This window comes from Microlunatus sp. YIM B11417 (genome assembly GCF_059617205.1).
Genome location: NZ_JCAMPJ010000013.1, coordinates 55,929 through 112,498, shown reverse-complemented (window position 1 = coordinate 112,498; position 56,570 = coordinate 55,929). Strand labels below are relative to the sequence as shown.

Sequence of the window (56,570 nt, the reverse complement as noted above, 5' to 3'; positions counted from 1 at the left end):
TGGCCGACGCTGACCCACTCCGGCCGGCCGGCCGCCTCACCGGCGTCGATCACGTCCTCCGGATCCATCCCCAGTTGCCGCGCCTTGGCCAGCACCGACCGCACCTCGGCCGCGAAGCCGCGGGTCGGGAAGGCCGCCGCCAGGCTGGCCGGCCAGTCCGCCCGGCCGGTCTCCGGACTGCCCTCGAGGATCTCCCGGACCCGGAACTCCTGCTCGGGCGCGGTCAGCAGCCGGATCGCCTGACCGGACCGGTCGACCGCGGAGAACCGCCGGATCAGCGCGTAACAGAACGAGTGGAACGTCATCGCCAGCGGCGTCGCCACCGACCGGCCGAGCCGGGCCGCGATCCGGGTCCGCAGCTCACCGGCGGCCCGGCGCGAGAACGTCAGCACCAAGATCGACTCCGGCCGCAGCCCGCGCCGCTCGATCCGGTCCACCACCGACTCGACCAGGGTCGTCGTCTTCCCCGTACCCGGGCCGGCCAGCACCAGCAGCGGCCCGCCCGGATGGTCGACGACGCGTTGCTGGGTCGGATCCAGCTCCGGCATCGGTGCCGCCGGCCGCGGGGTGCGGATCAGCTGATACATGGTGTCCTTCTTCGCCTGACAAGTCGACGGTAGTGCACCAGACGCCACCGACAGTGATGCCACCCCGTCAATCGGCGGACTCGGCACGGCGCCGGCTGACCAACAGGGCGAGCAGCAGGACGAGCACCGCGCCGCCGGTCATCAGCAGGCCGAGATGGTGCAGGCCGTTGCTGCTCAGGTCCCGTTCGAAGATCAGCCCGATCATCGCGGTGGCGAGGATCGCGCCGAGGTAGCGGAAGGTCTGGAACAGGCCACCCGCCGACGCGGTCCGGTCGGCCGGGGCGGCGTCGTACAGAGCGGTCTGCAGGCCCAGGTTGTTGAACCCGTTCGGGATGCCGAAGGCCAGCGCGATCAGCACGATCAGCCAGATCGGCGAACCGTCGCCGAGCACCTGGATCAGCAGGGTCGCGACCAGCAGCACGCAGGAGCCGAAGATCAACGCGGGCCGTGACCCGGCCCGGCCGATCAGCCGCGCCGCCAGCGGTACGGTTGCGATGCCGAGCCCGGCCACCGGCAGCACCATCAGGCCGGCCGCGTCGCTGCCGAAGCCGCGGGCCACCTCGAGCCAGAGCGGCAGCGAGAAGAACATCGCGTAGAACGTGAGATTGATCATGCCCTGCTGCGCCAGCACGGAGCTCAGGGCCCGGTTGGCGGCGAGCCCGCGGACGTCGAGGAACGGCTCGGCCACTCGGCGTTCCCACAGCACCAGGGCCAGCCCGGCCGCGATGATCACCGCGATCAGCCACCAGCGCGGCCCGTTCGCGAAGGACAGGATGAAGATCAACAACGAGATCAGGGTGGCGGTGAACAGGCCGATCCCGGGCAGGTCGATGGATGCCCGCCGGCCGGGCTTCGGCCGGGTCCGCGGCAGCACCTTCCAGGCCAGCACCAGCCCGATCAGGGTCAGCGGTACGTTCACGACGAAGACGGCCGGCCAGCCCGCCCAGGCGACCAGGAACCCGCCGAGCACCGGGCCGAGTGCGGCGCAGCTGGAGTTGGCCATGCTGATCGCGCCCAGCGCGCCGGCGGGCGTGCTGCCCGGCGGCGCGGCGGCCCGGATCAGGGTGAGTGCCGCCGGGTACGCGGTCGAGGTGCCGAAGGCCTGCACCACCCGCAGCGCGACCAACCACCAGAGCCCGGGCGCGAACGGCATCAGCGCCGACGTCGCCAGGACCAGCGCCAACCCGAACAGGAACAGCCGCCGCGCCCCGAACTGATCGATCAGCCGGCCCATCAGGGGCTGGCCGACGGCGGCCGCGACGTAGAACCCGGAGACCAGCCAACTGACGTCCGCGACCGAGGTGTCGAACTCGCGCTGCAGGACGGCCAGCGCGACCGCGATCATGGACGAGTTGAGCGGGTTCAGCGTGGTGCCGAGCGCCAGGGTGGCGACCAGCCGCGGCGGCACCCCGCCCAGCCGGTCGCGACCCGAAGCCATGGCTCGACCTTACGCAGGCCGGCACCGGTCGCCGACGGGGTTGATCATCATCCGGCACGCGCGGCGCCGGGCGCGGTCAGGAGATCACGTACTTCCAGCCCGGCCGCCAGCGGAACTCCTCCGCGGCCAGCTCGTCCACGGTGACCGCCTCGGTCCGGCGGCGCAGCGCCCAGCGGGTCGCGATGTGGCCGACCATGACGACGGTGCCGCCCGGGAACAGGTCGCGCAGGTCGTCCAGGGCCCGGTCGACCCGGTCCAGGGCGGCCAGCCAGCTCTCCCCGCCGGGGTACGGATTGCGCAGGAACCGGGTGATCGTCGGCCCGTGCACCTGCTCCTTCGGCGCGCCGCCGAGCAGCCCGTAATGGCATTCGCGCAGCCGCCAGTCGTAGAACACGGGCACGTCCAGCGCCGCACAGCCGAGGCCGACGGTCTGCCGGACCCGGGCCAGGTCGGAGCCGACGACGGCGTCCGGGCCTCGGTCCCGGATCCGCTCCCCCAGCTCACCGGCCTGCTGCCGGCCCAACTCGGACAGTTCGCCGGGCAGCCAGCCGGTGGCTCGGCCGGCCTCGTTGTCCGTCGTCGTCGCATGGGTCTCGTACAGAATCGTCAGGGCGGCCATCGGTCAGCCCAGCCGACGGTTGGCCAGCACCGGAAGCTTCTCCCGGACCGGGCCGATCGCCTCCGGGTCGAGGTCGGCCAGCAACAGCTCCGGGCCGATCCCGGCCTCGGCGATCACGGCCCCGTCGGGCCCGACGACCAGGCTGCCGCCGACCCCGGTCGGCGCCGTGCCGACGGTCTCGATCCCGATCGTGCTCGGGTCGGCCTGGCCACAGGCCGCGACGAACGTCGTCGAGTCCAGGGCGCGGGCCCGGACCAGCAGCCGCCACTGGTCGAGCTTGCCGGGGCCGGCTCCCCAGGACGCCGGCACGATGATCAACTGCGCGCCGCGGTCGGCCAGGCCGGTGAACAGCTCCGGGAACCGTACGTCGTAACAGATGGCGCAGCCGATCCGCAGTCCGGCCGCCTCGATCGCGACCAGTTCGGCGCCGGGCGCGACGGTCCGCGACTCGGTGAAGCCGAACGCGTCGAACAGGTGCACCTTGTCGTAGCGGGCGTCGCCGTCCGGCCCGGTGATCAACAGCGTGTTGGTCACCCGGCCGTCGTCCGCCGGCGTGAACATCCCGGCCGCCACCGTGATCCCGGCCTCGCGCGCAATCTCCCGGACCCGGGTGGCCCACGGCCCGTCCAACGGTTCGGCGACCTCGGCCAGCGAGCGGCCGAAGCAGCGCATGGTCGCCTCCGGGAAGATCACCAGGCTCGCCCCGGCGGCAACGGCCGCGGCGGTCTGCTCGGCGACCAGTTCCAGGTTCTGGGCGGGGTCGGGCCCGCTGACGATCTGGGCCAGGGCGATCCGGGTCACGCAGGCGATCCTAGTAGAGCCTCGCGGCTGAAGCGGGGTGTCTGGCGGCGTCTGGGTGCGTACATCGCTAGGCCGACGAGGGAGGGCTACCGGGTCGTAACGCGACCGAAGTCGAACGACGCGAGGTGCGTGCCCAGGCGTCGCCAGGCGCCCCGCTTCAGCCGCGAGGCTCTACTCGTGTCGACACCACGTCGTCGCGGCGGATGCCCAACATGAAGAGGATCGCATCCAGATGCGGTACGGACACGGTGGCGTCGGCCTGCTCCCGGACCACCGGCTTGGCGTTGAACGCGATCCCGAGGCCGGCCGCGGCCAGCATGTCGAGGTCGTTCGCGCCGTCGCCGACCGCTACGGTCTGCGACGTCGGTACGCCCTCCAGCTCGGCGATCCGGGCCAGCAGCCGCGCCTTCTCCGGGCGGTCGACGATCGGCCCGAGCAACTCGCCGGTGATCACGCCGTCGCTGATCTCCAGCGTGTTCGCGAAGGCATGATCAAGACCGAGGTCGGCCTTCAGCCCGTCGGTGAACTGGGTGAAGCCGCCGCTCACCACGGCCACGGCGTAGCCCAGCCGGTGCAGCGTCGTGACGAACGTCCGGGCGCCCGGGGTCAGCGTGATCCGGGCCCGGGCGCGTTCGATGGCGGCCAGGTCGAGCCCCTTGAGCAGCCGGACCCGGGCCCGCAGGGACTGTTCGAAGTCGAGTTCGCCGGCCATCGCCCGGGTCGTGATCTCGGCGACCTGATCACCGCAGCCGGCCTCGTCGGCGAGCAGTTCGATCACCTCGTTGGTGATCAAGGTCGAGTCGACGTCGAGCACCACCAGCCGCTTCGCCCGGCGCTCCAGGCCGTCCGCCTGGACGGCCAGGTCGACCCCGGTGCGCTGGGCGACGCCGACCAGCCGTCGGCGCAGTTCCTCGGGCCGTTCGGTGATCACCACGAGCTCGTACGCGATCACCGGCTCGGTCGCCAGCCGGAAGATCCGGTCGATCGTGCCGTCGTGCTCGGCGACCGCGTCGGCCACCTCGGCCAGGCTGTCCGGCCCGACCCGGGAGCCGAGCACGGTGATCACGTGCCGGCGCCGGCCGGCCCGGGCCGAACGGGCCTCGACCCGTTCGAAGTCGATCTTGAGCTCACGGGTGAACGCCCAGTAGAGGACGTCCTTGATCACCCGGTCCGCGGCGCTGTCCAGCCGGACCAGCACGTCCAGGGTGAGCCGCTCCCGGACCACCAACTGCTCCATGTCGTCCACCTCGGCACCGGCCTCGGCGAGCAGCCGCAGCAGGTCCCGGGTCAGCCCCGGCCGGTCCCGCCCGGTGACCCGGATCAGCAGCGGCGGCTCGGGCGTCGGCGACGTCGTCCGGGCGGTCATCCGGCCAGCTCCCAGACCAGCACCTCGGCGTCCTCGACGCCGGTCAGCCGCAGCCCGCCGTGTCCACGCAGCCGGACCGCGTCCCCGGCGGCGAGCCGGCCCACCGACTCCAGGTCGGCCACGCCGTCGACCACGCTGACGTGCAGCAACGGCCCGTCCGGCAGGGTCCGGCTGACCCCCGCCGCTGCCCGTACCGCCCAGAGGGTCGAGCCCGCCGAGCCGATCGTGATCACCGCGTCCGGGTGGCGGCCGGACGCCACCGGCACCCAGTCGGCGTCCAGGGCGGCCGGGTCCAGGTCCCGCTGTTGATAGGTGGGCTCGACGCCGGACTCGTCCGGCCGGACCCACATCTGCCAGAAGTGCACCGGCGTCTCGGGCCGGTTCGGATCGGTCCGGTACGCGTCGTTGCGCTCGGAGTGGACGATGCCGGAGCCGGCGCTCATCCGCTGGGCCAGGCCGCGATGCACCACACCGGTGTTGCCGCGGGAGTCGGTGTGCACCAGCGAGCCGGACAGCACCCAGGTGACGATCTCGGAGTCCAGGTGCGGGTGCGGGTCGTAGCCGGTGCCGGACGCCACGACGTCCTCGTTGACCACCAGCAACGCGCCGAAGCCGACGTTGTCCGGGTCGTAGTGCTCACCGAAGGAGAACGAGTGCCGGGTCGTCGCCCAGTCGGTCCTGGTGACGAACCGGTCGTCCCCGCGGCGCAGGTCGATCCTGGTATCCACACCCGCCAGTATTCCGGTCGCCGTCCGGGCGCCGGCGCCCAGCCTCGATCCGTGGACGAGCGGGTCGGGGCTAAGGTCGTGCGGTGGACAGCAGGACGGGTGGCCGCATCGTGGACGAGGAGTTCATCGAGCTCGTGCTCAGCGCCGTCGAGGCGATCCCGCCGGGCCGGGTCGCCAGCTACGGCGACATCGCGGAACTGATCGGCCGCGGCGGCCCGCGCCAGGTCGGCTGGGTGATGTCGCACCACGGCGCCGCGGTCCCGTGGTGGCGGGTGGTCCGGGCCGACGGCCGGCCCGCCGACGGGCACGAGACGCAGGCGCTGCGCGAGCTGCTGGCGGAGGGCGCGCCGCTGCGCGGCGAGCGGGTCCGGATGGCCGAGGGCCGCATCGCGGGTGATCAACTCGGACCCTGGCGGGACGCAGCGTTCGCCGCCTTGCCCTGACCGGCCCGGCCCGCGAGCCGGCGCGACGCGCGGAGGCCGAAGGGGTTCACAGGTCCAAGGGATTTGTGCAAGGCTATTCCCGCTGTTGCAAGTGGTCTGTGTCGTGGTTAGCGCTACGCCCCCAGAGCTATTGCGGTGGGCGTTGGATCACTCTGGCGCCCGAGCAGCAATCGGAGCCGTGAGGTGCGGCTGCGAAGGCAGATGCTAGGAGATGTTCATGGCGCAGGGAACCGTCAAGTGGTTCAATGCCGAAAAAGGCTACGGATTCATTGCTGTTGACGGCGGCGGTCCGGACGTATTCGTGCACTACAGTGCAATTGAGTCGACCGGCTTCCGGACCCTCGATGAGGGGCAGCGGGTCGAGTTCGAGACCACGCAGGGGCCGAAGGGCCCGCAGGCCGATCGGGTCCACCCGGTCTGATCGCTCGTTGTTGATCTAGGGACAAGATCAAAGAAACCCCCCGTACGGTGACCGTACGGGGGGTTCTTTTCGTGCCCTGAGCCTGGCGAAGGGTGATCAGTAAGCCGGCTGGGCCGGGTCGATCTGGCTGACCCAGGCGCTCACGCCGCCACCGACGTGGACGGCGTCAGCGAGCCCGGCACCGTGCACGATGGCCAGGCATTCGGCGGACCGGGTGCCGGCCTTGCAGTAGAGCACCACCTGCTTGTCCTGCGGAAGCTTGCCGAGTGCGGAACCGTTCTGGAAGTCGCCCTTCGGAATGAGCACCGAGCCGGGAATCCGGTTGATCTCCCGCTCCACCGCTTCCCGTACGTCGATCAACTCGAAGTCGCGCTTGCCGGATTCCCGGTCCGCCAGCCATTCCTCCAGCTGCTTCACGGTGATCGTGTTGCCGGCCGCTGCATCGGCCGCCTCGTCGGTGATCGCGCCGCAGAAGTCGTCGTAGTCGATCAGGCCGGTGATCGGCTCGCCGTTCGGATCCTTGCGCAGCTTCAGCGTCTTGTAGCTCATCTCGAGCGCGTCGTAGACCATCAGCCGGCCGATCAACGGATCACCGATCCCGGTGATCAACTTGATCGCCTCGGTGACCATGATCGAACCGATCGACGCGCAGAGGACACCGAGCACGCCACCCTCGGCGCAGGACGGCACCATCCCGGGCGGCGGCGGGGAGGGATAGAGATCGCGGTATTGCGGACCATGATCAGCCCAGAACACGCTGACCTGTCCCTCGAACCGGAAGATCGATCCCCAGACGTACGGCTTGTGCGAAAGGACCGCCGCATCGTTGACCAGATAACGGGTCGCGAAATTGTCGGTGCCATCGAGGATCAGGTCGTAATCGGCGAAGATCTCCAGCACATTGTCGTTGTCCAACCGGGTGTCGTGGACGATGACGTTCACCAACGGATTGACCTCGGCGATCGACTCCTTGGCCGACAATGCCTTCGACTTACCGATGTCGGACTGACCGTGGATGATCTGCCGCTGCAGATTCGATTCGTCCACGGTGTCGAATTCGACGATGCCGAGGGTGCCGACGCCGGCCGCGGCCAGATAGAGCAGCGCCGGGCTGCCCAGCCCCCCGGCTCCGATCACCAGCACCTTGGCGTTCTTCAGCCGCTTCTGACCGTCCATCCCGACGTCGGGAATGATCAGGTGCCGGCTGTAGCGGCGGACTTCCTCGGTGGTCAGATCGGCGGCCGGTTCGACCAGCGGCGGTAGCGCCACGATTCCTCCTGGATCGACTGCGGTTGAGCATCGTGCACGGTGGGCGGGTCCAACCTACGACGCCTCGACCGGGCACTCGGCGCAACGCCGTAGGGTGGACACCTATTCCGGGATCCGGACCGCGGGTGTGCGGAGCCCGTCGAAGAATGGCTACTCACCGGTAACATGTCCGCCATGGCCAGCTCCCGCGTCCTCCGCCTCCCCCGCGACCAACGGCGGGCGCAACTGCTGCAGGCCGCGATCGACGTGTTCACCGCGAAGGGCTACCACGCCGCCGCGATGGACGACATCGCCGACGCGGCCGGCGTCTCGAAGCCGGTGCTCTACCAGCACTTCGGCTCCAAGGTCGATCTCTACCTCGCCGTCCTGGACGCCAGCTGCGAGCGACTGACCACCGAGGTGGAGCAGGCGCTGGCGTCGACCGAGGACAACGCGGAACGGGTCAGCGCCACCATGGACGCCTATTTCGACTACGTCGCCCGGGCCACCGGCGAGTTCCGGTTCGTCTTCGAGTCCGACCTGACCGACGACCGGGTCCAGGACCGGATCAACGCCGCCCAGGAGGAGATCGCCGAAGCGGTCGCCGGCGTGATCGCCGAGGACACCGGCCTCTCCCGCGACCAGGCGAAGCTGCTCGCGATCTCGCTGGTCGGACTGGCTCAGGTGAGTGCCCGCTACTGGCTCAACGCGGGCCCGGAGCGGCTCGAACTGACCGAGGCGAAGCAGCTGGCCAGCACGCTGGCCTGGCGCGGCATCGCCGGCTTCCCGCGGACCGGCTGACCCGCCTGCCGGCAGCGGAGAAATACACCCCGGAATCCCTTGCAGGGAAAGAAAATAGCCCCGGCCGTTTGATCTGTCACGAGGACTACAGGGACGGTTCCGGGGCGTTCGCCGCGGTGATCCTAACAGGCTTCGGCACCCGGGCGCGAGGCGAGCACCGCCGGCACCTCCGTCCGGTCGCGTACCCACCGCTCCAGTTCCGGATCCAGGTAGCGGGCCAGTGTGATCAACTCGCGGTGCCGGCGCTCGACCGGCAGGTCCAGCAACTGATGGTGATGCCCGATCCGGTTCCGCAGTTCACGCAGCGCCGTCACCAGATCGCCGATGGTGTCCTGTCTCCGGTCCGGTGCGCCGGGGAACGCCGCCGCCAGATCCGGCCAGAGGAACATCTGCCGCCGCGACACCAGCTGGTGCCACAGCCCGAGTTCGGTCTCGGAGATGATCTGGTCCGGTGTGACCGGCTTGCGCCGCCGCTGGACGGTCTCGCGGGCGCGATGGATGTCGAGGTACGGCTGAGCGTGCCGCCCGCCCGGCAGCCGCCCCTTGCCCAGTTCCCGGGTCGGATCGTCCAGCCAGTGCCCCGGGCGTTCCCGGCGCGCGTGCCGTTCCTGCATCCGGTCGTCGAGGGCGTTCCGGAGCGCCACCTCGACATGGCCGAGGTCGACCCAGAGCGCGGCGGCCAGCCGGGCGTTCCAGTGATAGAGAGCCCCGGCCAGCGCGGAATCGCCGCCGCCTGCCGTCAGGTACGCCTTCAGCCGCGCCGCTCCGAAGTGGCGGCGGTAGAACGATTCGGACACGGCGGCTCCGGCATGTCGTGACTGCGGGTGGTGTGAGCCGGACCGCCGACCCACACCCCCAGCATGCCGGAGCCCTCGGAGCGCCCGGCGTCGAGGTCAGTCGAGCCAGACAGCGTCGCGCATCACGGTCCGGTGCGCGAACTCGTGGAAGCCGTTCCAGACCTGGGCTCGCCGCGGCCGGAAGCGGAGGTAGACCAGGCCCGGCATCACTCTCGGGTCATGCGACACGCGGGCGAAGGTCTCGGCCAGGTCCGGCTCCAGGTCGGCCACCGGAACCACCGTCGCCGTACCGTCGATCATGGTCACGTCGCCGTGGTCGCCGATCGCGATGCGGGCCGCCGCGTTGCCCCTGAGGTTCGCCACGGTCGGGCTGGGATCGAAGGTCGCCATGATCACGGACTCGCCGCTCCAGACGTAGTTGACCGGGATCAGGTGAGCCCCGGCCGGGCCGCCGGTCGCCAGCCACAACTCGTGCCGGTCCCGCAGCTGAGCCTGGGCGTGCTCGCGGCGCTGGGTCGTGGATCGAGGTACGGGCGCGGTCCGGGTCACTCGCGCACCTCGGCCGTGGTCAGGTCGACGTACCGCTGCAGGTAGAGCGGCCAGCCGCCCGGGCCCGCGACGCCGTCGCGCTCGCTCGGCCAGCCGTCGCCGTGCCGGTCGAGGTGGCGGTGTTCCAGGACCACCCGGGTCCGCGCGTCGGCCTCGCTGAGGAAGCTGACCTCGACCTCGCTGCACCTGGCCGGGTCGGTCTCGATCTCCCAGCGCGGCGTGATGTCCCAGCTGATCACGAACCGCTCCGGCGGCTCGAAGCTGAGCACCCGCGCCCACCGGCAGATGGAGCCGTCCTCCCCGCGGTCGTACACCGAACCACCGGCCCGCAGTTCGAAGACGGTCTCGACGATCGGCACCGGAGCGAGCAGGTTGTGCTCGCGCGGTTTGATCTTGTCGAACTGCTCGGTGAAGAGCGCGAACGCCCGCTCCACCGGAAGATCGACGACGACCTCCTGGCGGACCACGGTGTCGGTCGAGATGCTGCTGCTCATGATCACGATCCCTTCTGTTCGGTACGCGCCTCGGCGTCGGCCAGGCGCTTGAAGTTGGCCAGGGCGCCGGACCAGAACCGGTCCAGGTCGGCGCGCAACTGCTGCAGCCCGTCCGGCCTCACCTGGTAGATCCGCCGGGTGCCCTCCGGCCGGACGTCCACCAGCTCCGCCTCGAGCAGCACCTTCAGGTGCTGCGACACGGCCGGCCGACTGATCGGCAGGTCCCGGGCGAGTTCGGCCACCGACAGCGGTTGCTCGGTCAGCCGCTCGAAGACGCGCCGCCGGCTCGGATCGCCGAGGGCGGTCCAGCCATCCACTTGGTAAGCCGTCACGAACGGTAAGTTACCACTTACCATTCGGGGAGGGAAGCAGGATCGAAGAGACTGCGGTCGCCGCTTCCGGCTAGGAAAGCGGAAGTCGTACGTCCGGAACGCGGGCTAGGGTCGCCGGCATGGAGTACGAGTTCAGCGGTGAGGTCGTCGAATGGCGCGGCCCGTCGCCGTACTACTTCCTCCCCGTGCCCGAGCGTGAGGCCGCCGAGATCAAGGCTGCGGCGAAGGCGGCCAGCTACGGCTGGGGCATGCTGCCGACGCAGGTCGCGCTCGGCGGCACCCGATGGAAGACGTCGTTGTACCAGAAGGACGGCGACTACTGGCTGCCGCTGCGGGATTCGGTACGCAAGCCGCTGGGCTTGGACGCGGGCGACTCGGTGCAGGTCCGGCTGACGCTGGACCTCCGGCCGCGGAAGCGGCGGCCGGCGGCCAGGCCCCGGGCGCCCAGGCCGGTGGGCTCACGGGAGCCGGTGACCGAGGATCAACTGACGGTCGTACCGGCCAGCGAGGCTTCCTGGGACGACCTGCGAGCGATCTTCGACACCGGCGGCGACCCCGGCCGCTGCTGGTGTCAGCGGTTCCGGATGCTGCCGAAGGAATCCTGGGCGTCCGAAGGCCCGGACGAGCTCGCGGCCCGGCTCCGGGACCAGACGGCCTGCGGCGACCGTACGGCCGGGCGGACGAGCGGCCTGGTCGGCTATCTCGACGGCGAACCGGTCGGTTGGTGCGCGGTCGCACCGCGGTCCGGCCACGCCCGGTTGCTGCGCGACTTCCGGATCCCCTGGCTGGGCCGCACCGAGGACCGAGCCGACCCGACCGTGTGGGCCGTCACCTGTTTCGTCACCCGCGCCGGCTACCGCCGCCGCGGCATCAGCCGGCTGCTGGCCCGTGCGGCGGTCGGCTTCGCCCGGGACCGCGGGGCACGCGCGGTCGAGGGCTATCCGGATTTCGTCGACGGCGGCTTCGTCGGCACACCCACCACCTTCACGGACGCCGGTTTCGCCGAGGTCAGCCGGCCGGCGCCCCGCCGCGCCGTCATGCGGGTCGACTTCTGAACCCGTACGGTCAGGCGGCGCCGGTCGCCCGGTCGGACTGACCCAGATACGCATGCACGGCGGAGATCACCACGGACCCCTCCCCGACGGCCGAGGCGACCCGCTTGATCGAGCCGGCCCGGACGTCGCCGACCGCGAACAACCCCGGCACCGACGTGGCGAACCCGTCGCGGGTCAGGACGAAACCCTTGTCGTCGAGGTCGACGCCCGAGTCCGCCAGCCAGCCGGTGTGCGGTTGGGCACCGATCATGACGAACAGACCGCCGGCGTCCACCTGCACCTCCTGCTGCCGGCCCTCGTCCCGCCAGCTCACCCGTTCGAGCCGATCCCCGCCCTGCGCCGCGGTCAGCTGGCTCCGGTGGTGCACGGTGATCCGCTCGTGGTGCACCAGCCGCTGGACGAGGTAGTCCGACATCGTCTCGGCGATGTCGTCGCGGCGCACCAGGACGTGCACCCGGTCGGCGTGCCGGGTCAGGAACAGCGCGGCCTGCCCGGCGGAGTTGGCACCACCGACCACGACCACGTCGCGGCCGGCACAGGCCAGGGCCTCGGTCTCGGTCGCGGCGCAGTAGACACCACGACCCTCGAGCTCGTCCACCCCCGGCGCGCCGAGCCGCCGGTAGCGAACCCCGCTGGCGATGATCACCGCACGGGCGACGACGGCGTCATGATCATCGAGCCGGACCCGGATCCCGTCCGGCTCCCGGACCAGCCCGGTCACCGAGCGGGGCGAGACCAGCCGGGTCCCGAACTTGACCGCCTGCAGCATCGCCGACCGCGCCAGCTCGCCGCCGGAGATCCCGCGCGGAAAGCCCAGATAGTTCTCGATCCGCGAGGACGTGCCGGCCTGGCCGCCCAGCGCGACGTCCTCGACGAGCACGACGTCCAAGCCCTCGGAGGCGCCGTTGACGGCCGCGGCCAGGCCGGCCGGCCCGGCACCGACGACGAGCAGATCGCACCGCGCCCGGTCGGTCGCGCCGAGGTCGATGCCGATCGCGGTGGCCAGGTCCCGCGCCGTCGGCGTCGCCAGGACCTGCCGTCGCGCGGTCACGACGGCCGGCCCCTCGGCCGGGAGGTCGGAGGTCGCCGCGACCTCGGCCCACGCCGACGGGTCGGAGCGCAGCACGGTCCGGTACGGGAGCTGGTTCCGCTCGGCGAACTCCTGCAGCCGGTGCAGCCGCCGATCGTCCCGGTCGCCGGCGAGGACCATCCCGCCCTCGCCCCAGCGGGACAACAGCCGGCGGCGAGCGTCGAACGCGGACAGCATCACGTCGCCCAGCTCGACCGAGGTCGCGAGCAACCGGCGCAGGCGGTCGATCGGCACCCGCAGCAGCGTGCTGCCGGCGGCGGCCGTTCCGGCCAGGAACGCGGGCTGATCCATCAGCATGCCCAGCTCACCGACGAAGTCCCCGGGCTCGACGACGAACACGACGCGGTCGTCCCGCCGGTCCAGCAACCAGACGCCGCCCGTGCGGACCAGATAGAGGTCGTACGGATCGCCGGCATCCCAGAGCAGCTCGCCCGCATCCGGTTCCAGGACCTCGCCGACCGATTCCAGCAGCGCCAGGCACTCGGCGCTGAACTCGGGCCAGGCGGCCGCGTCGAGCGGGTCCTCGCGGCGGGACGTGTAGCGCGTCCGCCCGTCGATCGCCGGACCAGAACTCATCGGACTCCCTCCACGAACCTGCAGCCGCAGCTTAGTGTCCGAGCCCGACCGGACCCCGCCGGCTCAGTACAGATAGAGCGTCGTCTCGTCCGCACTGAACTGCGAGTACGGGAACGGCTCCGCCGACAGCCCGGCCACCCCGTAGCCGAGGAACTCCCGGGCGACCGCCGAGCCGGTCTGCGCATAGATCAACAGCGGTACGCCGCGTTCCCGGCACCGGGCCAGGATCGTGTCGAAGCTGCCGTTGCCGAGCGTCATCCCGGTCGCGACGATCACGTCGGCGACGTCGAGCACCTCCCCCATTCGCGGCGTCACCGGGTCGCCCCAGCGGCTCTCCTTCAGGTTGAGGTCGCAGAGCAACGGTTCGCCGCCGCGTTCGCGGATCGCCGCGACCAGCGGATTGACCACCCCGATCAGGCCCACCTTGGCCCCGGCCGCCGTCGGCAGCAGGCCGGCGACCGCGGCATCCCGGGCCGCGGCCCGGACCTCGGGCGGTCCGGCCGGCAGCACCACCGGCCGAGCCCTCGGTTCGGTCCGGTGCGGCCGGACCGAGCCCAGGTAGGCGTCCAGGACGGCGATCCGGAGCGGCTCCGGACCGTCGCCGAGCAGGTCGGCGATCGAACGCCCGGACGCCTCGGCGCAGAGCCCCGGGTCGACCGCGCCGGCCTCGAAGGCGCAGCCGCCGAACGCGGCGCCGACCCGGGCCAGCAGGTAATGATTGCGGTACGTCACGTCCTCGCCGGCCAGCCGGGTCCCGTGGTGCAGCCAGAACACGCTGGTCGCGTGGACCCCGGCCGGATCCGGCCCGTGCCGCCCCGCCAGGACGTCCTTGATCAGACCGGCAACCGGACCTTCACCCATGCGTTCCCCCGTACGCTCGACGATCGATGCTCCCCCACCATGCTGCCTGATCCGCCCGGCGGGCCGGCGCTCAACTCATGATCATCTCAGGCCGCCCGGCGGCCCGCGCCAGCCTGACCCGCTCGGCCAGCGGGCCGGTCCAGTCGGCCACCGACCAGGGCGGCGCGAGGTCGTCCGGCTGGTCGACCGCGTGCGGTGCCAACCCGTCGAGGGCGGGCACCTCCCGGTGCCCGGCGTAGGCCGCGGCGACGTAGCGGTGTCCGGTGTCCGGTGCCAGGAACACGACGGTCCGGCCGGGCCGTCGGCAGCGCTCCCAGCGGGACACCAGGTAGGCCGCCCCGGAGGAGAGCCCGGCGAAGATCGCCCCGTCCCGGAGCAGTCCGATCGCGCCGGCCCGGGCGTAGCTGAAGCCGACCCAGTGGATCCGGTGATAGAGCTCGTGCCGTACGTTCGCGAACTCGATCGAGCTGCCGATGCCGGCGATGATCATGTCCGGGTCCTCGGTGTGCTCGGCGCCGAAGGTACGGCTGCCGAAGGGCTGGATCCCGATCGACAGCACGTCCCGGCCGGCCGCCCGGAGCCCCTCGGCCATCGCCCCGGTCGAGGCTCCGGTACCGATCCCGCCGACCAGGGTGACCGGCCCCGGTGGCAGCCGCCGGTCCAGCCCGGCCGCCACCTCCGCGTAGCCGTGATAGTGGATCGGGTCGTGATACTGGCGCATCCAGTGATAGCGGGGATGCTCGGCCAGCAGCCGGGAGATCCGGTCCACCCGGCGGGCCTGGTCCAGCTTCAGGTCGCTGGACGGCGGCATCCGTTCCAGGGTCGCGCCGAGGATCTCCAGCTGGACCCCGAGCGTCTCCTCGACGGTGGCCGACCCCACGATGTGGCACCGCATTCCATACCGGTGGCAGGCCAGCGCCAGGGCCAGGGCGTAGATCCCGCTGGAGCTGTCCACCAGGGTGTCGCCGCGGCGGATCCGCCCGGTGTCCAGCAGCTGCCGTACCGCACCGAGGGCCGATCTGACCTTCATCACCTCGAACCGCAGGCAGACCAGGTCCGGCGCCAACCGCACCGGATCGGGGTCCGCCAGCGCATCGGTGATGTGATCATGGATGCCACCGACACCCCGTTCATGATCATCGAGGTCCACGCCGCCGCCCTTCTCCGAATCGTCCCGCATCCGCTTCGCGTGCCGTCCCCGAGCTTGATCACCATCCGGCCCCACCCATCTTAATGAGAATGGTTGTCATTCGCTCAAGTGGGTCCCGGAGAGAACCCGGGGAACCCGCCTACTGATCCGCGTCTCCGGGTAGATTTGCACCGGAAATCCACGGCCCAGGTAGAACAGCGCGTTCCGCGTTGAAGGAGAGGAAGCTTGATGACCGACCCGACCCAGCCCGGCGCCGCAGCGCCAGCGCCGCTGACCCCGCCGGCCGGGCAGGCGTTGACGCTGACGCCGCCGGCCCCGGTCGCGCCGATCCAGCACACCTCGGCACCGGCGATGGCGCCCAAGGTGGACGAGGCCCAGCTGCCCGAGTTGAACGGGAAGGTGGACGGCTTCCTCGACGCGGTGCTGCAGACGCAGCCCAAGTCCCCGGAGTTCGAGGCCCAGGCCGCGAACGTCCGGACCATGGGCGACGCCGACATCCGGCGGTCCGCCGAGACGTCGAACCGCCTCCTCGAGAAGCCGGTCAAGTCGCTCCAGGAAGGAGCGCTCTCGGAGGGCTCCAAGGTCGGCAACACGCTGCTCGATCTTCGCCGTACCGTCGAGGAGCTGGACCCGAGCGCCGCGACCGGGACGAAGAAGTTCCTCGGCTTCCTGCCGTTCGGGGACAAGATCGTCGACTACTTCCGCAAGTACCAGGACGCCCAGTCGCACCTGAACGGGATCCTGCACAGCCTGCGCAACGGCCAGGACGAGCTGGCCAAGGACAACGTCGCGCTGAACATGGAGAAGCAGCACCTGTGGGAGACCATGGGCCGGCTGAACTCCTACGTCTACATCGCCGAGCGACTGGACGCCCGGCTGTCGGCCAAGATCGCCGAGCTCGAGATCTCCGACCCGGAACGGGCCAAGGCGCTCAACACCGACGTCCTCTTCTACGTGCGGCAGAAGCACCAGGACCTGCTCACCCAGCTCGCCGTGTCGATCCAGGGCTATCTGGCGATCGACGTGATCATCAAGAACAACATCGAGTTGATCAAGGGCGTGGACCGGGCCTCGACCACCACGGTGGCGGCCCTGCGGACCGCGGTGATCGTCGCGCAGGCGCTGAACAACCAGAAGCTCGTCCTTGATCAGATCTCGGCGCTGAACACCACCACGTCCGACCTGATCCAGCGGACCTCGGAGATGATGCGGGACAACTCGGCGCAGATCCAGCAGCAGGCCGCGTCGTCGACGATCGGGCTGCCGCAGCTGCAGGCCGCGTTCCAGAACATCTACCAGACGATGGACTCGATCGATCAGTTCAAGGCGGGCGCGCTGGACTCGATGGCGCAGACCATCGGCGTGCTGGAGAACGAGGTCGCCCAGTCGCGCAGCTACCTCGACCGGGTCGCGGCGGCCGACCAGCGGATCGCCGCCGGCAGCCTCGACATCGACGGGGGCGCCCCGGGTGGGGCGCGTTAGCGACCATGGGTATCCGGGACTGGTTCGGCCGGGTCTTCGGCGGGAAGTCCGAGCCGCCGGAGCCCGAGGAGCAGCGGCCGAGCGCGCCGACGGCGCAGGACATCGAGGGGGCGCTGCTGCGCGTCGAGGAACTGGTGGCGGGCGGCGCGGTGCCGACCGTGGTCACCTCACGGGTCCGCCGGGTCGCCAAGACCGTACGGGAGACGATCCCGCGGCTGGCCAACCTCGGGATGGGCAGCCCGCAGGCGTACTCGGTGGTGGCGACCGCGACCGACTACCTGCCCGAGGCGCTCGGCGGCTATCTGCGGCTGCCCCGGGACTGGGCGGACTCGCGGCCGATCGAGAACGGCAAGACATCACTGATGCTGCTGATCGACCAGCTCGACCTGCTCGGCTCGACGATGGACAAGATCTTCGACGCGGTGGTCCGGGTCGACGCGGACGCCCTGATCGCGCACGGCCGGTTCCTCCAGGAGAAGTTCGGTACGCCAGGGTCGGCGCCCCGGCCGGCCAAGCTGGAGCCGCCACCCGAGCCGCGCAGCACCCTCGACCTGGGATGATCGGCCCGATGTCACCCACCTTGCCCGAGCCCGCCGAACGGAAAGCCGGGATCGGGCCCGGCCCCTCGACAAGCTCAGGGCACGATGGACCCCTCACTCCTAGGATGATCAGCCGATGAGCGACTCCGTGACCGACCCGGTGCCACCGTTGGACCGGGCCCTGGATCGGCTGAGCCGGATCGCCGAGCGGGCCGGTAAGGACGCGGGCGAGGCCCGGGCCGAGGGCGAGGCGCTGGCTGCGGCCGTGGCCGAGTCGTCGCCGCGGGCCCACGTCGACTGGTGCGGGCGGACCGGCCGGGCCGACCTGCCCGCCGACCAGCAGGCCCAGGCCTTCTTCGACGCCGCCTCCCGCGGCCGCAAGTGGCGCTCCGCACCGACCCTCGTGCTGAGCCGACTGGTCGCGGCCCGGTCCGCCGCGGCGAGCGAGTACGCGGAGGCGCTGGCCACGGTCACCGCGGCCGCCTGTGATCTCGGCGCCGGCGGGATGCGCGTGGTCGGCAACGCGTCGGTCGCCGCCTCCGTACAACTGGGGGCGGTCCGGCCCAAGCCACCGACGACTCCCCCGCCGGCCCCGAACCCGACCCCTGCCGAGCCGGCAGCGGCGGCGGAGGCGGCCGGGCCGGTGAACCCGATCCTGAGCGCGCTCCGGCTGACCGGGACGAACCTGTCCGAACTGGCCCAGCCGCTGCTCCGGCGGATGGAGCAGCTGGACCGGCAGCGCAGTACGGGCTCCTCGCTCGACCTGCAGCCCGGTGATCCGCTGCTGCCCGTACTCCCCGATCCGTCGGCACTCCACGATCCGTCGGCCGCCCGGCAGCCGACCCCGGCCCAGCCCGCCGCGACCGCTCCGACGACCGGAGCGGCCGCGCAGCCGCAGGCCGAGGCGGCGACCGAGACCGCCGCGGAGGCCGTACCCGAGCAGGAGCAGAAGTCGCTGGACGAACTGCTCGCCGAGCTGGACGCGCTGACCGGCCTGTCCGAGGTGAAGTCGGAGATCCACCGGCAGGTCGCGGTGTTGCGGGTCGAGGGCCTGCGCAGCAAGGCCGGGCTCAGTTCGCCGACGATCACCCGGCACCTCGTCTTCGTCGGCAACCCGGGCACCGGCAAGACCACGGTGGCCCGGCTGGTCGGCGGCATCTATCGTGCGCTCGGTGTCCTCAGCAAGGGCCAGTTGGTCGAGGTCGACCGGTCCGAACTGGTCGCCGGCTACCTCGGCCAGACCGCGATCAAGACCGCCGAGGTGGTCAAGTCGGCGATCGGCGGCGTGCTGTTCATCGACGAGGCGTACAGCCTGTCCGGTGACGAGAACGGCCCGCCGGACCAGTACGGCAAGGAAGCCATCGACACCCTGGTCAAGGAGATGGAGGACAACCGGGACGATCTGGTGCTGATCGTCGCCGGCTACCCGGAGCCGATGGCCGGCTTCATCTCCCGCAACCCGGGCCTGTCCAGCCGCTTCCGGACCACGATCGAGTTCGCCGACTACGCCGACGAGGAACTGCTCGACATCTTCACCTCGATGGCCACCGAAGCCGACTACGACGTCACCGACCGGTGCCGGAAGCGGTTCGCGATGATCTTGGCGATCACGCCGCGCGGGCCGTCGTTCGGCAACGCCCGGTTCGCCCGGAACCATCTCGAGGCGGCGATCGGCCGGCACGCCTGGCGGCTCCGCGACATCGACGAGCCGACCCTTGAGCAGCTGCGGGCCCTGGAGCCGGAAGACCTGGACGACCACGCCGACGAGGAAGATCCACCGCGCACTGAGCCCGAAGCCCCGACGCGCGCCGAGCCCGAAGCCCCAATGCGCACTGAGCCCGAAGCCCCAACGCGCACTGAGCCTGTCGAAGTGCCAAGCCCGACCGAGCCTGACCCTTCGACAAGCTCAGGGCACGAAACGACAAGCCCAGGCAACGATGGCCCCGAGGAGGACCAACGATGAGCCAGTCAGCCGCCGGGCCGCCCGCGGCCCAGTCGGCCACCGCGACCGCACCGGCACCGGCGCCCGCCCCGGCGGGCCAGCCCGCGGTCGTCGTACCGGCCGGGCCGACGCAGGTCGCCGTGCCCACCTCGACGGAGCAGCCCAGCCTGACGCCGCGCCGGCTGCGCCAGCTGATGGTTGCCCTGGTCGTCGGCGGGCTGCTGTTCGGCGTGCTCGGCGCGGTCGGGCTCGGGCTGCAGGCGTACGCGCTCGGAAAGGCGGACGAGAACACGGCCCAGCTGATCCGGGTGCAGGAGATCCAGACCAACCTGCTCACCGCGGATGCCACCGCGACCAACGCGTTCCTGGTCGGCGGGCTCGAACCGCCGGCGCAGCGGGAGACCTACGACGACGCGATCAGCAACGTGAACCGGCTGATCGTCGACGCCTCCGACGCGCAGCCGGCCGACGCCCAGGTGCTGCAGGCTTTGAACACCCAGGTCAACCTCTACACGGTGGCGATCGAGGAGGCCCGGGCCAACAACCGGCAGGGCTACCCGGTCGGCGCCCAGTACCTCCGCGAGGCCAGCGCCCAGCTGCGGGCCGACGCGCTGCCGATCCTGGACAATCTGGTGGCCGCCAACACCGAGCGTGCGGACCAGGAGATGGCGGCGACTCATCCGCTGGTGTTCCAGATCGCCGGCGTGGTGATCTTGGTCGGGTACGTCCTCGCGATGGTCTGGCTGGCCCGCCGGTTCAAGCGGACGATCAACGTCGGCGTCCTGATCGCGGGGATCACGCTGCTGCTCACCTTGATCATCGGCGGGATCGTGGTCAGCGCTGCCGGCAGTACGGTGAACGGCCTGCGCGGCGGCGACTTCACCGACGTCACCGCCGCGGCCGAGGCCCGGATCGAGGCCGGCGACGCCAAGTCCAACGAAAGTCTCACCCTGATCGCGCGCGGCAGCGGCGCGGCGTTCGAGAAGGCCTGGCAGGAGTCGGCGGCCGACGTGGCGAACCAACTGCAGGAGCTCGGGGTGCGCGACCTGACCCGAAGCTGGGGCGCCTACAACGAGGTCCACGCCGAGATCAGGAAACTGGACGACAACGGCAGCTGGGACGAAGCGGTCACCGTGGCCACCGGCACCGGCGCGAACACCTCGAACCAGGCCTTCAACGAGTTCGACGCGGCCCTCGCGACGTACATCTCCGACACCGCCCAGGACACCCGGAGCGGCCTCAACGGCCCTGGGTTCGCCTTGATCATCGGCGGCGCTTTGATCTTCGTCGGCGGCATCGTCGCCGCCGCGTTCGCCCGCCGCGGCGTGGCCGTCCGACTGAGGGAGTACCAATGATCATCGGGAGCCGGTTGGCCCGGCTGGCCGTCGCCGCCCTGAGCGGGCTGGCGATCATGATCGCCGCCGGCTGCGGCTACTCGGCGACCCAGTTGCCGCAGGAGACGCCGAGCGCGGCGCCGAGCACGGGGACGCCGACCCAGGCGCCGCAGTGCAGCAACCCGCTCGCCTCGTACCAGCCGGACGGGGCGCTGCCGAAGGCGGGCGAGATGCCGGCCGGCAGCACGATGAGCAAGATCGTCCAGCGCGGCCGGGTGATCGCCGGCGTCTCGGCCGACACCTACCTGCTGGGCTCCCGGAACCCGCTCACCGGCAAGATCGAGGGCTTCGACATCGACATGGTCAAGGCCGTCGCCAAGGCGATCTTCGGCGACGAGACCAAGTACGAGCTCCGGGTGATCACCGCCGCCGACCGGATCAAGGTGCTCACCGAGGGCGACGTCGACATCGTGGTCCGCAACATGACGATCAACTGCGACCGCTGGGAGCAGATCGCGTTTTCCACCGTCTACTACCAGTCGGGCCAGAAGATCCTGGTCCGCAAGGGATCCGACGCGACCACGCTGGCCGATCTCAAGGGACAGAAGGTCTGCGCACCGAACGGTACGTCGAGCATGCAGAACCTGGTCGAGCAGGCGCCGGACGCGATCCCGGTGCCGGCCGACAACCACACCGGGTGCCTGGTCCTGTTCCAGCGCGGTGAGGTGGACGCGATCACCGGCGACGACACCGTGCTGGCCGGGTTGGCCGCCCAGGATCCGTACGCGTTCGTCCCGAAGCAGAAGGCGTTCACCGCCGAGCCGTACGGGATCGGGATCAACCCCAGCCAGGTCGACCTGGTCCGGTTCGTCAACGGCGTGCTGGACCGGATGCGCACCGACGGCGAGTGGGCCAAGGCCTACAACCGCTGGCTCGCCGCGCCGCTCGGCCCGGCGCCGCAACCGCCCAAGGCCACCTACGGCAGGAACCCGTGACGGTCGATCCGGCGCTGGCGGTGGGCGGAGCGCCGGCGGTCGCACCGCCCGCGCCGGGCCGGCTCGGCGAACCGCTGCCGTTGTCCGCGGCGGCGAAGTACGTCGAGGCGCTCGGCCGCTGGCGGGACGCCCGCCGGCTGGAGCTTGATCAACTCGACCGCGCGTCCCTGCAGGGCGCGGCCCAGCAGAGTGCCGGCGGCAGCATGGACGTGACCCACGACATCACGCTGTCGATGGCCCTCTGGAAGGCCGCCTCGGACCGGTACGAACTGCTCCGGGCCACCTGGGACGGCGGCCGGGCCGGCGAGGCCGAACGGGAACGGATGGCCACCCTGATCTGGGGCCGGCTGGACGCGACGGTCGACCCGACCCTGCTGGCCCGGGCGGGCAGTGCCGGCCTGGCGGTGTCGCTGCCGGAGGCATGCCGGCTGTCCGACGCGCTGGCCGGGCAGTTGCGCGAACGGCTGGCCCTGGAGACCTCCGGTCTCGAGGTGGCCGAACGGATCCGGCAGCTCCGGATCCAGTTGGAGCGGATCCGGGACCAGGTCGGGCTGGAGCCGGCCGGGCCTCGGCAGCAGCAACTGGCCGAGCAGCAGGCCCGGCTCGGCCGGCGGCTCAAGGAGATCGGCGAGAAGGCGGCCCGCGGCGGCGACGTCGGCGGGCTGCTCGGGCCGATCGAGATCGAGGTCGCGACGTACGAGCGCGACCTGATCGTGGCCGCCGCGACCCGGCGCGAGGCCGGGGCCAAGGTCGACCAGGCGCGCGACCTGCTGGCCGAGCTGACCGCCCGCGAGCAGGCCTTGCGGACGCTGGTCCGGCGCTGCGTCGAGACCGTCGACCCGGCGCCGCGCTACGCGGTGCCGGAGGTGTCCGCACTCGGCCCGGTGCCGAACACCCTGGCCCGGCTGGACCCGTTCCTGGAGCGGCTCGGCAAGGTGTCCCAGGCGATGAACGTGGTGGCCGACGCGTACACCGGCGCGTTGCGCGATCACGAGGAGCTGGTCGGCCGGCTCGAGGCGTTCCGGGCCAAGGCGACCAGCCTCGGCCATGCCGGGACGGCCGAACTGCAGGAGGCGTACCGCTGGGCCGAGGGCGAGCTGAACCGGCGGCCGGCCAGGCTCCGGATCGCCCGTCAGTTGGTTGAGCTGTATCAGAGCTATCTCGAGGTGCAGGCGCCGAGGAGGAGCGAATGACCGCGTGTTCCCAGCCGGGGTGTTCCGGCACGATCGTCGACGGCTACTGCGACGTCTGCGGCTCGCCGGGCAGCGTCGTCGGCACCACCACGCTGCCGAGCGGCTGCACCCAGCCGGGATGTTCCGGCACCATCGTCGACGGCTACTGCGACGTCTGCGGCTCACCCGCCGAGGCCTCGACCGCGGCTCCGGCCACCACCACGCCCGGCCCGTCGGCCGAGGCAGCCGCGGACGACGGCGGCGGGGTCGCCAACCCGGCCTGGACGCCGACCACTCCCCCAGTCAGCCCGCCCTCGGTGCCGACCCGGGCCGGGGACGGCTCCGGCGCCGCCGGTACGGCCGGCGTCGCGTCCACGATCACCCGCAGCTCGAGCCGCCTGGACTCGGCAGCGCTCGGCTCCAAGCGGGCCCGCGGCAGCGGTTCCACGGCGACCCGGCGCACCCACTCCGGCTCGACCCGGCTCCGCGCGGCCAGGCTCGGCGCCGGCCTGACCCGGGTGCCGCCGGCGCCCAAGGTCGACGCGTCGAAGGTGATCATGCGCAACCCGGAGGTGCCGGAGAACAAGCGCTCCTGCCCCTCCTGCGGGGCTCCGGTCGGGCGCTCCCGGGACGGCCGTCCGGGCCGTACCGAAGGCTTCTGTGCCAAGTGCCGCAACCCGTTCTCGTTCACCCCGAAGCTGCAGCCGGGCGAACTCGTCGCCAACCAGTACGAGGTCGCCGGCTGCCTCGCCCACGGCGGCCTGGGCTGGATCTACCTGGCCCGGGACAAGAACGTGTCCAACCGCTGGGTGGTCCTCAAGGGTCTGCTGAACAGCGGCGACAAGGACGCCCAGCAGGCGGCGATCAGCGAGCGTCAGTTCCTGGCCCAGGTGCAGCACCCGTTGATCTTGGAGATCTACAACTTCGTCGAGCACGACGGCGCCGGCTACAGCGTGATGGAGTACGTCGGCGGCAAGTCGCTGAAGGATCTGCTCAAGGACCGGATGCGGGCCAACGGCGGCAACTACGACCCGATGCCGGTGGACCAGGCGATCGCGTACATCCTCGAGGTGCTGCCCGCCTTCCAATACCTTCATGATCATGGACTGGTCTACTGCGACTTCAAGCCGGACAACCTGATCCAGATCGGCGACGCGATCAAGCTGATCGACCTCGGCGGCGTGCGCCGGATCGACGACGAGGAGTCGGCGATCTACGGCACCATCGGCTACCAGGCCCCCGAGGTCGCCGAGGTCGGCACCTCGGTCGCCTCCGACATCTACACGATCGGCCGGACGCTGACCGTGTTGATCACCGAGTTCCGCGGCTACCAGACCGCGTACGTGAACCGGCTGCCCGAGGTGCAGAGCACGCCGGTGTTCCAGCAGAACGACTCGCTCTACCGGCTGCTGGCCAAGGCCTGCGCGCCGGACCCGGCGGACCGGTTCGCGACCGTCGACGAGCTCCGCGTCCAACTGCTCGGCGTGCTCCGCGAGGTGGTCGCCTCCAAGACCGAGGGCACCGCGCTCACCTCGGCACCCTCGATGCTGTTCGAAACGCCGGCGATCACGGGCGACCGGCTGGAGTGGCACGAGCTGCCGCATCTGCGCCAGGACACCACCGATCCGCAGTACCCGTGGCTGGCCAATCTCGCCGTCGAGGATCCGGGGGCCCGACTGCAGGCGCTCGAACTGGCGCCGGGCGACTCGGCCGAGGTGCGGCTGGCCCGGGCCCGGGCGGCGCTGCAGCTGAACGACTCGGCGCTGGTCGAGCGGTACACCAACGAGATGCTCACCGAGGATCCGTGGGAATGGCGGGCGCTCTGGATCAGCGGGCTGTCCGCGCTGCAGCAGGAGGACTTCCCGTCCGCCCAGGCGGCGTTCAACGCGGTCTACGGTCAGGTGCCCGGCGAGCTGGCACCCAAGCTGGCGCTGGCGGCGGCGTGCGAGGAGGACGCGTACGACATCGCCGAGGTGCTCTATCGGGTCTGTGCCAGCACCGACGCCAACTACCTCGGCCCGGCCGCCTTCGGGCTGGCCCGGATCCGGGTCCGGGTCCGCGGCGACGTGACCGGCGCGGTCCAGGCCCTGGACCTGATCCCGTCCACCAGCCACGGCTACACCGAGGCGCGCCGGCAGCGCGCCGAGCTGCTCTACCAGCACGGCTCCGACCTGACCACGCTGTCCGCGGCGGCCGACAGTCTGCGCGGTGTCCGGATCGACCGGCGCGAGCGGTCCCAGCTGACCGCAATGATCTTGGTCAAGGCGCTCGACCTGGTCCAGAACGGGGCCAAGTCGACGGTTCGGATCGGCGACATCCCGGCGGATGCGAAGTCCCTGCGTGACGGGCTCGAGACCGCCTATCGTGATCTCGCGCGGTCGGCGCCCGATGAGCCGACCCGGTATCGCCTGGTGGACGAAGCCAACCGTGTACGGAGATGGAGCCTGCAATGAGCCCGGAGCCCGAGATGAGCTCAGCCGAGCCCGAAGCGCCTGCAGCAGCGGGCTCGCAGACCTGCCCCAATCCCGACTGCCGGGCGGAGGTGCCCGCAGACGCCTCGTACTGCGAGGTGTGCGGCGCCGAGCTGAACCCGACCGCGGCACCCGCGGACGCCGGCGACTCCGGCGAGGAGCTGCCGATCACGCTGTCCCGGTCGATCCGCGCCGAGCAGAGCGACGAGCCGGCGGTGGCGCCGCCCCGTACCTGCAAGGAGTGCGGCGGTGAGATCGGCGCCGACGACTACTGCCTGACCTGCGGCACCAGGGCGCCCCGGGAGCGGGACCACTACACCGAGCAGCCGGCGCCGTGGGTGGCCGCCGTCTGCGACCGCGGCATCCGGCACCACCGCAACGAGGACGCCTCGGCGATCGCCGCGGACCTGGAGCCGGACTCCCGGGCCGTCCTGGTGGTCTGCGACGGCGTCTCCACCTCGCCCAACTCCGACGTGGCCAGCCTGGCCGCGGCGCGGGCCGCGCGGGACGTCCTGGAGGCACACCGGGCGACCGGGATGGGCACGCCGGAGAGCCGGGCCGCGGCCCTGACCCAGGCGCTGCAGGCGGCCGCGGTCCAGGCCAACGCGGCCGTGCTGGACGCGTCGGCGGCACTGGAGGCCGAAGCCAAGGCCAGGGCCGCCGCGCAGGGCGCCGGCTCCGGCGAGGGCGCCGCGCCGGAACCGACCGAGCCGATCAACACTCCGTCCTGTACGTTCGTCGCCGCCGTCGTGGAGCCGGATCTGATCATGGTCGGCAACGTCGGCGACAGCCGGGCCTACTGGATCCCCGACCTCGGCCACGGGGAGCCGCAGCAACTGAGCGTCGACGACTCGGTGGCGCAGGCCCGGATCGACATGGGCGTGCCCCGGGAGCAGGCCGAGAACGGGCCGCAGGCGCACGCGATCACCAAGTGGTTCGGCCGCGACTCGCCCGACGTGATGCCGCGTACCGCGAAGTTCACCGTGACCGAACCCGGCTGGGTGATGGTCGTCTCCGACGGCCTGTGGAACTACGCGTCGGAGGCGGCCGACCTGCAGAAGCTGGTCGCCGAGCTGGCGATCACCGAGCCGTTGCCGCTGGCCGAGGCGCTGGTCGCCTGGGCCAACGAGCAGGGCGGCAAGGACAACATCACGGTCGCCCTCGCTCGCCGTACTGCCTGATGCCGTGCCCCGAGCCTGGCCCACGTGCGCCGGGTGGGGCGGCATACTGTGAGACCGACCACTGAGGGGATGAAGGGGAGCCTGATGGCCGAGTTTTCCGCCGCTGTGTACCAGAACGAGTTCCTGCCCGACGGCGGCACCGACGTGAACGCGATCGTCACCGTCACCTGCACCGGCGCGGGCCAGGCCGGTCAGAGCGGCGGCGCGGCGGGCGAGATCATCATCGTCGACACGTCCGGGTCGATGGGGACGACCAACATGAACGCGGCCAAGGTCGCAGCGGCCGCCGCGATCGACCAGATCATCGACGGCACCTGGTTCGCCGTCGTGGCCGGTAACCACCAGGCCTACCTGGCGTACCCGCCGGTACGGACCGGCGCCGGCATGGTCCAGATGGACGCCGGTACCCGAGCGGCCGCGCACCAGGCGGTGGGCGACTTCACCTCCGAGGGCGGCACCGCGATGGGTACCTGGCTGACCCTGGCCGGGCGGCTGTTCGACTCGGTGCCGGGGCTGGCCCAGAAGCACGCGATCCTGCTCACCGACGGCGAGAACCACAACGAACTGCCCGAGCAGCTGACCGCCGCCATCCACAACGTGACCGGGAAGTTCCAGTGCGACTGCCGCGGCGTCGGGATCGACTGGCAGGTGGCCGAGGTGCGCCGGATCGCGCAGGCGCTGCTGGGCACCGTCGACATCATCCCGCAGCCGGAGCAGATGGCCGCCGTGTTCGCCGAGTTGATGCAGCAGGCGATGGGCCGCGGCGTGGCCGACGCGCAGCTGCGGGTCTGGTCGCCGCAGGGCGCGCAGGTCCAGTTCGTCCGGCAGGTGTCGCCGCAGCTGGAGGATCTGACCCACCGACGGACGGACGTGAACCCGCTGACGGGGGCGTACCCGACCGGGGCGTGGGGCGACGAGTCCCGCGACTACCACGTCGGGATCCGGCTGGCGGCCAAGGCGGTCGGCCAGGAGCAGCTGGCCGCGCGGGTGCAGCTGGCGCTCGGCGACGAGGTCGTCGCGCAGGGGCTGGTCAAGGCGCGCTGGTCCAACGACGACGCGCTGACCACCCGGATCGACCCGGCGGTGGCCCACTACACCGGGCAGACCGAGTTGGCCGACGCGATCAAGGTCGGGCTGGAGGCGAAGGCCGCCGGCGACGACGCGACGGCGACCGCGAAGCTCGGGCGGGCCGTCCAGCTGGCGGCACAGACCGGGAACGACGAGGCGACCTCGCGGCTGCGGAAGGTCGTCGACATCGACGACGTGGAAACCGGTACCGTCCGGTTGAAGCGTTCGGTGGACAAGGCCGACGAGATGGCACTGGACACCGCCTCGACCAAGACGACCAGGATCAAGGGCTGATTCCATGACTGTCACCTGCCCGGACGGGCACGTCTCCACCTCGGACGACTACTGCGACGTCTGCGGCGCGCCGATCGTCGCCTCCGGCGGAGCCGAGGCCACGCAGGCGCCGGCCCAGCCGGCCGCGTCGTCCGGCACGCCGGCGAGCAGCTCGTCGGCCCCGGCCGCGGAGGTGAGCTGCCCGAACTGCTCGGTGCCGAACCCGCCGGAGGCCTTGTTCTGCGAGGCCTGCGGGTACGACTTCACCACCGGCACCATGCCGCGCACGGCCGAGCCGGCCGATTCGGGCGACCCCGGAGACTCCGGCGACGGCGCGGCGGAGGCCGGTTCGGGTGGCGGCGATGATCAAGCCGGTGCCGCCGACCAGGGCGGTGCACCGGCGAGCGGGCCGGTGACCGGTGCGGGTGATCAGCCTGCGGAGACGTTCGACTGGGTCGCCGAGGTCTGGATCGACCCGGACTGGTACGCGGTGCAGCAGAGCTCCGACCCGCTCCCCTCCGCCGGGCCGCCCGAGATCGTCCCGCTGCGTGCGAAGTCGATCTTGATCGGCCGTACCTCGCGGAGCCGGAACATCCACCCCGACCTGCCCTGCGAGAACGACACCGGCGTCAGCCGGCGCCAGTCCCAGCTGACCACCGACGGCACCCGCTGGTGGGTCGAGGACCTCGACTCCAGCAACGGCACCTTCGTCGGTTCGGCCAGCGGCCCGCTGCCGGAGCAGCCGATCCCGGTCGGCCCCAAGCACGAACTGGACAGCGACGACCGGATCTACCTCGGCGCCTGGACCCGGATCGTGATCCGCGAGGCGACCGAGGACGAGAAGACCGTCGGCTGACGTACTCCGCCTTCGGCGAACAGGTTCTCGCCGCGGTGATCAACTGTGGCACGGTTGACGGTACGGTGTCCCACCCGGGCAGTGTCTGGCAGAGGGTTCAGGAGGAAAGCGTGGAGATCAAGGTCGGCATCAAGCAGGTCACGCGGGAGATCGTGGTGGACACGAACGCCTCGGCCGACGACGTCGCGGAAGCCTTCACCAAGGCCCTGACCGACGACGGCCTGCTCACCCTCACCGACACGTACGGCCGCAAGGTCCTCATCCCCGCCTCCTCGGTGGGCTACCTCGACCTCGGTGAGGAGAACGCCCGCCCGGTCGGCTTCGGCGCCGTCTGACCCTCCCCACCCGATTTCGCCGACCGGTCACCAAAGCAGGCATTCTGGCGGCGTGTCGCTGCGGAAGTGACCGGTCGATCCGGGGTGGGACGGATCGCGCGTCCAAACCCCATGACGACTCTCCCTGGTCGACCTGTGTTTCGTCGGGCCAGGGCCTCGTCGGGCCGGTGTCTCGCCGGCCGGTGTCTCGCTGGCCGGTGTCTCGCCGGCCAGTGCCTCGCCGGGCCGGTGTCTCGCCGGCCAGTGCCTCGTCGGGCCAGGTGCCCCCGGTCGTCCGTCGCCTCGATCGGGCCCGTGCCCCAGCCGGCCCCGAACCTTGGTCCAGCTCGCGCCCCTGACCCGCGCCCCAGCCCACCCCGAATCTCGGTCGAGTTCGCGCCCTCCCCGCGCCCGGGTCCGTGCCCCCAGTCGACGCCGAACCTCGGTCGAGCTCGCGCCCTCACCCACGCCCAGCCAGCCCGAACCTCGGTCGAGGTCGCGCCCTCCCCGCGCCTGGGCCCGCGCCCCAGTCGAAGCCGAACCTCGGTCGAGCTCGTGTCCTCACCGCGCCCGGCCCCACCCCGAATCTCGGTCGAATTCGCGCCCTCCACCGCGCCCGGGCTCGCGTCCCAGCCCACCCCCAAACCTCGGTCGAACTCGCGCCCTCACCGCGCCCACGCCCGCGCCCCAGCCCCAGCCCCACCCCGAACCTCGGTCGACCTCCCGCCTTCACCTTGCCCCAGACGAAGCCGAACCTCGGTCGAACTCGCGCCTCACCGCGCCCGGGCTCGCGTCCCAGCCCACCCCGAACCTCGGTCGAGGTCGCGCCCTCTTCGCGCCCCGAGCCTCGGTCGAACTCGCGCCCTCACCGCGCCAGGCCCACTCTGACCAGGCCCGCACCTCATTCGGCTCCCGCCCTCGATTGCGCCAGCCGCCCGCGGGAACTGCGCCCAGGCGAAGCGCGTTGCCGTGCCCTCACACCCGGGGCTCGGCCCTCCGAGCATGATCACCATCGGGTCATCGAGTGGACGATACGACCACCTGAAATCGATTCCAACGGTACGCAACGTCACACTCGACGCACGCGCAGCGTGGGCGCTCGGCGACGGTCCCAGCGCTGACCGGGTTCGACTCGGCTGCACGATCACCATGGCGACCGCTGGTCTCCGACCCGCGGTCGAGCTCAACGGCGCTCGGGAGCCTCCACCCCGACAATCCGCGGCCACCGAGCGCTGACAACCTCCGCGGTCGAGCTCAACGGCGCTCGGGAGCCCCCGCCCCGACAATCCGCCACCGCCAGCGCTGACAACCTCCGCGTTCGATCACCGCACGCTCAGCGCCGACGCGCTCAAGATCACGCCCACGCACGACGCGCTTGCGTCCGGCTCGGCCGTCGACTTCCCGGCCATCGCACCCGACACCTCGAGACGGCAAACCCTCCCGACGCCCGATCTCGTCATCACCTCCCACACCCGAATCGACCGGTCACTTCCGCAGCGACACGCCGGCAGAATGCCTGCTTTTGTGACCGGTCGGCGGACGGTTATTCGGCTTGGCGGAGGGCGGCCATGGGTTCGATGGCGGCGGCCTTCAGGGCTGGGTAGGCGCCGGCGGCGAGGCCGATCAGGGCGCCGAGAATCGGGGCGGCGACGGGGAGGGCCGGGTGCAGGACCGGGGTCCATTGCTGGGCGAGCGAGACGACGAGGATGACCAGGATCGAGAGGGCGGTGCCGATCAGGCCGCCGACGCCGCCGAGCAGACCGCTCTCGGCGAGGAACTGGCCGGCAATGTGGCGTCGCCGGGCGCCGAGGGCTCGCCGGAGGCCGATCTCGCCGGAGCGTTCCATCACCGACAGCAGGGTCACGTTGGCGATGCCGATGCCGCCGACGACCAGGGCGACGGCGCCGAAGGCGAGCAGCAGCGTGTTCAGGTCCGCCTGGACGTCGGAGCCGAGGCTGCCGGGCGGGGGCGGCGCGGTCACCCGGACCTGGGTCGGATCGTTGGGGGAAGCCGCGATGGCGGCCTGGCCGGCGACCTGCTGCGCCGCGCCGAGCACCGTCCTGATCTCGACCTCCTCGGGGGCGTCCAGGCCATAGCGGTCCACCGCCACCTGGTACGGGATGATCACCGAGTCCAGCAGCTCCGGCCGGCTGCCGGCGTCGCCGACGATCCCGATCACCGAGTACGGATGATCACCGATGAAGATCACCGGGCGCTGATCGACCCGGGTGATGCCGAGCCTCTCTGCAGCCCTGGAGCCGAGCACGACCACCGGATCCGCCCGCCGATCATGGCCCGCGTCGAAGTAGCGTCCGATCGATGTCGAGCCGCCGGCGGCGCGGAGCAGGTCCGGGCTGGTGGCGTACACGTCCAGATCGATCTGCTCGGAGCCGGTCGGGTCGTTGAGCAGTACGCCGCTCACGGTCTGGTCACCGATGTCGACCTCACTGATCGTTCCGGCCGCGACCACCCCGGCCAGCCGGGCGATCCGCTCCGCGACGTCGGCGGCCAGCTGCGGCGCCGAGCCGTCGGCCATCCCGAAGCCGCTGTCGGCCGGGCGGACCACCACCCGGGTCGCCGCCGCCGCATCGAACTTCTCCGCGATCTGTCCGCCGGCGGTCTGGCCCAGGCCGATCGTGGCCACCAGCGCGCCGATCCCGATCACGGTGCCGATCATGGTCAGCAGCAGCCGGGCGGGTCGCGACCCGATGCCGAGGATCGCCTCGTCCAGCAGGTCCCCCGGTCTGATCATGGACTTCATGAGCGCTCCTCAGCGACCGGTTCCAGCCGGCCGTCGATCATCCGGACCCGGCGGTCGGCCCGCCGGCTGACCTGGTCGTCGTGGGTGATCACCGCCAGGGTGAGTCCATCGGCGTGCAGGTCGTCGAACAGTTCCAGGACCCCGTACGCATTGGCCCGGTCCAGGTTGCCGGTCGGCTCGTCGGCGAGCAGCAGGGACGGGCGGCCGGCCAGCGCCCGGGCGATCGCGACCCGCTGCCGTTCGCCGCCGGACAGGGTGCGTGGGGTGAACTCGCGACGGTGGTCGAGCCCGACCCGGCCGAGCGCCTCCTCGGCGCGCTCCCGCCGCTGTCGCCGAGGTACGCCCTGGTAGAGCATCGACAGCATCACGTTGTCCAGCACGGTCCGGCTCTGCAGCAGATGGAAGGCCTGGAAGACGAAGCCGATCCGGCTGCCCCGGACCGCTGAGCGGCGCCGCTCCGGCAGCGCCGACACATCCTCGCCGTCCAGCCGGTACGTCCCGCCGCTCGGCAGATCCAGCAGCCCCAGCAGGTGCAGCAGGGTCGACTTCCCGGAGCCGGACGGCCCGACGATCGACACGTACTCACCGGAACGGATGACCAGGTCGACGCCGCGGACCGCGTGCACCTCGGGCGGGCCGGGGAAGGACCTGGTCAAGCCGTCCAGCTCGACCACGATGTCCTGCTCAGGCACGGCCTCCGGCTCCATGATCATCGGCCGACCACCACCAGGCTGCCCTCGGCCAGCGTGTCCGGCCCCTCCTCGACGTCCTTGCCGTCGGCGTCGACGGGGTGCACCTCGGTCTGGCCGTCGGCGGTCAGACCGGTCCGGACCGACTGCATCCGGGTGCCGCCCTCGGCCGTCTGCACCTCGACCTGGGTCGCCCCGTCGGCAGTCGAGAACAGGGCCGCCGACGGCACCGACAGCACCGCGCCGTCGCTGCTGCCGACCGAGACCGTGACCTTCACGTTGGCGCCGCGCAGGTCCGCCGCCTGCTTCGCGGTGATCTTGTCCGGCACCAGCGTGATCTTGCGGCCGTCCTCGTCGTCGTTCTCGATCTTGGTGATCTTGGCCGGGATCTCGGTGCCGTCGGGCAGTTCCAGCTTGGCCTTCATCCCCTTCTTCAGCAGCTCCGCCTCGGCGGCGGTCACGGTCGCGACCACCTGCGGCTCGGTACCCGCCACGGTCATCACGGACCCGGAGACGGCGGCGCCGAGCTTCGCGGAGACCTCGTCGGCCCGGCGCGGCAGCTTGGGCAGCACCACCACCTCGCTCTGCGGCAGCGGCGTCGCGGCCGCGGCCGCCGCCTCCGACAGATCCTCCTCGGCGTCCTCGACATCCTCCTCGGCCTGGTCCACCGCGTCCTGTTCGGCGTCACCCTCGTACTTGGCGAGCATCTCCTTCAGCTGCGCCTTGGCGACCGCCAACTGGTTCGCCGCTGCGTCGATCGCGGCCTCGTCCTTCGGACGCTGCTTCTTCGCCTTCGCCAGCTGGGCCCGCGCCTGGTCGACCTGGCCCTCGGCGGACAGCCGCTCGGAGCGCTTCGGACCCTTCCTGATCTCCGCCAGCGTCTTCTTCGCCGACGCCAGCTTGCTCTTCGCCGACGCCAGCCGCTCCTTGGCCGACTTCTCCGCGCCGGCCTTGTCACCCGCCGGCTCCGGCGGGTCGTAGCCAAGATCACGATAGAGCTCGGCGACGGCGTCGGCCGTGTCGCTGCCGTACGTCCCGTCGGCCTCCCCCGGGTCGTAGCCGAGCCGCGCCAGCGCCCGCTGCAACTGCTTGACGTCCGCCCCTTCACTGCCCGGCTGCAGGGTCCGGTAGTTCGGCGTCGAACCGGCCAGCGCGATCACCGGCCGGCCGGACACCTCCAAGATCACCATGCCCTCGTCGATCATGGTGCCGACCTTCGGCACCTTTCCGGTGATCACGCCCGCTCCCCCGCTGCCCGGCGCGATCGTGATCTTGGTCGTGTCGTTGAAGCCGACGTCGCCACGGGTCACCACGGTCGAGGTCAGCGGCCCCTTGCTCACCGGAACCGTGACCGGTCCGGCCGACGGCGGCGCCAGCTCGGCCGCCCGGTCGGCCGGCGACTTGAGGAACTGCGCCGCGACGAAGCCGCCGCCGGCGGCCAGCACCGCGGTCAGCGACACCGCCGCGACGAGACGTCGTGCCGACACGTCACCGCCCCTGGTTGATCAGGTCGCGGTACCGCTCCAGCTCGGCCCGGTGTTCCTCGACGAACCGCTGCTCGAGCTCACGCCGTACGTTCTCGTACGTCCCCGTGTAGTCCTTGCGGCAGTCGACGTCGGCCAGCGCCAGCTTGATCTCCTCGGCCCGCAGCTTCGCCACCTTCTCCGGATCCGGCGGCTTCACGTCATCGCCACCGCCCGCCCGCCGGCCCATGGTCACCGAGCCGCCACCGTTCTCCCCCTCCTGGTACTTCCAGCCGTTCAGGTCGGCCCACTTCTTCTGGATCGACTGCTCCGGGTCGTTGATCTTGCTGAAGCCGCCGAACCCGGCCCCGGCCAGACAGCCGGCCCAGTCGGCCACCAGCGGGGTGATCCGCGGATCCGCCTGCACCTGCTCGTCCAGCTTGGCCATCGCCTCGAACAGGCCCTGGAACTCCTGGAAGTCGATCGGCTTCGCGTTCGGGAAGACCTCCTTCTGCGCCTTGCCGTAGCAGCCGCTGTCCTCGCCCGGCTGGCCCATCGGGACCCCACCGCCGCCGTACGTGACGGCCATCCCGCCGCCCTTGCCGTGCAGCGCCTTCAGGTACGCCTCGCGCTGCTTCTCGGTCATCTTCGCCATCCGGTCCCCGTTCGGATCGTCCTGTTCCTGCGCCGGCAGCTCGTCGCGGGTGCTGATGCCGTAGCCGTACTTCTCCACCCAGCCGCGATCGCTCAGGTCAGGGCCCATGGGTTCCTCGGGCGGTTCGACCGCGGGCCGCGGCGTGTACTCGAAGCCCTGCTCCTTCATGCAGCGGGCCACCGCCTCTTCGATCTTTCGTTGGTCGTCCATCGACTTCTGCTTGTCGATCGGCGGATCGAGGTACGCGTCCAGCGGGCGGCTGGTCGGAGCCGCGCCCGGATCCTGGCCAGGAGCGGGTCCGGAGCAACCGGCGACGAGCGCCAGGGCTGACGCGGCGACCGCCGCCCGGACCAGGTGGGTGACCTTCATCGTGATCTCCTCGATCGTTCGTGTCGCTGGGGTGGGATCAGGTCTATCGACGCGCCGGTTAGCCGGTGGTTCGGTCGCAGCTAACCCCGGGCTAACCAGGCCGGTGGCATCCTGGTTGGGCCTGCTGAGGAGAGGAGCGGCCCGGATGCGGATCCTGATCGTCGAGGACGAGACCGACCTCGCCGAGACGCTGACGACCGGTCTGCGCGGCGAAGGCTTCACCGTCGACGCGGTGCACGACGGCGACGCGGCGTTGACCTTCCTCGGTGATCATGACGTCGACGTCGTGCTGCTGGACCGGGACCTGCCGGCGCTCTCCGGCGATGCCGTCTGCCGGGCCCTGACCGCGATCGGCCATCCGGCCCGGATCCTCATGCTGACCGCCGCCGGTACGTTGTCGGACCGTGTCACCGGCCTGGACCTGGGCGCCGACGACTACCTGGCCAAGCCGTTCGCCTACCTGGAACTGCTGGCCCGGATCCGCGCCCTCGGCCGGCGCGGCGGCGGCTCGGTGGCGGCGGCGATCCTGGAGCACGCCGGGGTCCGGCTCGACCCGGCCCGCCGGCTCGCCGAGCGGGACGGCAAGCCGCTCCGGCTGACCCCGAAGGAACTCGGCGTGCTGCAGGTGCTGCTGGAGTCGGCCGGCGGCGTGGTGACGCCGGCCGAACTGCTGGACCAGGTCTGGACCGACGACGGCGAACGGTCCCGCAGCGTGGTCAAGGTCGTCGTGCACGCGTTGCGCCGCAAACTCGGCGAGCCCTCGGTGATCATCACCGAGGCCGGGCTCGGCTACCGGATGGGTTGATGATCATGGGCCTGCGCTTCCGTACCCGCTTGACGATCATGATCACCGGCCTGGTCGCCCTGACCGGTCTGCTGCTGCTCGGCATCGAGTACGTGATCATCAACCAGCTGTTCCGGGTCTCGATCGCGGTGTCCGGCCAGGCGGCGCCGGTGCAGGTCTATCCGGCCGAGCCGTACTACACCACCCCCTATCAGACGACCAGCCGGTTCGCGGTCGAGAACGAACTGGCCAGCACCGTGCTCGGCGGGCTGATGCCCTGGTCGGTGCTGGCCCTGATCGGCTGCACGGCGCTGGCCGCCGTGCTCTCGTACCTGCTGGCGGGGCGGGCGGTCGGCCGGATCACCGAGGTGACGACGATGGCGCGGGACCTGTCCACCCGGGACCTGCACCGGCGGTTGTCGCTGCCCGGCCCGCGGGACGAGATCAAGGAACTGGGCGACACGTTCGACGCGATGCTGGACCGGCTCGAAGCGGCGTTCACCGCGCAGCAGCGGTTCGTGGCGAACGCCTCGCACGAGCTGCGCACTCCGCTCACGGTGAGCCGGACCGCGTTGGAGATCCCGCTCGCCCAGGGCCGGGTGCCGGCCACCATGGAGGGCTCGGTACGGACCGCGCTCAAGGCCGGCCAGCAGAGCGAGCGCTTGATCAACGCACTGCTCGCGCTGAGCCGGACCGACGACGTGGCGATCAAGGTGGAACCGGAGGACCTCTCGGCGATCGTCGACGACGCCGTGTTCGACCTGGCCGAGCAGGCCGAGCGGGCCGGCGTGACCATGATCAACCGGCAGCCGGCCGGACTGGTCGTCGAGGCCAACCAGACCATGCTCGGCCAGGCGGTGAGCAACCTGATCGACAACGCGATCACGCACAACCGGGACGGCGGCACGGTCTGGATCGACGCGAGTCGCACCGACGACACGGTCGAGCTCAAGATCGAGAACACCGGCGTCCTGCTCGCCGGGCACTCCGTCGAGCTGCTCCGGGAACCCTTCTACCGCGGTACGGAGACCAGGCTGGCCGGAGCCCGTGGCAGAGCGGGCCGCAACGTCGGGCTGGGGCTGTCGATCGTCAACTCGATCGCCGCCCGGCACGGCGGCACGCTCGACCTGGCGGCCCGCAGCGGTGGCGGCCTGATCGCCGTCCTGAAACTGCCCGCGCGACCCGGGCCGGCGCCCCAACCGAAGGCGTCAGGCCTGCAGGCCGAGCCGCGCCATCCGGGCCGTGTGCCGCTCGACCAGCCGGGTGAACATCCGGCTGATCGCCGCCAGATCCAGGCCGGGGCGATCGACGGTGCCCGTCAGTAGGCTGGTCAGCGCGTCCCGGTCGGCGGCCACCCGCTGCGCCTGACTGAGCGCCTCCCCGACCAGCCGACGGCCCCACAGGGCCAGCCGCCCGGCGACCCGGCGGTCGGCCCGGATCGCGTCGGTCACCCGCGTCACCACGTACTCGGCCTGCAGCTCGTTCGCCAGCACCTCGTTGACCAGGGCCCGGGTGTCCGCGTCGACGAAGGCGGCAACCTCCCGGTAGAAATCGGCGGCGAAGCCGTCGCCCACGTACGTCTTGAGCAGGCCCTCCAGCCAGTCCTTCGGCGCGGTGTGGGCGTGGAACGCGTCGAACGGGGCGTGGAACGGGCGCATCGCCGTCATCACGTCGCTGCCGAGGTCGGTCAGCCGGCCCGCGACGCGGTCGAAATGGTCCATCTGGCGGGCCGCGAGCTGTGCGATCTCCACCTTGTCGGCGAGCGTCGGCGCGGTCCGGGCGTCCTCGGCGAGGCGCTCGAACGCGGTCAGCGTGCCGTACCCCAGAACACCCAGCAGATCGACGGCTCCGGCGAGATATTCCGGATCGGACGGGACGGCGGCGGTCATGCCCGTAGTCTGCCCGGTCGGCCCGGATTCGTGGGTTCGCTAGGTCGGCGGGTTACAATGCGACCTGGTGCGGGGTTTGTGCGCCTGCCGTACCGGCGACATCGTGCGCTGGAGCTGAGAGGCTCCCCGATGCTGCTGCCGGACCGCCGTACCACGAAGACTTACACGGAATTGCAGACTGGCAAAGGGAAGATCCTGACGAACGAGACGCTAGCGGAGACCGCGCCGGAAACCGGCGGACCGCAGACCGACAAACCCCAACCGATCGCTGAGCAGACTTTCGCCGACCTCGGCGTGATGCCGGCCATCACCGAGGCCCTGGGCAAGGTCGGCATCACCCATCCGTTCCCGATCCAGGCGATGGCGCTGCCGATCGCCCTGACCGGCTCCGACCTGATCGGTCAGGCCCGGACCGGCACCGGGAAGACCCTCGCGTTCGGCATCACGATGCTGCAGCGCGTCGTCGCGCCCGGCGAGCGCGACTTCGACGAACTGGCCAAGCCCGGCGCACCGCAGGGCCTCGTCGTGGCTCCGACCCGCGAGCTCGCGAGCCAGGTCGCCAAGGACCTCACCACCGCGTCGACCACCCGGAAGGTGCGGCTCTGCACGGTCTACGGCGGCGTCGCGTACGAGCCGCAGTTCGCCGCCCTGGCCGAGGGCGTCGAGGTCGTCGTCGGTACGCCCGGGCGGCTGCTGGACCTGGTCGACCGCCGGGTCCTCGACCTGAGCCACATCAAGGTGATGGTGCTCGACGAGGCCGACGAGATGCTCGACCTGGGCTTCCTGCCCGACGTCGAGCGGATCCTGTCCAAGACCCCGGAACTGCGCCAGACCATGCTGTTCTCGGCGACCATGCCGAGCGCCATCGTCAACCTGGCCCGGCGGCACCTGCGGCACCCGGTGAACATCCGGGCCGAGGCGAGCGGCGAGGAGGCGACGGTCCCGACCACGGCCCAGTTCGTCTACCAGGCGCACGATCTGGACAAGCCCGAGGTGGTGGCCCGGATCCTGCAGGCCGAGAGCCGGAACCGGGTGATGATCTTCAGCCGGACCAAGCGCAGCGCGCAGCGGATCGCGGACGACCTGGTCGACCGCGGCTTCTCCGCGCGGCCGATCCACGGTGATCTTTCCCAGATCGCCCGGGAGAAGGCACTGAAGCAGTTCCGCGGCGGCGGCGTCGACGTGCTGGTGGCGACCGATGTCGCGGCCCGCGGGATCGACGTCGAGGGCGTCAGCCACGTGATCAACTACGAGTGCCCGGACGACGAGAAGACCTACATCCATCGGATCGGCCGGACCGGCCGGGCCGGTGCGACCGGGGTCGCGATCACCTTCGTGGACTGGGCCGACCAGACCCGCTGGAAGGTGATCAACAACGCCCTCGGGCTGCCGTTCGAGCAACCGCAGGAGACGTACTCGACCTCCGATCACCTCTTCCACGACCTCGGCATCGACCGCTCGGTCAAGGGCCGGATCGCTCCGCCCAAGGAGGACGACCGGCCGGTCCGCTCGGAGCGGTCCGATCGTTCGGAGCGCGGGGACCGCGGAGATCGCGGCGAGCGGCGGCGGGAGCGGAGCCGGTCGGCGGATCAGCCGCGCCGGACCCGCACCCGGACCCGTCGCCGGCTGCGCAACGGCGAGCCGGTCGAGGCCAGCGCCGGCGACAGCGACGCCTGAGTCTCCTCAGGCCTGCTGCCGGCGGACCATCTCGTTGATCCAGACCGGGGCGTACGGCGACGTACACCCCGGTGAGGTCGGATAGTCCTTGAGCACCTCGAGCCGCTCGCCGATGCCGATCGCGCGGGCGCGGAGTTCGGGGTGCTCGATGCCGAGCTGAGCCAGGCAGGTGTTCATCGCCCACTGGAGCCGGTCCGGCGCGTCCTTCAGCTCGGCCTCGATGGTGTCGAGCAGGCCGTCGAGATCGAGGCCCTCCGGCTGCTTGGCCACCCGGTCCGACGTCAGGGCCCATCCCGCGCTCGCGACCACCGGATCCGGATCGTCGATCCAGGCCACCCGCAGTTCCTCCGCGTACAAGCTCTTCTTCACCACGTAGCCGACCAACCAGTCGTGCACCTTCGGCGCCCGCGCCTCTCGCAGCATCGCGTCGAGTTCCTCCCTGCCGTACGCCTTCGGACGGCAGATCAGCAACGCCAACAGGCGGGCCGCGGTGTCCCCCGTCGCCCAGAGCTCACCGGCGAGCTCATGCTGCGTCTTGAGCCGCTTCGCGACGGCCCGCAGCCTGGTCAGGTTCACCCCGTGATCGTCCCCGTGCCTGACGTTGACCGCCCGCACCTTCGGATCCTCGAGTGCCCGCAACTCCGCCATCACCGCATCCAGGTCCACACCCCCATCCTCGCCGAACGCGAGCCCCGGCTCCAGCCGCCCGCGATCGGGTCAGTCGATCAGGTCACGGTCGACGAGGGTGGCCATCAGCTCGCGCTCGGCCTCGGTCACCCGGTCGCCGTCGGCGGAGGTCAGCCAGGCAAGTTCCTCGACCTCGCTGTGCGGGGCGAGGTCGCCCTCGTGCTCGGCGGTGTAGGCGATGAAGGTGATCAGGTCGTCCCGGCCGTCGCGGAACACCACGTAGGTGCCGACATGGCTGGCCGACTCGAGCCGGATGGTCGCGCCGAGTTCCTCGGTCACCTCGCGGGCCAGGGTCTGCAGGTCCGACTCCCCGGCCTCGCGGGCCCCGCCCGGCAGGTAGAACAGGGTCCGTCCCTGGTTGCGGCCGACCAGCAGCCGCCGGTCGACGATGTGCACCCAGCCCACCTTCTCCACGCCGCTGTGCTTCGCCGTCGTCCGATCCAGCTTTCCCGAGGTCATGACGTCATCCTGCCCCGCGGCCCGCCGGAATCCGTACCGCAGCGGTCGTCTTCTCTGGCTCCGGACAACCCGGGCCGCTCGAAGGCCCCTTCCGCCCCACGCACCGACCGGTCAGTTCTGCAGCGACACGCCGCCAGGACCGCTGCTCGGGTGACCGGTCGCCGTCAGCTGCTGACGTCCTTGCCGGAGAAGCGGGCCCAGGCGGCGAGCCAGAAGACCAGGGCGTAGCCGGCGGCCGTGAGCAGGCCGCGGCCGATCGAGTCGAACGCCATCGGATCCCGGATCAGGTCGCCGAAGGCGGTCCACCAGTGAGTGAGCAGCCACGGGTGCAGCCAGTCCAATTGCGGGATGGTGTCGCAGACGAACATCGCGACGTTGATCAACACCGTGGCGACGGTGGCGGCGATCGGCTGCTCGGTCAGCACCGAGACGAACAACCCGATCGCTCCCAGCGCGGCGAAGCCCGCGGCGAGGTAACCGATGATGATCACCAGTCGACCGAGGCCGGCGGCGAAGCCGAGCTGGGTGCCGGAGAAGGTGATCATGGGGCCGGCACCGAACAAGATCACGCCGATCAGCACACCGGTGGCCGCGACCAGCACCGTGGCGGCCAGGGCGAAGATCACGATCGAGGCGTATTTGATCAAGAGCAGCCGGGTCCGGCCGACCGGCACGGTGAGCAGATAGCGCAGGGTGCCGAGGTTGGCCTCGCCGGCGATGGAGTCGCCCGCGATCGTCGCCACGGCGAGCGGCAGGAACAGCGGCAGCTCGATGGTCAGCGCCGCCAGGGCGACGAACAGGCCGCTCGACGTGATCGAGGAGATGAAGTCCGGCCCGCCGCCGTCGCCGCCCCACACCTTGACCGATACGGCGAGCAGGATCGGCACCGCGGCCAGCACCGCCATTCCGGCGATGTTGCGCCGCCGGGTGAAGATCAACCGCAACTCCGAGCCGAGCAGCCGGCCGGGCAGCCGGAACCGGCCACCGGTCTCGAGCTCCTCGGTCCGCTCCCCCTCGACCGCCTCAGCCGCTGACATCGAAACCCTCCCCGGTCAGCTCGACGTACACGTCCTCCAGGCTCGGCGCGTCGACGGCGAACCCGAGCACCGGTACCTCGGCCGCGACCAGCGCCGGCACGATCTCCCGGACCGCCACCGGTTCCGCTTCCGGCTCCGGTCCGTCCAGTTCGGCACGTACGGTTGCCGCCTCGGTGCTCACCCGGCGCAGGCCGAGCCGGTCCAGCACGGCAGCCGCCTCGGCCGGCCGGTCGGTGTCGACCCGGACCGTCCGTACCGCCGCCGAGCCGAGGTCGCCGGTCAGGCCCTGCGCGATCAGCCGGCCGTTGTTCATCACCCCGACGTGGGTGCAGAGCTGCTGCACCTCCGACAGCAGGTGCGACGAGACCAGCACCGTGACACCCTCGGCGGCCAGGCCCGCGATCAGGTGCCGCACCTCACGGGTGCCCTGCGGATCGAGCCCGTTCGTCGGTTCGTCGAGCACCAGCAGGTCCCGCGGCATCAACAGCGCCGCGGCCAGCGCCAGCCGCTGCCGCATGCCGAGCGAGTAGGCCCGGAAGTTCTTGCCGGCCGCGCTGAGCAGCCCGACCCGGTCCAGGGCGGCGTCGACCCGGCGGGCACTCGTGCGCGGGTCGGCCGCGCGGTCGGCAGCGTCCAGCCGGATCAGGTTGGCCCGCCCGGAGAGGTACGGATGGAAGGCGGGCCCCTCGACCAGGGCGCCGACCCGCGGCAGCACGGCCCGGGTCGACGCCGGCATCGGCTGGCCGAACAGTTCGTGACTGCCCGCGGTGGGACGGATCAGGTCCAGCAGCATCCGGATGGTGGTGGTCTTGCCGGAGCCGTTCGGGCCGAGGAAGCCGTACGTCGAACCGGCCGGAACCACCAGGTCGATGGCGTCGACCGCCACCTGCCGGCCGAAGCGTTTGGTCAGGCCCGACGTGACGACCGGATCGGTCACCGGGACCGGCCGGTCATCGGCCGAGCGCGTCGTAGAGCAGTTCCGGCCGTACCGCGCCGACGGCGACCCGGCCGTCGTCCGCGATCACCGCCGAGACCAGCCGGGAGCTGAACAGCCGGCCGCTGCCCCAGGCGCCGGACACCCGCGGCAACGCCTCGAGGGTCTCCTCGCCGGTGAGTTCGCCGGTGTCGCCGCCGTCCGCCAGGTACACCGCGGTCCAGCCCTTGCCGATCACGGTCGGCCCGTCCGCGCCCTTCGAACCCTGGTCCCGCTTGCCCTTCTCGTCGGGTTGCGGCCGGGCCGGCTTCTCGTCCCGGTCGCTCCCCTCGCGCTTGACGTCGGTGCCGGGCGGCGGGGTGAAGTCGAACACCTTCGGGTCGGGCGCGGCGAAGGAGATCTCGGTGAACGCCGCCTCGACGGACGGCTCGGTCGCGCCCTCGCCGAACACCTGGACCCGCAGCGGCAGGAACCGCTCGCCGTCCACGGCGATCCGGACCTGCTCGATCAGCGACCGGTCGTCCTTGGGCTGCAGGACCAGTTCGTACGCGGCCCGGCCGGCGATGGTCACATTTCGTGCGACGCTGACCTCGGTGGTCGGTTCGATGGCGGCGATCGCCTGGGCGGCCAACTGCTGCGGCGTGAGCTCCCGCTCGTCGAAGTCCCGCTCGCCGCGGTCCGACACCGTGTGGTGGACCGCGGTCTTCTCCTGGCTGTTCCAGAGCCAGACGTCGGAGCCGTTGCGGATCAGGTCGGACTCGCCGAACGTCCCGTGCACGGCCACCCGGCTCTGGTCCTCGGTGCCCGCCCAGACCCGGATCGTGTTGGTGCCGGACAGCAGCGCCTCGAAGTCGCTGCCGCGGCGGCTGCCCGGCAGCGCCGGCAGGCCGAGTTCGGCGCGCGTCTCCGCCGTGCCCGAGAACTGGGTCGGCCGGGCCTGGGCGACCTCGGCGACGAGTTGCTCGGCGGATCGTTCGGGCAGCGACGGCTCGGCGACTGCCGTACCGGCGACCAGGCTGCCGGCCACCAGGGCCGTGGCCGCGGCCACCGGGATGATCCACCGCAGACGGGGGCGGGACTGGAATGCACGCATGCGCCCATTGTTGTTCGGGATCAACCCCTATTCCACCCCCCAGCGGGTGAAGTCGCCGGACCGGGTCCGACCACGGTCGTACCGAGTCCGACCAGGGTCCTCGGGTCAGCCCGACCTCGGATCCGGCGGCCTGCCCGATCGCCTCCGGCGACGGCATCAGTCACTCTGGACGCATGCCGAATGCTCTCGCACCGGAAATGCAGCCGAATCGGACCCTCTCGAACTGGGTCCCGCCGGCCGTCGTGATCGCGCTGGCGATGCTGTCGCCGCTGCCGGTGCTGGCCGGCCAGTTCTCCGGTACGAGCCTCGACCCGCTGTCCGCCCCGATCAGCCAGTACGTGCACCTGCCCGGCGGCTACCCGATGGTGCTGCTCGGGGCCTGGCTGCTGGCCGGCGGCGGAGCGGTGATCGCCGCCGACTTGCTCCGCGACGTCGACAGCTGGCAGCAGCAGTTCGCCGCGGTCCTGCTGGCCAGCTTCGCGGTCGCGCTGATCGTGGTCGGTCTGGTGCCCACCGATCCGGCCGGCAGCACCGTCGTGTCGAGCCGCGAGCTGGTGCACCGGTTCGCCGTCGGCTGGGCCTTCTTCTCGCTGCCGCTGGCCGGCCTGTTGCTGGCCCGGGCGCCGCGGCTGCTGGGTGCGGTCAGCGGCGCCGCGCTGACCCGGCTCGCGGTGGCGCTGCTCGGCGGGGTGCTGCTCTTCGGCTCCGTTCAGCTGCCGCTGCTCGCCGTCGGTTCGGAGGGGATCCCGGCCCTCGGCCTGGTCGAGCGGATCGCGTTCGGCTTTATGATCGGCTACCTGATCCTGCTCGCCGTCGTGCTGCGCAGCCCGGCCCGGGTCGCCGTATCCGTTCCATGATCATCCGGTCCGCACCACACCGCGGGTGGGGTTAACCCGAGGTCCGGTTCGGGTGGCTGCCTGATCGATCCCGACGGCGGATTCCGGAACGCTGTTGATCATGCTGATCACCCGCTCCGCAAGGCCTGCTCCGACCTCGGCGACCCAGTCGGTGGTGGCGACCCTGTCACTGATCTCGCTGGTCCCGATGGCGGTGCTGCACCTGACCGGGACCGGCCTGAACCCGGTCGCCGCGCCGATCAGCCACTACGTCTTCGTACCGGGCGGCTACCCGATGGTGCTGCTCGGCTCGCTGCTGCTGGCCGGCTGCGGCCTGGTCATCGCGGCCGACCTGATCCGCCGGTACGGCAGCAGCCGGGCCCGGGGCCCGCTGATGGCCGCCGGACTGCTGATCAGCTTCGCCGTCGCCCTGATCCTGGTCGGGCTGTTCCCGACCGACCCGCCGGGCAGCGCGGCCGGTGCCGCGACCGCCTCCGCGGTCATCCACCGGATCGGGGCGGCCTGGTCCTTCCTGGCGCTGCCGCTGGCCGGTGTCCTGGTCGCCCGTACCGCCGGCTGGTGCCGGGCCGGGCACGCCCGGTCGCTGGTCGGCCTGGCGATCGGCCTGCTCGGTGCGGTGCTCGTGTTCCTGTCGATCCACCTGCCGCTGGCCCTGGCCGGGTCCGGGCTGCCCGCCTTCGGCCTGCTGGAGCGGATCGGTTTCGCGTTCCTGATCGGCTACCTGATCCTGCTGGCCGCCGCGCTGCGTCCGGTGGTCGCGGCGGAGCAGCCCGCGGCGGTACCGGCCCCGCCGCGGGAGGCTGTACCGGTCCTCAGCGGCGCGGCCCGGAATAGCGCCGAGGCGGCGTGAGTTGACCCAGGTGTGCTGCCGGACAGCGTGACCACGACCAGGTTGTCGCGACATACGGAACGGGGAGCGGCGAGCGTACGCCGCACGGCGATATCCTGTCCAAGGTCTCCAGTGGCTGAACGTCCGGGCGGACCGGAAAGGGGTCGTAGCTGAGGCTCATGTCGAACGTGTCGAAGGCTTCTCGCTCGGCCCGGTCGAAGCAGTCGCGGTCGAAGTTCTCTCAATCCTCGCTGCGGACCCAGACCTGGGTGACGGTCGCCGCTCTCCTGGCCATCCCGCCCATGGTGATCGCCCATCTCACCGGGGCGGCCACGATCAATCCCTTGTTCGCGCCGGTCAGCGACTACGTCTGGATCCCCGGCGGCTACCTCATGGTGTGGTTCAGCGCGTCCCTGCTGGCCGGGTGCGGCGTCATCCTGGCCCACCGGGTGCACCGGGCGGCCAAGCTGTGGCCGGAACTGCGCGGCAGGCTGCGCTGGGTGTTCGGGCTGCTGATCAGCTTCGCCGTCGGCCTGTTCGTCTCCGGCGTGCTGCCGACGGATCTGCCGGAGGCGGTCAGCCCGACGGTCAGCTCGATGATCCACCGGATCGGGGCCGGCTGGGCGCTGCTGGCGCTGCCGGCGGCCGGGCTGGTGCTGGCCCGCTCCGCCCCGGCCGTGGTGCTGGCCGGCTATCCCGGCAAGTTGAACACGGTCGCCAGCTGGCTGCTGTACGGGGTGCTCGCCGCGCTGGTCGTACATTTCGGCATGTTCCTGATCACCGGGACCGGGCTGCCGGCCTTCGGGCTGTTCGAACGGATCGGCTTCGGGGTGCTGATCCAGCACCTGATCCTGCTCGGGTTCGCGTTCGGCAACCAGACCGCCGCGGAGCTGAACGCCGCCTCGGCGGCCGCCGAGGAACGGCTGATGAGCGCGAACGGCGGGCTAGTGGAAATCGCGGGAGCTGTGCCGGGCCGGGATCATCGCGCCGAGCTCACCGAGCACATCGGCGAGCGTTTCGATCCGGTCCGCGACCAGGTTGGTGACTCCCGACGTGTGCTCGATCACGCCGCGGATGACCAGGCTGTTGCTGCCCCGCGCCGGCCGCCGATAGCGGGACCACAGGGACGCTGAACAGACCACGTTGAGCATCCCGGTCTCGTCCTCGAGATTGAGGAAGGTGACCCCCTTCGCCGTGCCCGGCCGCTGTCGGTGCGTGACCAGGCCGGCCACCCTGACCCGGCGCCGGTTGTGCCCCGCGCCCAGGGCGGCCACCGGCAGGACGTCGTGGCCGTCCAGCAGTTCCCGGAGATGGTCCAGCGGATGATCATCGGGTGAGATCCGGGTCGCCCACAGGTCGGCCAGGGTGATCTCGGCCGCGCTCATCCCCGGCAGCGTCGGCGGCGCCGCGTCGATCGCCGATCCCGGCAACTGCTCAGCGCTGTCGGCGTAGCCGGCGTTCCACAGAGCTTGGCGCCGGCTCAGGCCGAAGCCGTCGAAGGCCCCCGCGGTGGCCAGCGCCTCGGCCTGGGCGGTGGTCAGCCCGGCCCGGCGGATGACGTCGTTCATCGACGTGTACGGGCGCTCGGCCCGGGCCGCGACCAGCCGCTCGGCGACCTCCTTGCCGATCCCGTGCACGTCGGTGAAGCCGAGCCGGACGGCGAAATTGCCGTCCCGGCGGTGCTCGGCGGTCCGGTCCGGTGAGTCCGGGTCGAACTTCTCGACCGGCGGCTGGTCCACCTCGAGGCAGCGGGGATCGCCGGTCGCGCGGAGCGGGCCTTGCCCTTCGCCAGGCTCAGGGACCAGTGCCCTGTCGAGCGGCTCGAGGTCGGAGTCGACGCCGGACCGGACGATGTCGGGGCGGAGCACCCGGACCCCGTGCCGGCGGGCGTCGGCGGTCAGTGACTGGACCGAGTAGAAGCCCATCGGCTGGGCCCGGAGCAGCCCGATCAGGAACGCTCCCGGGTAGTGCAGCTTCAGCCAGGACGACGCGTAGACCAGCAGCGCGAAGCTGATCGCGTGCGACTCGGCGAACCCGAAGTTGGCGAACGCCTGGATCCGGGCGTAGATGTCGTCGGCCAGCGCGCCCTCGATGCCGTTGTCGGCCATCCCCTGGTACAGCTTGTCGCGCAGCCGTTCGATCTTCTCGGTGCCGCGGCTGGAGCCCATCGCCCGGCGGAGCAGGTCGGCGTCGTCGCCCGTACAGCCGCCGACCGCCACCGCGATCTGCATCAGCTGCTCCTGGAACAGCGGCACGCCGAGGGTCCTCTTCAGCACCGGCTCCAGCAGCGGGTGCGGATAGATCACCGGCTCGGCCCCCATCTTCCGCCGCAGGTACGGATGCACGGCGCCACCCTGGATCGGCCCGGGCCGGATCAGCGCGACCTCGATCACCAGGTCGTAGAACTTCCGTGGCTGCAGCCGGGGCAGGGTGCCGATCTGGGCCCGGCTCTCCACCTGGAAGACACCGACCGAATCGGCCCGGCAGAGCATGTCGTACACCCCCGCCTCCTCCTTCGGCAGTGTGGCCAGGGTCCAGGTCTCGCCGAGCTGCTCGGAGACCACGGTCAGCGTGTGCTGGATCGCGTTCAGGATGCCCAGGCCGAGGAAGTCGAACTTGACCAGGCCCATCGTCGCGCAGCCGTCCTTGTCCCACTGCAGCACGGTGCGGTTCTCCATCCGGGCCGGCTCGATCGGGCAGACCTCGGAGATCGGCCGGTCGGTCAGCACCATCCCGCCGGAGTGGATGCCGAGGTGCCGCGGACCACCCAGGAACTGCTGGGCCAGCTCGACCACCGGCTTGGGGACGTCATGATCATCGGCGGACCCGATCGCCGCCCAGCTGTCCTGCTGCTTGGACCAGGCGTCCTGCTGACCGGTGGAGAAGCCGAGCGCCTTGGCCGCGTCCCGGATCGCCGACCGTGGCCGATAGGTGATCACGTTGGCCACCTGCGCGGCGTTGCGGCGACCGTAGCGGTGGTAGACCTCCTGGATCACCTCCTCCCGCCGGGCCGCGTCGAAGTCGACGTCGATGTCGGGCTCCTCGTCCCGGGTCGCCGACAGGAACCGCTCGAACGGCAGGCCGAACTTGATCGGGTCGACGGCGGTGATCTCCAGGACGTAGCAGACCACCGAGTTGGCCGCCGATCCCCTGCCCTGGCAGAGAATCTTCTGGTCCCTGGCGTACTGCACCATGTCGTGCACGATCAGGAAGTAGCCCTCGAAGCCCTTGCTCTCGATCACCGCCAGCTCACGCTTCAGCCGCTCCTCCGCCTCCTCCCGGTTGCCCGGGTAGAAGTGGTCGGCGCCGAGCCGGGTCAGGTGCCGGAGCCAGCTGGTCGGCGTGTGGCCGGACTCCACCATTGCCAGCTTCGGCAGCTTCGGCTTGGCCAGGCTCAGGTCGAAGCCGCACTCGGCCGCGATCCGGACCGACTGCCGCACCGCCTCCGGGTACCGCCGGAACTTGGTGATCATCTCCTCGCCGGACCTCAGGTAGGCGGTCGGCGGCGGCAGCCAGCCGTCCATCGCGGCCAGGTCGCGCCGGGCCCGGACCGCGGCCATCGCCGTCGCGAGCCGGTAGTCGTCCGGGGTCGCGTAGTGCACGTTGTTCGTCGCCACCACCGGCAGACCATGATCAGCGGCGAGCGCGGCCAGCCGGTCGTTGATCAAGGAATCGTCCGGTTGATCATGATCGAACAGCTCCACCACGACGTTGTCGGCGCCGAACAGGGCGACCAGCCGGTCCAGCTCCGCGGCCGCCGCCGCCTCGCCGCCGGCGGCCAGGGCCCGCCGGACCAGCCCCTTCCGGCAGCCGGTCAGCACCGTCCAGTGATCACGACCGAACTCGGCCAGCTGTTCCAGCTGGTGCACCGGCCGGCCCTTCTCCGGGGTCCGCAGGTGGGCCTCGGTCATCGCCGCGGACAACCGGTGATAGCCGTCGACGCCACGGGCCAGCATCACCAGGTGCGACCCGACCGGATCGGCGACGCCGACCTGCTGCTCCGGCAGGTCGAGCGAGAGCTCCGCGCCGTAGACCGTACGCAGCTCGCACTCGGCCGCCACCTCGGCGATCCGGGGCGCGGCGTAGAAGCCGTCGTGGTCGGTGATCGCCAGCGCCGACAGCCCGAGCGCGACGGACACCGCCACCAGGTCCTCCGGCTCGGACGCGCCGTCCAGGAAGCTGAAATTGCTGTGGCAGTGCAGCTCCGCGTACGGCACCACCGGGCCGTCCGGCGGCTTGACATCCCGGATCGGGCGGCGCGACTTCCGCAGCTTCCAGCCCGGCGCCGAGTCGGTCTCGGGCGTCGCCCCGGGATGGGGCTCCGGCCGGCCGGACAGCCGCCGCTCCAGCTCCGACCACGGGATGTCCGGGTTATGCCAGCCCATGGCTACTCATAGCTGGCCTCCGCGAACCAGTCGTCGTTCTCCAAGATCAACAACCAGGCGCTGCCGTCGGTGCCGACGACCTGGAAGCGGGCCAGCTTCCGGTGCCGACCCGGGTCCCACCACTGTTCCTCGATCGGCCAGGGCCCGGCCCAGGCCTGGATCCGACGGGCCCGGTCGGAGTCGGTACGGAAGCTGGTCGGTTCGGTGGTGATCAGGCCGCGGTCGGTGAGCCGGACCGGGCGGCCGTCGTGTCCGTACACCATGGCTGGGCGGCGTTCGGCGAACACCCGGCTCGGGGCGGGCGGCGGGATGCTGCCGGGCCAGGGCAGCTCGGCCGGCCGGCGCCCGACCGGCTGCTCGCCCCACGCCGTCGCCGACTGCCGGTCGGCCGGCCCGCGGCCGCCCTGCAGCCCGACGGCCTGAACCCCTTCCGGCCCGAGCATGCTCTGCAGCCGGGCGATGCCGCGCTCGATCCGCTCGTCCGGCGCGCTACCCCAGAGCCCCTCGCCCTGGTCGCTGAGCGGCTCGATGCCCTCCGGGATCAGCCGCAGCTCGACCACCGGCGCCGGGGCCGGGTCGGCCTGCAACTGCCAGCGGACCCGGTCGATCAGGTCGGCCGAGCCGAACCACCGCGGATGCGCCCAGCGCCGGAGGCCGACCCAGCCGTCGGCCGCCCCGGACTCGGACCAGAGCGGCTCCGTCTCGGCCTCGATCCGGACCGTGGTGCAGACCAGGCCGTGCCGGGCCAGCTCGGCGACGAAGGCGTCCGCGGTCTGCCGGAGGCTGAAGCCGATCGTCTCGACCGAGGTCAGCCCCGGCTCGAACCGGCAGACCCGGGTGAACTCCAGCGGCGGGGTACGGCTGGCCAGCAGACCGGCATCGGCGCCGCCGGCCAGCCGGTGCAGCCGGCCGCCCGGCTTGCCGAACCGGGTCACCACGTCCCGGGCCGACAGCGCGGCGAACGCGCCGAGAGTCTTGATCCCCAGCCGGGACAGCAGGCTGACCAGTTCCGGCTCGTCCAGCGCCCGGATCGGCAGCGGCGCCAGGAAGTCGGCCGAGCCGCCCGGCGGCACCACCCGGTGGCCCTGCTGATCGGCCAGCCGGGCCGCCTGCTCGGCCGCGAACACCCCGTCGGCGATGCCGATCCGGCAGTCCCAGACCCCGGAGTTGACCAGTTGCTCGGCGATCACCGCGGCCGCCTCGCTCTCGCCGCCGTAGAAGCGGCTCGGCACCCGGACCGCGCAGCGGCCCGGGGCGATCGGCATCACGCCGGTGCTGACCTCCTCCATCGCCGACAGCACCGCGCCGAAGACCCGGAGATCACGGTCGGGCTGATGGTCCAGCAGGGTCAGCTCCGGGCACCGGCCGACCGCGTCCCGGCGCCGCTGCCCCACCCGTACGCCCTCGGCCCGGGCCGCCGCCGAGCACGCGTACACCTCACCGCGCGCGATCACCGCGATCGGCACCTCCGGCGCCAGCTCCTCCTCGGTCCGGGCCGCGACGACCGGCCAGTCCGGGCACCACACGACCATCACCCGCTCCGGGCCGCGCGCCATCTCAGACCGCCTCCGCGATGCGTTCCTCGGCGGCCTCGGGGACCGCCTCGACCCGGAGGTCAGGGCCGGGCAGCCGGAGCTCGATCCGGCTCACCGGGCGGCCGGCCCGACGCACGGAGACCACGGTCCGGCGACCGGTGATCCGCCCGTAGCCGCGACCCAGCCCGTCCCAGGCCGAGGCCTCGATGCCCAGCCTGGCCTCGCTGCGCGGCCAGTCCCCCCAACTGATCAGCATCGCGTCCCGCTGCCGCAGCCTGGTCCGCAGCCGGGCCGCCTGGTGCTCGGTCACCCGGGGCGGCCGGACCATGATCACCGAGACGATCTCGGCCAGCCCCGCGACGACGTCCGGCCAGCGCTCGCCGGGCTCGGGCACCGCGATGGTCCGGGCCAGGTCGACGCCGAAACCGGCCGCCGCCGCGAGCCCGAAGTCCGCCGCCCCGACCACCGCGACCCATTCCCCCGCCTGGGACGGCGCGGCCATCAACATCATGGCCAGGCTCGGGCTGTCCACCGCGTACGCCCCGCCGGTCCGGGGCACCAGCAGCGGCTCCAGCGGCGCGACCACCGGCAGGGCCCGGGAGACTCCGCTGCCCTGCATCCGCAGCACCCGGTCCTGCAGTTCGCGGATCCGCGCGGAGTCCGGGAGGCGGGCAACACTCATGAACCCATAATCGAACACAAGTTCGATAGAGTCAATTCTGGTCGAGCGGCTCCCCGGGAGTGTACGGGTGGTCGAGCCGGGTCCCGGCGCTCTGGCCGCCGTCGACCGGCAGGGTCACCCCCGTGACATAGGAGGCAGCAGCTGAACACAGCCAGAGCACCGCCGCCGCGATGTCGTCGGTGGTCCCGACCCGGCCGATCGGAACCGCCGCGGCGGCGCCCTGCTGCGCCGTCGGCCCGGCCGCCCGGAGGTGCTCGGTGAGGATCGGCCCGGGCGCGACCACGTTCACCCGTACGCCTTGCGGGGCGTAGTCGAGCGCCGCCGTCCGCGACATCCCGATGATCCCGGACTTGGCGGCGACGTAGGCAGTGAAGTGGCTGATCCCGCCGAGCGCGGCGACCGAGGCCAGGTTGACGATCGCGCCGCCACCGGAGTCGATCATGGCCGGGATCTGGTGCCGCATCCCGAGGAAGGTCCCGGTCAGGTCGACGCCGATCGAGCGCTCGAAGTCCGCCGGGGTCAGCTCGGCCAGCAGCCGCGGCGGCGGTCCGTCGGCCGCGTTGTTGACGGCGACGTCCAGCCGGCCGAACTCCCGTACCGCGGCCGCCACGGCAGCCCGGGCGGCCTCGTCGCTGGTCACGTCGCCGGCCACGGCCAACGCCCGGCCACCGGCAGCCGTGATCCGCCGCTCCACCTCGGCCAGCCGATCGCCGCGCCGGGCCATGATCACGACCGCGGCCCCGGCCGCCACGAACGCCTCGGCCAGGGCGGCCCCGATCCCCTGGCTCGCGCCGGTGACCAGGGCCACCCTGCCGTCGAACTCGTCCTGCGCCACCGCGCACCACCCTCCGGAAGACTGCTCCCACCGTCGCACCGGGCCGGCCTCGTCCGCATCGGCCGGACGGCGGCGCCCGACTACGTACGCGGGCGTAGTCCCCGGTCAGGGACGGCAGTGCCGACTGTCACATCAGGCCGGCCAGCTCCGCGGCGCGCCGGACGGCGACGTCGACGGCCTGGGCGGCGAGCGGCGACTGGGTGCGCCCGACCGGCCAGTACAGGTACCAGGTGCTGATGGGCGACGGCCGCAGCGGATGGAGGGTGACCCGGTCGTCGGACCAGGCCTCGGATCCGTACAGGGCGAGCCACGGCAGCACCGCCGACCCGATGCCGGCCCGGACCATCGACACGATCGAGTCATGGCCGGCCGTACGGAACACGATCCGCGGCCGGGCGCCGGCGCCGAGCAGTTCTCGCTCCAGCCAGAGCTGATGGGCGTTGCCGGGCCAGGCGACCAGCGGAGCGCCGTCGAGGTCCGGCACCGCGACCGGTCCCTCGGGGAAGACGCCGGCCCCGGCCACCAGCAGGTACGGCTCGTGGAGCAGCTCGACGTGCTCGACGTCGCCGTCGATCCGGGCGTAGTGGAACAGCAGGTCGAGCTCCCCGAGCTGCGGATTCTCCGGCCCCACGTCGGACAGCCTGATGTCACACCCGGGATGTTCCTCGAGCAGCCGGCTCATCACCGCCGGCAGGATCAGCCGGGTCGCGCCCTGGAAGGTGCCGATGTCGATCCGGCCGCCACCGGCCCGGAACCGGTCGATGGCATCGGTCAGCACCGCCGCCCTGGCCAGCACCTCGCGGCCATGGGCCAGGATCACCTCGCCCAGCGGCGTGACCCGGACCGGCCGCGGCCCTCCGGGCCGGTCGAAGACGGCGGCTCCGACGGCCTTCTCCAGCGCGGCGACCTGCTGGCTGACCGACGACTGGGTGTAGCCGAGCCGGTCGGCCGCCCGCCCGAAGGTGCCCTCCTCGGCGATGGCCACCATGGTCCGCAGATGGCGCAACTCAAGATCAACCACGCCGTGAGCATAGCCAATGGCGATCGACATGATCGGAAATCATCGCTTTTACGAATGCCTCCGTACGCCTAACTTCAGACCCATGACGACGAACACGGCCGGTCCGGCCGAGCCCCTGACGAGCCCGCGAGGCGCGCCACTGACCGGCCTCGACTGGCCGGAGGTCCAGCACCGGATCGCCACCGCGGGCGACTACCTGCTGGCCACCACGGACCGGGACGGGCGGCCGCACGTCGCTCCGGTGCTGGCCGTGTGGCTGGACGGTACGGTCTGCTTCGCCACCTTCCGGCAGTCCCGGAAGACCCGCAATCTGGAGCGGAACGAGGGTTGTGCGGTCACCGTGCCCGGTCCGGAGGTCGACCTCGTGCTCGAGGGCGTCGCTCGCCGGGTCAGGGACGCCGACCGGCTGCAGCAGGTGGCGGACCGCTACCCACCGAAGTACCCCTGGTGGCACCCGGTCGTCCGGGACGGCGAGTTCTACGACCCCGCCGATCTCGCCGATCCGCGCCACGTCTACGCCCTCGAGCCGGCGCAGGTGTTCGCGTTCGGCAAGGAGACCGGCTTCAGCGGCACCCGCTGGCGCTTCACCACCGTTGGTCAGGATCGGGAGGAATTCCATGGCTGAGCGCATGATCGACGTCGGCACCGCCGAACTCTGCATCGAGACCTTCGGCGATCCGGACCGGCCCGCCGTCCTGCTGCTCGCCGGTGCCGCGTCCTCGATGCTGTCCTGGGCCGACGGGTTCTGCGAACGACTCGCGGAGGCTGGTCACCAGGTGATCAGGTACGACCAGCGCGACACCGGCCGCTCCACCTGCGACCCGCCCGGCAAGCCCTCGTACGCGTTCCCCGACCTGGCCGCCGAGGCCGTCGCCCTGCTGGACGCGCTGAACCTGCCGAAGGCCCACCTGTTCGGGATGTCCATGGGCGGCGGGATCACGCAGTTGGTCGCCCTCGACCATCCGGACCGGGTCGAGTCGATCATCCTCACCGGTTCCACGCCGGGCGGCCCGGGCCCGTCCTATGCCGACCTGCCCGGCCCGACGCCGGTGATCATGGCCACGTTCACCGAGGAGCAACCGGAGCCCGACTGGACCGACCGGGACGCGGTGATCACGTGGCTGATCGAGGCCGAGCGGCCGTACGCCGGCTCGGGCGGGTTCGACGAGGCGGCCTGGCTCGACATCGCCTCCCGGACGTACGACCGCGCCGTCAGCATCGCCAGCCTGAACAACCACTTCCTGATGGGCGACGGCCCGGCCTGGCGAGACCGGCTCGGCTCGCTCCGGGTGCCGGCCCTGGTACTGCACGGCGCCGACGACCCGTTCTTCCCCGGGCACGGCGCGTTCCTGGCCCGCGAGATCCCGGGAGCGGAGTTGATCACCCTCGCCGGCGTCGGCCACGAGACGCCGCCGCGGTTCGCCTGGGACCGGGTGGTGTCCGAGATCGGCCGCCGGACCGGAGCCTGATCACGGGAGAGGTAAGGTCACCCTGACCTTGTGACGGGAGACCCTTCGATGCGCATCCGGTACGCCCTGGTGGCGATCATGCTCGTGCTCGCCACCGCCTGCCAGTCCACCACGGCGGAGGAGCCGCCGGCCGGGCCCGCCCCCGCCGAGTCCGGCTTCCCGCGCAAGATCACGCACGCGATGGGCGAGACCGAGATCCCGGCCCGGCCGCTGCGCGTGGTCGCGCTGGACCAGACGTTCGTCGACGCGGTGCTCACCCTGGACGCCGAGTTGGTCGGCTACACCACGTACCGGGCGATCGACGGCGGCAAGCTGCCCGACTATCTCGAGCCGGTGCTGGACCAGGCCGGCCAGGCGGTCGCGGTCGGCTCGCTCGAGGAGCCCAACCTGGAGGAGATCGCCAAGCTCGATCCGGATCTCATCCTGTCCGCGAAGGTCCGCCACGAGAAGCTGTACGAGCAGCTGTCCGCGATCGCCCCGACGGTGTTCAGCGAGACCACCGGCGCGCTCTGGAAGGACAACCTGCGGCTCACCGCGACCACGCTCGGCCAGGAGGAGCTGGCCGAGCAGCGGCTGGCCGACTACGACCAGCGGACCGAGGCGATCGGCGCGGCGATCAAGGAGAAGGCCGGCGCGATGCCCGAGATCTCGATCGTCCGGTTCGCCGGCGAGCCGACGATCCGGCTGTACGTGGAGAACTCCTACTCCGGCCTGGTGCTGTCCGACGTCGGGTTCGTCCGGCCGAAGGACCAGCCGACCACGCAGGACTCGATCGTGGTCGACGTCAGCCCGGAGAACATTCCCGATCTTGACGCGGAACACATCTTCGTGGCCACCTGGGACGACCCCACGGCCCGCGAGGCGCAGAGCAAGATCATCGCGAATCCCTTGTGGGAAAGGCTGACCGGCACCAAGCACGAGGTGTCCGACCTGATCTGGATGAGTTCGGTCGGCCTGCAGGGGGCGCACGCCATCCTGGACGACGTGGCCAAGATCTTCGAGGTGGATCCGGCCTCCAGCTCACGCCGGTGAACGACTGACGGGACCTTCGACCCTTTCCTCCACGGGTCCGGCTGGCCAGGCTGAACCCGAACGGCCCGGCCGGAGGAGGACCCATGACCGACCCGCAGAACAGCTTCCGCACCCTCTCGCCGGAGGGCTGTCTGACCCGGCTCAACGAGCAGGTGATCGGCCGGGTCAGCTGGTCCGGGGCCGAGGGGATCCAGACGCTTCCGGTGACGTACGCCGTTCGTGAGCAGGGCATCGTGTTCCGCACCGCGCCGTACGGAATCCTGGCCGAGCTGCGCGAGGAGCACCACGTCGCGTTCGAGATCGATCAGTTCGACACCGCGAGCCGGACCGGCTGGAGCGTCGTCGTGCACGGGCGTTCCCGGGCCGTCGCGGACGTCGGTGATCTTGTCGAACTGTGGCGGGCGAACGACCCCGTGCCCTGGGCGCCGGGCACGCGCAACCTGTT

The 56,570-nt window shown here is 71.5% G+C and carries 53 protein-coding genes and 1 pseudogene (2 of these 54 cut by a window edge); 25 read left to right on the top strand and 29 right to left on the bottom strand.

Going from position 1 to position 56,570, the window contains the following annotated elements; genetic code table 11:
• The 6 genes from AC6CCG_RS32800 to AC6CCG_RS32775 form a co-directional block, all read right to left on the bottom strand.
• On the bottom strand, window positions 1-587 hold the 5' portion of the coding sequence (locus tag AC6CCG_RS32800) for an ATP-dependent helicase (RefSeq protein WP_496659064.1). 2,731 nt of this gene lie to the left of the window's left edge; 587 of the gene's 3,318 nt are visible here — the first part of the coding sequence; the start codon lies at window positions 585-587; its stop codon lies off the left edge, out of view.
• A gap of 67 nt (window positions 588-654) precedes the next feature.
• Complete coding sequence (locus AC6CCG_RS32795; RefSeq protein ID WP_496659063.1) at window positions 655-2,025, bottom strand: MFS transporter; 1,371 nt, start codon at window positions 2,023-2,025, stop codon at window positions 655-657.
• A gap of 76 nt (window positions 2,026-2,101) precedes the next feature.
• Entirely contained in the window at window positions 2,102-2,644 is a 543-nt protein-coding gene (locus tag AC6CCG_RS32790) for a histidine phosphatase family protein (RefSeq protein ID WP_496659062.1), read from the bottom strand.
• A 3-nt stretch (window positions 2,645-2,647) separates the two neighbouring features.
• On the bottom strand, window positions 2,648-3,445 hold the full coding sequence (locus AC6CCG_RS32785) for a carbon-nitrogen hydrolase family protein (protein WP_496659061.1): 798 nt from the start codon (window positions 3,443-3,445) through the stop codon (window positions 2,648-2,650).
• Between the two features lie 157 nt (window positions 3,446-3,602).
• On the bottom strand, window positions 3,603-4,811 hold the full coding sequence (serB, locus tag AC6CCG_RS32780; protein ID WP_496659060.1) for a phosphoserine phosphatase SerB: 1,209 nt from the start codon (window positions 4,809-4,811) through the stop codon (window positions 3,603-3,605).
• Window positions 4,808-5,539: a pirin family protein gene (locus AC6CCG_RS32775; protein ID WP_496659059.1), complete on the bottom strand. Its 732-nt coding sequence runs from the start codon at window positions 5,537-5,539 to the stop codon at window positions 4,808-4,810. Before AC6CCG_RS32775 ends, serB begins: the two co-directional genes overlap by 4 nt.
• Window positions 5,540-5,622: 83 nt before the next feature.
• Between AC6CCG_RS32775 and AC6CCG_RS32770 the strand changes: the two genes are divergently transcribed.
• A complete protein-coding gene (locus tag AC6CCG_RS32770; RefSeq protein WP_496659058.1) occupies window positions 5,623-5,982 on the top strand; it encodes an MGMT family protein in 360 nt (119 codons plus the stop codon).
• Between the two features lie 217 nt (window positions 5,983-6,199).
• A complete protein-coding gene (locus AC6CCG_RS32765) occupies window positions 6,200-6,403 on the top strand; it encodes a cold-shock protein (protein WP_377497455.1) in 204 nt (67 codons plus the stop codon).
• Window positions 6,404-6,499: 96 nt separating this feature from the next.
• On the opposite strand, the gene moeZ is transcribed toward AC6CCG_RS32765, so the two are convergent.
• The gene (gene moeZ, locus AC6CCG_RS32760) at window positions 6,500-7,672 is read right to left on the bottom strand and encodes an adenylyltransferase/sulfurtransferase MoeZ (RefSeq protein ID WP_496659057.1); all 1,173 of its coding nucleotides are present in this window, start codon (window positions 7,670-7,672) and stop codon (window positions 6,500-6,502) included.
• 174 nt (window positions 7,673-7,846) lie between these two features.
• Between moeZ and AC6CCG_RS32755 the strand changes: the two genes are divergently transcribed.
• On the top strand, window positions 7,847-8,452 hold the full coding sequence (locus AC6CCG_RS32755; protein WP_496659056.1) for a TetR/AcrR family transcriptional regulator: 606 nt from the start codon (window positions 7,847-7,849) through the stop codon (window positions 8,450-8,452).
• Between the two features lie 122 nt (window positions 8,453-8,574).
• On the opposite strand, the gene AC6CCG_RS32750 is transcribed toward AC6CCG_RS32755, so the two are convergent.
• From AC6CCG_RS32750 to AC6CCG_RS32735, 4 genes are all read right to left on the bottom strand, one after another.
• Window positions 8,575-9,249 (bottom strand): hypothetical protein, encoded by a 675-nt coding sequence (locus tag AC6CCG_RS32750; protein ID WP_496659055.1) that lies wholly within the window; start codon window positions 9,247-9,249, stop codon window positions 8,575-8,577.
• 96 nt (window positions 9,250-9,345) lie between these two features.
• The gene (locus AC6CCG_RS32745) at window positions 9,346-9,798 is read right to left on the bottom strand and encodes a pyridoxamine 5'-phosphate oxidase family protein (RefSeq protein WP_496659054.1); all 453 of its coding nucleotides are present in this window, start codon (window positions 9,796-9,798) and stop codon (window positions 9,346-9,348) included.
• Window positions 9,795-10,292: an SRPBCC family protein gene (locus AC6CCG_RS32740; RefSeq protein WP_496659053.1), complete on the bottom strand. Its 498-nt coding sequence runs from the start codon at window positions 10,290-10,292 to the stop codon at window positions 9,795-9,797. Before AC6CCG_RS32740 ends, AC6CCG_RS32745 begins: the two co-directional genes overlap by 4 nt.
• Window positions 10,293-10,294: 2 nt before the next feature.
• Window positions 10,295-10,624, bottom strand: coding sequence for an ArsR/SmtB family transcription factor (locus tag AC6CCG_RS32735; protein ID WP_496659052.1), 330 nt, complete (start codon window positions 10,622-10,624; stop codon window positions 10,295-10,297).
• Window positions 10,625-10,743: 119 nt separating this feature from the next.
• Here AC6CCG_RS32735 and AC6CCG_RS32730 point away from each other — a divergent pair, with 119 nt between their 5' ends.
• Window positions 10,744-11,679, top strand: a complete 936-nt coding sequence (locus tag AC6CCG_RS32730) for a GNAT family N-acetyltransferase (protein ID WP_496659051.1) — start codon at window positions 10,744-10,746, stop codon at window positions 11,677-11,679.
• Window positions 11,680-11,689: 10 nt separating this feature from the next.
• Here AC6CCG_RS32730 and AC6CCG_RS32725 read toward each other — a convergent pair whose 3' ends face one another.
• From AC6CCG_RS32725 to AC6CCG_RS32715, 3 genes are all read right to left on the bottom strand, one after another.
• Window positions 11,690-13,345 carry an FAD-dependent oxidoreductase gene (locus AC6CCG_RS32725; RefSeq protein WP_496659050.1) on the bottom strand — a complete coding sequence of 552 codons (1,656 nt, stop codon included), beginning with the start codon at window positions 13,343-13,345 and terminating at the stop codon, window positions 11,690-11,692.
• Between the two features lie 63 nt (window positions 13,346-13,408).
• On the bottom strand, window positions 13,409-14,206 hold the full coding sequence (locus AC6CCG_RS32720) for a Rossmann-like domain-containing protein (protein ID WP_496659049.1): 798 nt from the start codon (window positions 14,204-14,206) through the stop codon (window positions 13,409-13,411).
• Window positions 14,207-14,276: 70 nt separating this feature from the next.
• On the bottom strand, window positions 14,277-15,386 hold the full coding sequence (locus AC6CCG_RS32715) for a pyridoxal-phosphate dependent enzyme (RefSeq protein WP_496659048.1): 1,110 nt from the start codon (window positions 15,384-15,386) through the stop codon (window positions 14,277-14,279).
• A gap of 198 nt (window positions 15,387-15,584) precedes the next feature.
• Here AC6CCG_RS32715 and AC6CCG_RS32710 point away from each other — a divergent pair, with 198 nt between their 5' ends.
• The 11 genes from AC6CCG_RS32710 to AC6CCG_RS32660 all read left to right on the top strand — a co-directional run bounded on the left by AC6CCG_RS32710 (window position 15,585) and on the right by AC6CCG_RS32660 (window position 29,004).
• A complete protein-coding gene (locus AC6CCG_RS32710; protein ID WP_496659047.1) occupies window positions 15,585-16,838 on the top strand; it encodes a toxic anion resistance protein in 1,254 nt (417 codons plus the stop codon).
• Between the two features lie 5 nt (window positions 16,839-16,843).
• The gene (locus AC6CCG_RS32705) at window positions 16,844-17,398 is read left to right on the top strand and encodes a hypothetical protein (protein WP_496659046.1); all 555 of its coding nucleotides are present in this window, start codon (window positions 16,844-16,846) and stop codon (window positions 17,396-17,398) included.
• Between the two features lie 115 nt (window positions 17,399-17,513).
• A complete protein-coding gene (locus AC6CCG_RS32700) occupies window positions 17,514-19,340 on the top strand; it encodes an AAA family ATPase (RefSeq protein ID WP_496659045.1) in 1,827 nt (608 codons plus the stop codon).
• Window positions 19,337-20,674 carry a GlnX family signal transduction membrane protein gene (locus AC6CCG_RS32695; protein WP_496659044.1) on the top strand — a complete coding sequence of 446 codons (1,338 nt, stop codon included), beginning with the start codon at window positions 19,337-19,339 and terminating at the stop codon, window positions 20,672-20,674. Before AC6CCG_RS32700 ends, AC6CCG_RS32695 begins: the two co-directional genes overlap by 4 nt.
• Entirely contained in the window at window positions 20,671-21,648 is a 978-nt protein-coding gene (locus AC6CCG_RS32690) for a glutamate ABC transporter substrate-binding protein (protein ID WP_496659043.1), read from the top strand. Before AC6CCG_RS32695 ends, AC6CCG_RS32690 begins: the two co-directional genes overlap by 4 nt.
• Entirely contained in the window at window positions 21,645-22,841 is a 1,197-nt protein-coding gene (locus AC6CCG_RS32685; protein ID WP_496659042.1) for a hypothetical protein, read from the top strand. The genes AC6CCG_RS32690 and AC6CCG_RS32685 overlap by 4 nt, the downstream gene beginning before the upstream one ends.
• Entirely contained in the window at window positions 22,838-25,273 is a 2,436-nt protein-coding gene (locus AC6CCG_RS32680) for a serine/threonine-protein kinase (RefSeq protein ID WP_496659041.1), read from the top strand. The genes AC6CCG_RS32685 and AC6CCG_RS32680 overlap by 4 nt, the downstream gene beginning before the upstream one ends.
• 14 nt (window positions 25,274-25,287) lie before the next feature.
• Complete coding sequence (locus tag AC6CCG_RS32675; RefSeq protein ID WP_496659040.1) at window positions 25,288-26,472, top strand: protein phosphatase 2C domain-containing protein; 1,185 nt, start codon at window positions 25,288-25,290, stop codon at window positions 26,470-26,472.
• A gap of 84 nt (window positions 26,473-26,556) precedes the next feature.
• Window positions 26,557-27,834 (top strand): vWA domain-containing protein, encoded by a 1,278-nt coding sequence (locus AC6CCG_RS32670; RefSeq protein WP_496659039.1) that lies wholly within the window; start codon window positions 26,557-26,559, stop codon window positions 27,832-27,834.
• Window positions 27,835-27,838: 4 nt separating this feature from the next.
• Window positions 27,839-28,669 carry a double zinc ribbon and FHA domain-containing protein gene (locus AC6CCG_RS32665; RefSeq protein ID WP_496659038.1) on the top strand — a complete coding sequence of 277 codons (831 nt, stop codon included), beginning with the start codon at window positions 27,839-27,841 and terminating at the stop codon, window positions 28,667-28,669.
• 110 nt (window positions 28,670-28,779) lie between these two features.
• Window positions 28,780-29,004, top strand: a complete 225-nt coding sequence (locus AC6CCG_RS32660) for a DUF3107 domain-containing protein (protein ID WP_496659037.1) — start codon at window positions 28,780-28,782, stop codon at window positions 29,002-29,004.
• Window positions 29,005-30,526: 1,522 nt separating this feature from the next.
• Here the strand turns inward: AC6CCG_RS32660 and AC6CCG_RS32655 are convergent.
• From AC6CCG_RS32655 to AC6CCG_RS32640, 4 genes are read right to left on the bottom strand one after another with little or no spacing between them, the layout of a single operon-like run.
• A complete protein-coding gene (locus AC6CCG_RS32655; RefSeq protein WP_496659036.1) occupies window positions 30,527-31,744 on the bottom strand; it encodes an ABC transporter permease in 1,218 nt (405 codons plus the stop codon).
• Entirely contained in the window at window positions 31,741-32,457 is a 717-nt protein-coding gene (locus tag AC6CCG_RS32650) for an ABC transporter ATP-binding protein (protein ID WP_496659035.1), read from the bottom strand. The genes AC6CCG_RS32655 and AC6CCG_RS32650 overlap by 4 nt, the downstream gene beginning before the upstream one ends.
• Window positions 32,454-33,920: a peptidoglycan-binding protein gene (locus AC6CCG_RS32645; RefSeq protein ID WP_496659034.1), complete on the bottom strand. Its 1,467-nt coding sequence runs from the start codon at window positions 33,918-33,920 to the stop codon at window positions 32,454-32,456. Before AC6CCG_RS32645 ends, AC6CCG_RS32650 begins: the two co-directional genes overlap by 4 nt.
• Before the next feature lies 1 nt (window position 33,921).
• Window positions 33,922-34,920 carry a hypothetical protein gene (locus tag AC6CCG_RS32640; RefSeq protein ID WP_496659033.1) on the bottom strand — a complete coding sequence of 333 codons (999 nt, stop codon included), beginning with the start codon at window positions 34,918-34,920 and terminating at the stop codon, window positions 33,922-33,924.
• A 145-nt stretch (window positions 34,921-35,065) separates the two neighbouring features.
• On the opposite strand from AC6CCG_RS32640, the gene AC6CCG_RS32635 reads away from it, so the two are divergent.
• Entirely contained in the window at window positions 35,066-35,725 is a 660-nt protein-coding gene (locus tag AC6CCG_RS32635; protein WP_496659032.1) for a response regulator transcription factor, read from the top strand.
• Window positions 35,725-37,029, top strand: a complete 1,305-nt coding sequence (locus AC6CCG_RS32630; protein ID WP_496659031.1) for a sensor histidine kinase — start codon at window positions 35,725-35,727, stop codon at window positions 37,027-37,029. Before AC6CCG_RS32635 ends, AC6CCG_RS32630 begins: the two co-directional genes overlap by 1 nt.
• Here the strand turns inward: AC6CCG_RS32630 and AC6CCG_RS32625 are convergent.
• Entirely contained in the window at window positions 36,913-37,593 is a 681-nt protein-coding gene (locus tag AC6CCG_RS32625) for a ferritin-like fold-containing protein (RefSeq protein ID WP_496659030.1), read from the bottom strand. The two genes, AC6CCG_RS32630 and AC6CCG_RS32625, sit on opposite strands and share 117 nt — an antisense overlap.
• A 297-nt stretch (window positions 37,594-37,890) precedes the next feature.
• Here AC6CCG_RS32625 and AC6CCG_RS32620 point away from each other — a divergent pair, with 297 nt between their 5' ends.
• Entirely contained in the window at window positions 37,891-39,270 is a 1,380-nt protein-coding gene (locus AC6CCG_RS32620) for a DEAD/DEAH box helicase (RefSeq protein ID WP_496659029.1), read from the top strand.
• Between the two features lie 6 nt (window positions 39,271-39,276).
• Here the strand turns inward: AC6CCG_RS32620 and AC6CCG_RS32615 are convergent, their stop codons facing one another.
• The 5 genes from AC6CCG_RS32615 to AC6CCG_RS32595 form a co-directional block, all read right to left on the bottom strand.
• A complete protein-coding gene (locus AC6CCG_RS32615) occupies window positions 39,277-39,936 on the bottom strand; it encodes a DNA alkylation repair protein (protein WP_496659028.1) in 660 nt (219 codons plus the stop codon).
• 51 nt (window positions 39,937-39,987) lie between these two features.
• Window positions 39,988-40,416: an NUDIX hydrolase gene (locus AC6CCG_RS32610; RefSeq protein ID WP_496659027.1), complete on the bottom strand. Its 429-nt coding sequence runs from the start codon at window positions 40,414-40,416 to the stop codon at window positions 39,988-39,990.
• A gap of 164 nt (window positions 40,417-40,580) precedes the next feature.
• A complete protein-coding gene (locus AC6CCG_RS32605) occupies window positions 40,581-41,453 on the bottom strand; it encodes an ABC transporter permease (RefSeq protein ID WP_496659026.1) in 873 nt (290 codons plus the stop codon).
• Window positions 41,440-42,390: an ABC transporter ATP-binding protein gene (locus AC6CCG_RS32600; protein ID WP_496659025.1), complete on the bottom strand. Its 951-nt coding sequence runs from the start codon at window positions 42,388-42,390 to the stop codon at window positions 41,440-41,442. Before AC6CCG_RS32600 ends, AC6CCG_RS32605 begins: the two co-directional genes overlap by 14 nt.
• Window positions 42,391-42,403: 13 nt before the next feature.
• Entirely contained in the window at window positions 42,404-43,480 is a 1,077-nt protein-coding gene (locus AC6CCG_RS32595; RefSeq protein ID WP_496659024.1) for a LolA family protein, read from the bottom strand.
• A 173-nt stretch (window positions 43,481-43,653) separates the two neighbouring features.
• Here AC6CCG_RS32595 and AC6CCG_RS32590 point away from each other — a divergent pair, with 173 nt between their 5' ends.
• The 3 genes and pseudogenes from AC6CCG_RS32590 to AC6CCG_RS32580 form a co-directional block, all read left to right on the top strand.
• Window positions 43,654-44,337 (top strand): DUF998 domain-containing protein, encoded by a 684-nt coding sequence (locus AC6CCG_RS32590; RefSeq protein WP_496659023.1) that lies wholly within the window; start codon window positions 43,654-43,656, stop codon window positions 44,335-44,337.
• Window positions 44,338-44,437: 100 nt separating this feature from the next.
• A complete protein-coding gene (locus tag AC6CCG_RS32585) occupies window positions 44,438-45,187 on the top strand; it encodes a DUF998 domain-containing protein (protein ID WP_496659022.1) in 750 nt (249 codons plus the stop codon).
• A gap of 158 nt (window positions 45,188-45,345) precedes the next feature.
• A pseudogene (locus AC6CCG_RS32580) lies at window positions 45,346-46,017 on the top strand (DUF998 domain-containing protein); the annotation flags it as partial.
• A 93-nt stretch (window positions 46,018-46,110) separates the two neighbouring features.
• Here the strand turns inward: AC6CCG_RS32580 and AC6CCG_RS32575 are convergent.
• From AC6CCG_RS32575 to AC6CCG_RS32555, 5 genes are all read right to left on the bottom strand, one after another.
• Complete coding sequence (locus AC6CCG_RS32575; protein ID WP_496659021.1) at window positions 46,111-49,551, bottom strand: error-prone DNA polymerase; 3,441 nt, start codon at window positions 49,549-49,551, stop codon at window positions 46,111-46,113.
• Window positions 49,552-49,553: 2 nt separating this feature from the next.
• On the bottom strand, window positions 49,554-51,107 hold the full coding sequence (locus AC6CCG_RS32570; protein WP_496659020.1) for a DNA polymerase Y family protein: 1,554 nt from the start codon (window positions 51,105-51,107) through the stop codon (window positions 49,554-49,556).
• Between the two features lies 1 nt (window position 51,108).
• Entirely contained in the window at window positions 51,109-51,768 is a 660-nt protein-coding gene (gene imuA', locus AC6CCG_RS32565) for a DnaE2-dependent mutagenesis accessory factor ImuA' (RefSeq protein ID WP_496659019.1), read from the bottom strand.
• Between the two features lie 31 nt (window positions 51,769-51,799).
• Entirely contained in the window at window positions 51,800-52,603 is an 804-nt protein-coding gene (locus AC6CCG_RS32560) for an SDR family NAD(P)-dependent oxidoreductase (RefSeq protein WP_496659018.1), read from the bottom strand.
• A 127-nt stretch (window positions 52,604-52,730) separates the two neighbouring features.
• Window positions 52,731-53,654, bottom strand: a complete 924-nt coding sequence (locus AC6CCG_RS32555; protein ID WP_496659017.1) for a LysR family transcriptional regulator — start codon at window positions 53,652-53,654, stop codon at window positions 52,731-52,733.
• Between the two features lie 52 nt (window positions 53,655-53,706).
• Here AC6CCG_RS32555 and AC6CCG_RS32550 point away from each other — a divergent pair, with 52 nt between their 5' ends.
• The 4 genes from AC6CCG_RS32550 to AC6CCG_RS32535 all read left to right on the top strand — a co-directional run.
• Window positions 53,707-54,249, top strand: a complete 543-nt coding sequence (locus AC6CCG_RS32550) for a pyridoxamine 5'-phosphate oxidase family protein (protein WP_496659016.1) — start codon at window positions 53,707-53,709, stop codon at window positions 54,247-54,249.
• Window positions 54,242-55,093: an alpha/beta fold hydrolase gene (locus AC6CCG_RS32545; RefSeq protein ID WP_496659015.1), complete on the top strand. Its 852-nt coding sequence runs from the start codon at window positions 54,242-54,244 to the stop codon at window positions 55,091-55,093. The genes AC6CCG_RS32550 and AC6CCG_RS32545 overlap by 8 nt, the downstream gene beginning before the upstream one ends.
• 48 nt (window positions 55,094-55,141) lie before the next feature.
• Complete coding sequence (locus AC6CCG_RS32540; RefSeq protein WP_496659014.1) at window positions 55,142-56,125, top strand: ABC transporter substrate-binding protein; 984 nt, start codon at window positions 55,142-55,144, stop codon at window positions 56,123-56,125.
• An 83-nt stretch (window positions 56,126-56,208) separates the two neighbouring features.
• Window positions 56,209-56,570, top strand: partial view of a pyridoxamine 5'-phosphate oxidase family protein gene (locus AC6CCG_RS32535; RefSeq protein WP_496659013.1) — the 5' portion only. The gene runs 55 nt beyond the window's last position; the window shows 362 of its 417 coding nt (coding positions 1-362); the start codon lies at window positions 56,209-56,211; its stop codon lies off the right edge, out of view.

Coding starts and splice junctions, on each gene's coding strand:
- AC6CCG_RS32795 (WP_496659063.1), bottom strand. CDS start 2,025: ATGGCTTCGGGTCGCGACCGGCTGGGCGGGGTGCCGCCGCGGCTGGTC.
- AC6CCG_RS32790 (WP_496659062.1), bottom strand. CDS start 2,644: ATGGCCGCCCTGACGATTCTGTACGAGACCCATGCGACGACGACGGAC.
- serB (WP_496659060.1), bottom strand. CDS start 4,811: ATGACCGCCCGGACGACGTCGCCGACGCCCGAGCCGCCGCTGCTGATC.
- AC6CCG_RS32765 (WP_377497455.1), top strand. CDS start 6,200: ATGGCGCAGGGAACCGTCAAGTGGTTCAATGCCGAAAAAGGCTACGGA.
- AC6CCG_RS32755 (WP_496659056.1), top strand. CDS start 7,847: ATGGCCAGCTCCCGCGTCCTCCGCCTCCCCCGCGACCAACGGCGGGCG.
- AC6CCG_RS32740 (WP_496659053.1), bottom strand. CDS start 10,292: ATGAGCAGCAGCATCTCGACCGACACCGTGGTCCGCCAGGAGGTCGTC.
- AC6CCG_RS32730 (WP_496659051.1), top strand. CDS start 10,744: ATGGAGTACGAGTTCAGCGGTGAGGTCGTCGAATGGCGCGGCCCGTCG.
- AC6CCG_RS32725 (WP_496659050.1), bottom strand. CDS start 13,345: ATGAGTTCTGGTCCGGCGATCGACGGGCGGACGCGCTACACGTCCCGC.
- AC6CCG_RS32720 (WP_496659049.1), bottom strand. CDS start 14,206: ATGGGTGAAGGTCCGGTTGCCGGTCTGATCAAGGACGTCCTGGCGGGG.
- AC6CCG_RS32715 (WP_496659048.1), bottom strand. CDS start 15,386: ATGCGGGACGATTCGGAGAAGGGCGGCGGCGTGGACCTCGATGATCAT.
- AC6CCG_RS32710 (WP_496659047.1), top strand. CDS start 15,585: ATGACCGACCCGACCCAGCCCGGCGCCGCAGCGCCAGCGCCGCTGACC.
- AC6CCG_RS32705 (WP_496659046.1), top strand. CDS start 16,844: ATGGGTATCCGGGACTGGTTCGGCCGGGTCTTCGGCGGGAAGTCCGAG.
- AC6CCG_RS32700 (WP_496659045.1), top strand. CDS start 17,514: ATGAGCGACTCCGTGACCGACCCGGTGCCACCGTTGGACCGGGCCCTG.
- AC6CCG_RS32695 (WP_496659044.1), top strand. CDS start 19,337: ATGAGCCAGTCAGCCGCCGGGCCGCCCGCGGCCCAGTCGGCCACCGCG.
- AC6CCG_RS32690 (WP_496659043.1), top strand. CDS start 20,671: ATGATCATCGGGAGCCGGTTGGCCCGGCTGGCCGTCGCCGCCCTGAGC.
- AC6CCG_RS32680 (WP_496659041.1), top strand. CDS start 22,838: ATGACCGCGTGTTCCCAGCCGGGGTGTTCCGGCACGATCGTCGACGGC.
- AC6CCG_RS32675 (WP_496659040.1), top strand. CDS start 25,288: ATGAGCTCAGCCGAGCCCGAAGCGCCTGCAGCAGCGGGCTCGCAGACC.
- AC6CCG_RS32670 (WP_496659039.1), top strand. CDS start 26,557: ATGGCCGAGTTTTCCGCCGCTGTGTACCAGAACGAGTTCCTGCCCGAC.
- AC6CCG_RS32665 (WP_496659038.1), top strand. CDS start 27,839: ATGACTGTCACCTGCCCGGACGGGCACGTCTCCACCTCGGACGACTAC.
- AC6CCG_RS32655 (WP_496659036.1), bottom strand. CDS start 31,744: ATGAAGTCCATGATCAGACCGGGGGACCTGCTGGACGAGGCGATCCTC.
- AC6CCG_RS32650 (WP_496659035.1), bottom strand. CDS start 32,457: ATGATCATGGAGCCGGAGGCCGTGCCTGAGCAGGACATCGTGGTCGAG.
- AC6CCG_RS32640 (WP_496659033.1), bottom strand. CDS start 34,920: ATGAAGGTCACCCACCTGGTCCGGGCGGCGGTCGCCGCGTCAGCCCTG.
- AC6CCG_RS32635 (WP_496659032.1), top strand. CDS start 35,066: ATGCGGATCCTGATCGTCGAGGACGAGACCGACCTCGCCGAGACGCTG.
- AC6CCG_RS32630 (WP_496659031.1), top strand. CDS start 35,725: ATGATCATGGGCCTGCGCTTCCGTACCCGCTTGACGATCATGATCACC.
- AC6CCG_RS32625 (WP_496659030.1), bottom strand. CDS start 37,593: ATGACCGCCGCCGTCCCGTCCGATCCGGAATATCTCGCCGGAGCCGTC.
- AC6CCG_RS32620 (WP_496659029.1), top strand. CDS start 37,891: ATGCCGGCCATCACCGAGGCCCTGGGCAAGGTCGGCATCACCCATCCG.
- AC6CCG_RS32610 (WP_496659027.1), bottom strand. CDS start 40,416: ATGACCTCGGGAAAGCTGGATCGGACGACGGCGAAGCACAGCGGCGTG.
- AC6CCG_RS32605 (WP_496659026.1), bottom strand. CDS start 41,453: ATGTCAGCGGCTGAGGCGGTCGAGGGGGAGCGGACCGAGGAGCTCGAG.
- AC6CCG_RS32595 (WP_496659024.1), bottom strand. CDS start 43,480: ATGCGTGCATTCCAGTCCCGCCCCCGTCTGCGGTGGATCATCCCGGTG.
- AC6CCG_RS32590 (WP_496659023.1), top strand. CDS start 43,654: ATGCCGAATGCTCTCGCACCGGAAATGCAGCCGAATCGGACCCTCTCG.
- AC6CCG_RS32585 (WP_496659022.1), top strand. CDS start 44,438: ATGCTGATCACCCGCTCCGCAAGGCCTGCTCCGACCTCGGCGACCCAG.
- AC6CCG_RS32575 (WP_496659021.1), bottom strand. CDS start 49,551: ATGGGCTGGCATAACCCGGACATCCCGTGGTCGGAGCTGGAGCGGCGG.
- AC6CCG_RS32570 (WP_496659020.1), bottom strand. CDS start 51,107: ATGGCGCGCGGCCCGGAGCGGGTGATGGTCGTGTGGTGCCCGGACTGG.
- imuA' (WP_496659019.1), bottom strand. CDS start 51,768: ATGAGTGTTGCCCGCCTCCCGGACTCCGCGCGGATCCGCGAACTGCAG.
- AC6CCG_RS32555 (WP_496659017.1), bottom strand. CDS start 53,654: ATGTCGATCGCCATTGGCTATGCTCACGGCGTGGTTGATCTTGAGTTG.
- AC6CCG_RS32550 (WP_496659016.1), top strand. CDS start 53,707: ATGACGACGAACACGGCCGGTCCGGCCGAGCCCCTGACGAGCCCGCGA.
- AC6CCG_RS32545 (WP_496659015.1), top strand. CDS start 54,242: ATGGCTGAGCGCATGATCGACGTCGGCACCGCCGAACTCTGCATCGAG.
- AC6CCG_RS32540 (WP_496659014.1), top strand. CDS start 55,142: ATGCGCATCCGGTACGCCCTGGTGGCGATCATGCTCGTGCTCGCCACC.